Annotated in this window: 53 protein-coding genes and 1 pseudogene (1 of these 54 cut by a window edge); 30 read left to right on the top strand and 24 right to left on the bottom strand. The window is 63.3% G+C overall.

The genetic code is table 11. The features are described from left to right. The 4 genes from pnp to FQU74_RS16035 all read left to right on the top strand — a co-directional run. Positions 1–1237, top strand: partial view of a polyribonucleotide nucleotidyltransferase gene (gene pnp / locus FQU74_RS16050; RefSeq protein ID WP_146287497.1) — the 3' portion only. 914 nt of this gene lie to the left of the window's left edge; only the last 1237 of its 2151 coding nucleotides appear in the window; the start codon falls outside the window, past its left edge; the stop codon is at positions 1235–1237. Positions 1238–1375: 138 nt separating this feature from the next. Further along, entirely contained in the window at positions 1376–1969 is a 594-nt protein-coding gene (locus tag FQU74_RS16045; RefSeq protein WP_146287496.1) for a L,D-transpeptidase, read from the top strand. A gap of 55 nt (positions 1970–2024) precedes the next feature. Continuing rightward, on the top strand, positions 2025–3227 hold the full coding sequence (locus tag FQU74_RS16040) for a GTP-binding protein (RefSeq protein ID WP_146287495.1): 1203 nt from the start codon (positions 2025–2027) through the stop codon (positions 3225–3227). Then, positions 3206–3469 (top strand): DUF6525 family protein, encoded by a 264-nt coding sequence (locus FQU74_RS16035; protein WP_241659881.1) that lies wholly within the window; start codon positions 3206–3208, stop codon positions 3467–3469. The genes FQU74_RS16040 and FQU74_RS16035 overlap by 22 nt, the downstream gene beginning before the upstream one ends. A 119-nt stretch (positions 3470–3588) precedes the next feature. Here FQU74_RS16035 and FQU74_RS16030 read toward each other — a convergent pair whose 3' ends face one another. The 5 genes from FQU74_RS16030 to FQU74_RS16010 all read right to left on the bottom strand — a co-directional run bounded on the left by FQU74_RS16030 (position 3589) and on the right by FQU74_RS16010 (position 7516). Beyond that, complete coding sequence (locus FQU74_RS16030; protein WP_146287493.1) at positions 3589–3804, bottom strand: DUF1127 domain-containing protein; 216 nt, start codon at positions 3802–3804, stop codon at positions 3589–3591. Between the two features lie 233 nt (positions 3805–4037). Then, entirely contained in the window at positions 4038–4697 is a 660-nt protein-coding gene (locus tag FQU74_RS16025; RefSeq protein ID WP_146287492.1) for a peroxiredoxin, read from the bottom strand. Positions 4698–4886: 189 nt separating this feature from the next. Continuing rightward, the gene (locus tag FQU74_RS16020; RefSeq protein WP_146287491.1) at positions 4887–5798 is read right to left on the bottom strand and encodes a glycosyltransferase family 8 protein; all 912 of its coding nucleotides are present in this window, start codon (positions 5796–5798) and stop codon (positions 4887–4889) included. Between the two features lie 18 nt (positions 5799–5816). After that, on the bottom strand, positions 5817–6608 hold the full coding sequence (locus FQU74_RS16015; protein ID WP_146287490.1) for a glycosyltransferase family 25 protein: 792 nt from the start codon (positions 6606–6608) through the stop codon (positions 5817–5819). Next, positions 6605–7516, bottom strand: a complete 912-nt coding sequence (locus FQU74_RS16010) for a glycosyltransferase family 92 protein (protein ID WP_146287489.1) — start codon at positions 7514–7516, stop codon at positions 6605–6607. Before FQU74_RS16010 ends, FQU74_RS16015 begins: the two co-directional genes overlap by 4 nt. Positions 7517–7659: 143 nt before the next feature. Between FQU74_RS16010 and FQU74_RS16005 the strand changes: the two genes are divergently transcribed. The 3 genes from FQU74_RS16005 to exaC all read left to right on the top strand — a co-directional run bounded on the left by FQU74_RS16005 (position 7660) and on the right by exaC (position 11817). Next, positions 7660–9105 carry an aldehyde dehydrogenase family protein gene (locus FQU74_RS16005; RefSeq protein WP_146287488.1) on the top strand — a complete coding sequence of 482 codons (1446 nt, stop codon included), beginning with the start codon at positions 7660–7662 and terminating at the stop codon, positions 9103–9105. 113 nt (positions 9106–9218) lie between these two features. Further along, the gene (locus tag FQU74_RS16000; protein WP_146287487.1) at positions 9219–10193 is read left to right on the top strand and encodes a helix-turn-helix domain-containing protein; all 975 of its coding nucleotides are present in this window, start codon (positions 9219–9221) and stop codon (positions 10191–10193) included. Between the two features lie 106 nt (positions 10194–10299). Further along, complete coding sequence (gene exaC, locus FQU74_RS15995) at positions 10300–11817, top strand: acetaldehyde dehydrogenase ExaC (RefSeq protein ID WP_146287486.1); 1518 nt, start codon at positions 10300–10302, stop codon at positions 11815–11817. Positions 11818–11997: 180 nt separating this feature from the next. Here the strand turns inward: exaC and FQU74_RS15990 are convergent, their stop codons facing one another. From FQU74_RS15990 to FQU74_RS15970, 5 genes are all read right to left on the bottom strand, one after another. Further along, complete coding sequence (locus FQU74_RS15990) at positions 11998–13020, bottom strand: aspartate-semialdehyde dehydrogenase (RefSeq protein ID WP_146287485.1); 1023 nt, start codon at positions 13018–13020, stop codon at positions 11998–12000. A 66-nt stretch (positions 13021–13086) separates the two neighbouring features. Further along, positions 13087–13704: a glycosyltransferase family 29 protein gene (locus FQU74_RS15985; RefSeq protein WP_146287484.1), complete on the bottom strand. Its 618-nt coding sequence runs from the start codon at positions 13702–13704 to the stop codon at positions 13087–13089. Further along, positions 13701–14807 (bottom strand): capsular polysaccharide export protein, LipB/KpsS family, encoded by a 1107-nt coding sequence (locus tag FQU74_RS15980; protein ID WP_146287483.1) that lies wholly within the window; start codon positions 14805–14807, stop codon positions 13701–13703. Before FQU74_RS15980 ends, FQU74_RS15985 begins: the two co-directional genes overlap by 4 nt. 90 nt (positions 14808–14897) lie before the next feature. Beyond that, positions 14898–16067, bottom strand: a complete 1170-nt coding sequence (locus tag FQU74_RS15975) for an MFS transporter (protein WP_146287482.1) — start codon at positions 16065–16067, stop codon at positions 14898–14900. Beyond that, complete coding sequence (locus tag FQU74_RS15970) at positions 16067–17302, bottom strand: MFS transporter (protein ID WP_146287481.1); 1236 nt, start codon at positions 17300–17302, stop codon at positions 16067–16069. The genes FQU74_RS15975 and FQU74_RS15970 overlap by 1 nt, the downstream gene beginning before the upstream one ends. A 202-nt stretch (positions 17303–17504) precedes the next feature. Between FQU74_RS15970 and FQU74_RS15965 the strand changes: the two genes are divergently transcribed. Further along, positions 17505–19109: an alpha-glucosidase gene (locus FQU74_RS15965; RefSeq protein WP_146287480.1), complete on the top strand. Its 1605-nt coding sequence runs from the start codon at positions 17505–17507 to the stop codon at positions 19107–19109. A 4-nt stretch (positions 19110–19113) separates the two neighbouring features. On the opposite strand, the gene FQU74_RS15960 is transcribed toward FQU74_RS15965, so the two are convergent. Continuing rightward, entirely contained in the window at positions 19114–19602 is a 489-nt protein-coding gene (locus FQU74_RS15960; protein WP_146287479.1) for a GNAT family N-acetyltransferase, read from the bottom strand. Further along, positions 19599–20045, bottom strand: a complete 447-nt coding sequence (locus FQU74_RS15955; RefSeq protein ID WP_146287478.1) for an NUDIX domain-containing protein — start codon at positions 20043–20045, stop codon at positions 19599–19601. Before FQU74_RS15955 ends, FQU74_RS15960 begins: the two co-directional genes overlap by 4 nt. Before the next feature lie 77 nt (positions 20046–20122). Between FQU74_RS15955 and FQU74_RS15950 the strand changes: the two genes are divergently transcribed. Beyond that, complete coding sequence (locus FQU74_RS15950; protein WP_146287648.1) at positions 20123–20848, top strand: lipase family protein; 726 nt, start codon at positions 20123–20125, stop codon at positions 20846–20848. A gap of 96 nt (positions 20849–20944) precedes the next feature. Here FQU74_RS15950 and trhO read toward each other — a convergent pair whose 3' ends face one another. Then, complete coding sequence (gene trhO, locus FQU74_RS15945) at positions 20945–21847, bottom strand: oxygen-dependent tRNA uridine(34) hydroxylase TrhO (RefSeq protein WP_146287477.1); 903 nt, start codon at positions 21845–21847, stop codon at positions 20945–20947. 97 nt (positions 21848–21944) lie between these two features. Between trhO and pncA the strand changes: the two genes are divergently transcribed. Together pncA and pncB are read left to right on the top strand one after the other, a co-directional pair. After that, complete coding sequence (gene pncA, locus FQU74_RS15940) at positions 21945–22550, top strand: bifunctional nicotinamidase/pyrazinamidase (RefSeq protein ID WP_146287476.1); 606 nt, start codon at positions 21945–21947, stop codon at positions 22548–22550. A gap of 72 nt (positions 22551–22622) precedes the next feature. Beyond that, positions 22623–23912 carry a nicotinate phosphoribosyltransferase gene (pncB, locus tag FQU74_RS15935; RefSeq protein ID WP_146287475.1) on the top strand — a complete coding sequence of 430 codons (1290 nt, stop codon included), beginning with the start codon at positions 22623–22625 and terminating at the stop codon, positions 23910–23912. On the opposite strand, the gene FQU74_RS15930 is transcribed toward pncB, so the two are convergent. Then, a complete protein-coding gene (locus FQU74_RS15930) occupies positions 23909–24841 on the bottom strand; it encodes a phosphotransferase enzyme family protein (protein ID WP_146287474.1) in 933 nt (310 codons plus the stop codon). The two genes, pncB and FQU74_RS15930, sit on opposite strands and share 4 nt — an antisense overlap. Beyond that, a complete protein-coding gene (gene arfB, locus FQU74_RS15925; RefSeq protein ID WP_146287473.1) occupies positions 24838–25257 on the bottom strand; it encodes an alternative ribosome rescue aminoacyl-tRNA hydrolase ArfB in 420 nt (139 codons plus the stop codon). Before arfB ends, FQU74_RS15930 begins: the two co-directional genes overlap by 4 nt. Before the next feature lie 229 nt (positions 25258–25486). Between arfB and FQU74_RS15920 the strand changes: the two genes are divergently transcribed. From FQU74_RS15920 to FQU74_RS15905, 4 genes are all read left to right on the top strand, one after another. Continuing rightward, positions 25487–26074: an HdeD family acid-resistance protein gene (locus FQU74_RS15920; protein ID WP_146287472.1), complete on the top strand. Its 588-nt coding sequence runs from the start codon at positions 25487–25489 to the stop codon at positions 26072–26074. Positions 26075–26138: 64 nt separating this feature from the next. Next, positions 26139–27179, top strand: a complete 1041-nt coding sequence (locus FQU74_RS15915; protein WP_146287471.1) for a patatin-like phospholipase family protein — start codon at positions 26139–26141, stop codon at positions 27177–27179. A gap of 1 nt (position 27180) precedes the next feature. Beyond that, complete coding sequence (locus FQU74_RS15910) at positions 27181–28617, top strand: GntP family permease (protein WP_146287470.1); 1437 nt, start codon at positions 27181–27183, stop codon at positions 28615–28617. A gap of 29 nt (positions 28618–28646) precedes the next feature. Beyond that, complete coding sequence (locus tag FQU74_RS15905; protein WP_146287469.1) at positions 28647–29726, top strand: AI-2E family transporter; 1080 nt, start codon at positions 28647–28649, stop codon at positions 29724–29726. 4 nt (positions 29727–29730) lie between these two features. On the opposite strand, the gene aroQ is transcribed toward FQU74_RS15905, so the two are convergent. The 6 genes from aroQ to FQU74_RS15875 form a co-directional block, all read right to left on the bottom strand. Next, a complete protein-coding gene (aroQ, locus tag FQU74_RS15900) occupies positions 29731–30174 on the bottom strand; it encodes a type II 3-dehydroquinate dehydratase (RefSeq protein ID WP_146287468.1) in 444 nt (147 codons plus the stop codon). A gap of 158 nt (positions 30175–30332) precedes the next feature. Continuing rightward, positions 30333–31856: a fasciclin domain-containing protein gene (locus FQU74_RS15895; protein WP_146287467.1), complete on the bottom strand. Its 1524-nt coding sequence runs from the start codon at positions 31854–31856 to the stop codon at positions 30333–30335. Between the two features lie 149 nt (positions 31857–32005). Next, entirely contained in the window at positions 32006–32485 is a 480-nt protein-coding gene (locus tag FQU74_RS15890) for a fasciclin domain-containing protein (protein ID WP_146287466.1), read from the bottom strand. 198 nt (positions 32486–32683) lie between these two features. After that, the gene (gene arsJ, locus FQU74_RS15885) at positions 32684–33943 is read right to left on the bottom strand and encodes an organoarsenical effux MFS transporter ArsJ (protein ID WP_268236788.1); all 1260 of its coding nucleotides are present in this window, start codon (positions 33941–33943) and stop codon (positions 32684–32686) included. Next, a complete protein-coding gene (locus FQU74_RS15880; protein WP_146287464.1) occupies positions 33940–34947 on the bottom strand; it encodes an ArsJ-associated glyceraldehyde-3-phosphate dehydrogenase in 1008 nt (335 codons plus the stop codon). The genes arsJ and FQU74_RS15880 overlap by 4 nt, the downstream gene beginning before the upstream one ends. A gap of 5 nt (positions 34948–34952) precedes the next feature. Continuing rightward, a complete protein-coding gene (locus FQU74_RS15875; RefSeq protein ID WP_146287463.1) occupies positions 34953–35798 on the bottom strand; it encodes a metalloregulator ArsR/SmtB family transcription factor in 846 nt (281 codons plus the stop codon). A gap of 271 nt (positions 35799–36069) precedes the next feature. Here FQU74_RS15875 and FQU74_RS15870 point away from each other — a divergent pair, with 271 nt between their 5' ends. Continuing rightward, positions 36070–36525 (top strand): hypothetical protein, encoded by a 456-nt coding sequence (locus FQU74_RS15870; RefSeq protein WP_146287462.1) that lies wholly within the window; start codon positions 36070–36072, stop codon positions 36523–36525. Further along, entirely contained in the window at positions 36518–37753 is a 1236-nt protein-coding gene (locus FQU74_RS15865; protein ID WP_146287461.1) for an HlyD family secretion protein, read from the top strand. The genes FQU74_RS15870 and FQU74_RS15865 overlap by 8 nt, the downstream gene beginning before the upstream one ends. A gap of 18 nt (positions 37754–37771) precedes the next feature. Here the strand turns inward: FQU74_RS15865 and FQU74_RS19760 are convergent, their stop codons facing one another. After that, a complete protein-coding gene (locus FQU74_RS19760; RefSeq protein WP_146287460.1) occupies positions 37772–39415 on the bottom strand; it encodes a glycosyltransferase family 2 protein in 1644 nt (547 codons plus the stop codon). 214 nt (positions 39416–39629) lie between these two features. Between FQU74_RS19760 and FQU74_RS15855 the strand changes: the two genes are divergently transcribed. Next, positions 39630–40919 (top strand): PQQ-dependent sugar dehydrogenase, encoded by a 1290-nt coding sequence (locus FQU74_RS15855; protein ID WP_146287459.1) that lies wholly within the window; start codon positions 39630–39632, stop codon positions 40917–40919. A 216-nt stretch (positions 40920–41135) separates the two neighbouring features. Here FQU74_RS15855 and FQU74_RS15845 read toward each other — a convergent pair whose 3' ends face one another. After that, positions 41136–42059, bottom strand: a complete 924-nt coding sequence (locus FQU74_RS15845) for a helix-turn-helix domain-containing protein (RefSeq protein WP_206665044.1) — start codon at positions 42057–42059, stop codon at positions 41136–41138. Between the two features lie 132 nt (positions 42060–42191). On the opposite strand from FQU74_RS15845, the gene FQU74_RS15840 reads away from it, so the two are divergent. The 7 genes from FQU74_RS15840 (at position 42192) to FQU74_RS15810 (ending at position 50871) form a co-directional block, all read left to right on the top strand. Next, complete coding sequence (locus FQU74_RS15840) at positions 42192–43424, top strand: ABC transporter substrate-binding protein (protein WP_146287456.1); 1233 nt, start codon at positions 42192–42194, stop codon at positions 43422–43424. 71 nt (positions 43425–43495) lie between these two features. Continuing rightward, positions 43496–44401 (top strand): carbohydrate ABC transporter permease, encoded by a 906-nt coding sequence (locus FQU74_RS15835; protein ID WP_146287455.1) that lies wholly within the window; start codon positions 43496–43498, stop codon positions 44399–44401. Beyond that, a complete protein-coding gene (locus tag FQU74_RS15830) occupies positions 44401–45249 on the top strand; it encodes a carbohydrate ABC transporter permease (RefSeq protein ID WP_146287454.1) in 849 nt (282 codons plus the stop codon). The genes FQU74_RS15835 and FQU74_RS15830 overlap by 1 nt, the downstream gene beginning before the upstream one ends. A 17-nt stretch (positions 45250–45266) precedes the next feature. Next, on the top strand, positions 45267–46355 hold the full coding sequence (locus FQU74_RS15825) for an ABC transporter ATP-binding protein (RefSeq protein WP_146287453.1): 1089 nt from the start codon (positions 45267–45269) through the stop codon (positions 46353–46355). Continuing rightward, positions 46355–48295: a beta-galactosidase gene (locus tag FQU74_RS15820; RefSeq protein WP_146287452.1), complete on the top strand. Its 1941-nt coding sequence runs from the start codon at positions 46355–46357 to the stop codon at positions 48293–48295. The genes FQU74_RS15825 and FQU74_RS15820 overlap by 1 nt, the downstream gene beginning before the upstream one ends. Further along, positions 48292–50415 carry an alpha-galactosidase gene (locus tag FQU74_RS15815; protein WP_146287451.1) on the top strand — a complete coding sequence of 708 codons (2124 nt, stop codon included), beginning with the start codon at positions 48292–48294 and terminating at the stop codon, positions 50413–50415. The genes FQU74_RS15820 and FQU74_RS15815 overlap by 4 nt, the downstream gene beginning before the upstream one ends. 174 nt (positions 50416–50589) lie before the next feature. After that, positions 50590–50871 carry a hypothetical protein gene (locus FQU74_RS15810; RefSeq protein WP_241659879.1) on the top strand — a complete coding sequence of 94 codons (282 nt, stop codon included), beginning with the start codon at positions 50590–50592 and terminating at the stop codon, positions 50869–50871. A gap of 371 nt (positions 50872–51242) precedes the next feature. On the opposite strand, the gene kdgR is transcribed toward FQU74_RS15810, so the two are convergent. Continuing rightward, entirely contained in the window at positions 51243–52025 is a 783-nt protein-coding gene (gene kdgR / locus FQU74_RS15805; RefSeq protein ID WP_146287450.1) for a DNA-binding transcriptional regulator KdgR, read from the bottom strand. Between the two features lie 219 nt (positions 52026–52244). On the opposite strand from kdgR, the gene bglB reads away from it, so the two are divergent. From bglB to FQU74_RS15780, 5 genes and pseudogenes are all read left to right on the top strand, one after another. Next, positions 52245–53363, top strand: coding sequence for a beta-galactosidase BglB (gene bglB / locus FQU74_RS15800; protein WP_146287449.1), 1119 nt, complete (start codon positions 52245–52247; stop codon positions 53361–53363). A gap of 34 nt (positions 53364–53397) precedes the next feature. Beyond that, positions 53398–54357 (top strand): TRAP transporter substrate-binding protein, encoded by a 960-nt coding sequence (locus FQU74_RS15795; protein WP_146287448.1) that lies wholly within the window; start codon positions 53398–53400, stop codon positions 54355–54357. After that, positions 54357–54869, top strand: coding sequence for a TRAP transporter small permease (locus FQU74_RS15790; protein ID WP_146287447.1), 513 nt, complete (start codon positions 54357–54359; stop codon positions 54867–54869). Before FQU74_RS15795 ends, FQU74_RS15790 begins: the two co-directional genes overlap by 1 nt. A 1-nt stretch (position 54870) precedes the next feature. Further along, positions 54871–56169, top strand: a complete 1299-nt coding sequence (locus FQU74_RS15785; RefSeq protein WP_146287446.1) for a TRAP transporter large permease — start codon at positions 54871–54873, stop codon at positions 56167–56169. Positions 56170–56182: 13 nt separating this feature from the next. Beyond that, a pseudogene (locus FQU74_RS15780) lies at positions 56183–56596 on the top strand (5-deoxy-glucuronate isomerase); the annotation flags it as partial.

Here is a 56596-nt window from a genome sequence, read left to right as displayed (position 1 = left end):
CGCGATCCTGCGCGGTGACATCATCAACGGTGGCGCCCGCATCGATGGCCGCGACAACAAGACCGTGCGTCCGATCATCTCGGAAACCGGCATTCTGCCGCGTGCCCACGGCTCGGCCCTGTTCACCCGTGGCGAGACGCAAGGCCTTGTGGTCACCACGCTGGGCACCGGCGAGGATGAGCAGATCATCGACGCGCTGAACGGCAACTACCGCTCGAACTTCCTGCTGCACTACAACTTCCCGCCCTATTCGGTCGGCGAAGTGGGCCGCGTGGGCTCGCCCGGTCGTCGTGAGATCGGCCATGGCAAGCTCGCATGGCGTGCGCTGCAGGCCGTGCTGCCGGCCCCGACCGACTTCCCCTACACTATCCGCGTAGTGTCGGAGATCACGGAATCGAACGGCTCGTCCTCGATGGCTTCGGTCTGCGGCGGCTCGCTGTCGATGATGGATGCAGGTGTGCCGCTGAAGGCGCCGGTTGCCGGTGTGGCCATGGGCCTGATCCTGGAAGATGACGGCAAATGGGCCGTGCTGACCGACATCCTGGGCGATGAGGATCACCTCGGCGACATGGACTTCAAGGTCGCGGGCACCGAGGCTGGCATCACCACGATGCAGATGGACATCAAGGTCGCAGGCATCACGCCCGAGATCATGGCGCAGGCGCTTGCCCAGGCTCGGGACGGCCGTCTGCACATTCTGGCCGAGATGAACAAGGCGCTGTCCGCCCCGCAGGGCTTCAGCGAATACGCGCCCAAGATCGAAACGCTGTCCATTCCGACCGACAAGATCCGCGAAGTGATCGGCTCGGGCGGCAAGGTCATCCGCGAGATCGTGGAAACGAGCGGCGCCAAGGTCGACATCAACGACGACGGCGTGATCAAGATCGCCTCGAACTCGGCTGAAGCGATCAAAAAGGCCTATGACATGATCTGGTCGATCGTGGCAGAGCCGGAAGAAGGCCAGATCTACACCGGCAAGGTGGTCAAGCTGGTCGATTTCGGCGCCTTCGTGAACTTCTTCGGCAAGCGCGATGGTCTGGTGCACGTCAGCCAGATCGCCAACAAGCGCCTGAACCACCCGAACGAGATCCTGAAAGAGGGTCAAGAGGTGAAGGTGAAGCTTCTGGGCTTCGACGACCGTGGCAAGGTGCGCCTTGGCATGAAGATGGTCGACCAGGAGACGGGTGAGGAAATCGCGCCCGAGAAGAAAGAAAAGGAAGAGGCCGCCGAAGGTTGATCCCTTCCGGTATCTGATACGAAGGCCCCGGTTTTCCGGGGCCTTTTCGTTTCACGCTTGCGTGACAGCCAAGGATATCTGTGGAAGTTTGGGCCGCATCTCCCTTTCTTTGTAAGGGAAATCATTCAGGGAGCCACCATGCCCTTGCCGTTGACGCGCCGCCATCTGCTGGCTGGTGCCGCCGCCCTTGCCCTTCCGCGCCCTGCGCTGGCCGAGAAACCCACGCTTGAGACCTGGGTCGTGCCACCGGAGCATCAGCCCGTCACCCTGCGATTGGCCGAGAGCTTCCCGGTCGGATCCATCCTCGTCGATCCCAACGTCTTTGCGCTGTACTTCATTCTTGAGCCTCAGGTCGCGCTGAAGTTCACGGTCGGGATCGCACGGGGCAATCTCTATGAATCCGGCCGCTTCTATCTGGGGGCAAAGAAGGAATGGCCGAGCTGGACCCCGACCAAAGAGATGATCGCCCGCGATCCGGGCCATTATGCCAAATGGGCCGACGGGATGCCCGGCGGTCCGACCAATCCGCTGGGCGCGCGAGCGCTTTATCTGTTTGACGAGGCGCGCGGCGATACCTTCCTGCGCATCCATGGCACGCCTGAACCTTGGACGATCGGCTCGGCAGTGTCGAACGGCTGTGTGCGGCTGGTGAACGAGCACATCATGATGCTGTACGAGCGGGCGCAACTGGGAACGCCGATCGTGCTCTATCCACGTTCGTCACCTGCATAGCTTGCATATGTAATAACATAACGATAAATCGGGCTGTCTGCAGAGGGAGCCCGCAATGACCGACTTACGTTTGCCCGTGACTGTGCTTTCCGGATTTCTGGGGGCTGGCAAGACCACGCTGCTGAACCACGTGCTGAACAATCGCGATGGCCGCCGGGTGGCAGTCATCGTCAACGACATGTCCGAAGTGAATATCGATGCCGACCTTCTGCGCGCAGGAACCAGACTGACCCGCAGCGAGGAAAAGCTGGTGGAACTGACCAACGGCTGCATCTGCTGCACCCTGAGGGACGACTTGCTGGCCGAAGTGCGCGGGCTGGCCAATGAGCGGCGCTTTGATCAATTATTGATCGAATCGACCGGCATTGCCGAGCCATTGCCGGTGGCCGCGACCTTCGCCTTTCGGGATGAGCAGGGGGCAAGCCTGTCGGACGTGGCGCGCCTCGACACCATGGTCACCGTCGTCGATGCCATGAATCTGATGGCCGACTACTCCAGCCAGGATTTTCTCAGCCAGCGCGGCGAGAGCCTTGGCCCCGACGATCCGCGGGCATTGGTCACGCTGTTGACCGATCAGATCGAATTCGCCGATGTCATCGTGCTGAACAAATGCCGTGACGCTGGTCCCGACCGTGTGGTGGCGGCGCGGGCGATCCTGCGGGCGCTTAATCCTGACGCGCAGGTGATCGAGACGGATCATGGCATCGTGCCGCCCGATGCCATCCTTGAGACCGGCCTTTTTGACTTTGATCGCGCCCATGAGCACCCTCTCTGGGCGAAAGAGCTGTACGGCTTTGCCCATCACACGCCGGAAACCGATGAATATGGGATATCGAGCTTTGTCTATCGCGCGCGCAGACCGTTCCATCCGGCAAAGATCCACGCGATCCTGAATGGCGATCTGCCCGGTGTCATCCGCGCCAAGGGGCATTTCTGGCTTGCCACGCAACCGGACTGGGTGGCGGAATACTCGCTGGCGGGGGCGGCCGCGACGGTTGTCCCGCTGGGTCGGTGGTGGGCGGCTGTTCCCAAGGCGCGTTGGCCCCGGCAAGACGGGATGCAGGCTGCAATCGCCGAACAGTGGCAAGACCCGTGGGGGGATCGTCGGCAAGAGCTGGTTTTCATCGGGCGGGGCATGGATGAGGCGGCCTTGCGGGCTACCCTCGATTCGGCCCTGATGCCAGCCGAGACGGAATGGCCAGTCGCACCTGATCTGCTTGCAGATCCGTTTCCCCAATGGCGGGCCGCATCGGTATGAAGCGGAACCTTGTGTCATCCCGCGCGCGCTGGCGCAGCGGGTGCCCGATGTCGCGCCATGATGCCCTGCCGCCCGCACTGCGGCGTTGGGTCATCCATGCCGCCCTGCCATGGAGCGCGCGGTCTGTCTTGCGTATCTGGACCCGTGCGCTGCAACAGGGCCAGTCCGAGGACGAGGCACTGGCGCGGCTGGACGCCGCCGAACGGGCCACGCTTCGCCGCGAGTCCTTCGGGTGCGCTTGAATGCAAAAGGCCCGTGGCGGGTGCCACGGGCCTTCTGTCATTGACGAAGCCAGGGAGGAGGAGGGCTTCGTCTTGTTCCGCCCCTCAGGGAGGAGGAGGAGGGGCAGGAAACCGGGGAATTACTTGCCGTAGGCCGCTTCATGGGCCAGTGCGGTGATCTCGAAACGCGAGATGCCCAGGTCAATCAGCTCACGGTCGGTCAGCGCGTTCAGCTCGTTCAGGGTCTGGCGATAGATCGCGCGGCGGGCCAGATTGGCCTTCAGCGAAGCCTTCACATTGCCCAGATAGTCGCCGAGCGAAAAGCGTGCGGTGCGGTTCGAAACTACGTATGCCATCTCAGTGCCTCATCATCATCGTCTTGGCGCGCTCATCATTCCTTCGCGCTGTTGACGCTAACATGGGGCAAATGCTGCGGATGCACAATCCGCCGGCGGGTTAATGCCGCCATGCAGAAACCGCATGGCTTTTCACAAACCGATAACGAAATCGTCAGCGCGCAGCCCCTGCGCAGCGAAAAACCCCACGCCAGCGGGCGCGGGGTTTCAGCAGGTGCAATGCTTTGAAGGTCTCAGCCGCGCGGGGCGCGGGCGAAGCGCAGATAGGGCAGGCGGATATCTAGATCGCCGTAGCGTTCAGCGGCCTGTTCGTTGTTCAGGCTCAGCGCCACGATCAAGTCCTGACCGGGTTGCCAGTTGGCGGGCGTAGCCAGTGGAACGCCGTCGGTGGCCTGCACGGCATCAAGCGCCCGCAGGATCTCGGCGAAGTTGCGCCCGACCGACATCGGATAGGTCATGGTCAACCGCACCTTCTTGTCCGGCCCCACGATATAGACGGTGCGCACCGTCGCGGTATGCGCAGGCGCGCGCCCCTCGGTCGGCAGGTAGTAGTCGGCCGGCAGCATGTCATAGGCTTTGGCCACAGTCAGGGCGGTGTCGTCGATGATCGGGAAATCTGCCGGCGCGCCACCAAAGGCCTCGATATCGCGCTTCCATTTGGCATGATCGTCAACCGAGTCGACCGAGACGCCGATTACTTTGGTATTGCGGCGCGCAAATTCGGGCACCAGTTGCGCAACGGCGCCAAATTCGGTGGTGCAAACCGGCGTGAAATCGCGCGGATGGCTGAACACGATGCCATAGCTGTCGCCCAGCCATTCGTGGAAGCGGATCTCGCCGGCGGTGGACTGTGCGGTGAAATCGGGGGCGATATCATTGATGCGAACAGACATGAACAGGCTCCTGCAAGGGTAAGTCAATGATCAAATAGTGGAAATCTGGCCGGGTTTCAGCCCCCAAGGCGCGTTGCCAAACAAATGAGGACACCGTTCCATCGCGCAGTCCCACAGGCGAACCGAAGCACCGTGGGGCCAGCCCTTGGCGCAAGTTCTTTCCCGCAAAGAGGCGGTCCTGCCGAACGTTCACCCCTTTGCGGGCGGCGCCAGATCAGGGAACGCACGCAGATAGCGGCGCAACTGCCGCCGGTAAGACAGCGTCGCGCGGGCCGTCTTGTTCCAGAGATCACGCCGGGGCGCGAGCCACGGTTTGCGGGGACCGTGGAAATGGATGATCGTGTCAGGCAAAGGCGCAAGTTCGTCAGCCTCGGCACCAAGCGCCCGGCTCAGGTCACGCTGCAAGCCCGCGCGCGCCCATGAGGCATTCCATGCCGGGTTAAGCAAATGGGTGCGGTTGGCGAAGATCGCATTCAGATGATCCTGATCCCCCATCGCGAAGGCCGAAGCGGCGCTGACATCCTCAAGCTGGTCAAGTAGGCCGGGGGTGGCGCGGATGCGGTCACAATCCAGAAGCAGGACGCCCGAGTTGAAATAGCGGGCAGGGTCGGTATAGGCGGCGATGCCGTCCACCCGCTCGACTGCCGCGGGGCGCAGCTTTCGCCCTCGTCCACGCTTGACCATCTGCTTTGCGGTCGGATCATCGCGCACCGCGCCAATCAGCGCACCGCCCAGATCGAGGTCGAACAAAGGCGCCACATCGCCCCGGATGATCGTGTCGCCATCCACATAAAGGATGCGTCCGGCCACATGGCGGGGCAGGAACAGCCGCCCCATGGCCGCAGCGGTGATGTAGGTGCTTTCCCAGCTGAACGCGCCCAACTCAGCCGCCCCGAGGGCCTTTGTGATCAACCGGCAGTCCGGCCGGATCGCGGCCACCCGGCTTACGGCCTGCCAGTCGGCCTCTGACAGGTCATCCCCCCAGAAATGTACTTCAGCCGGGCGGGAGAGGTGTTCGAGAAGGCTCCACATCGCCACCAGCGTGGGGCGCAGATAGCCGCGATCCGTGACGAAGGCGATCTTGACCGGATGGGAGACCATGGACACCAACTCCTGCACTCAGGTCCTGCTACTTGATTGTGGGTGGGCTTTGGCAAATGCCGCCTGATGGCGGCGCGCAAGCCGGGTGTTCCGCCAAAGCCACAGCTTTCGGGCGATGGCGTAGCGCGGCCCCCGTCGCACGGATTTGCTGCGCGAGACCGAGGCGTCGATCTCACTCGCCGCGCCAGAGGTGCCAAAGAGCGCCGGATTGACCGCAAGCCCGGTATCCGCCGCTGAAGCCCAGCACCGCAGCCATTGATCCACGGGCATATCGATGCGCTGAACGTCATGCACAAAAGCCGCTGCCCCCTCGCGCGACCAGAGGATCGCCGTCGTGGTCACGGGAAACAGATGGGCGCGCACCAGCAGATGGCCCGGCGCGACCGGGCCAAGACGCGAAGACACCTCGGGCGCTGCGCGTCCAAGGTTGGCTACATGCCAGACCTTGTCTGCCGACACTTTGGGCAGCGCATCAAGCAGTCCTGTCAGGACTGTGCCCGCATCAGGCGTAGCGATCGAGAGGTCATCCTCCAGCACCAGCCCATAGTCAGCGCCAGTTTGCAGAAACTGCCGCGCAGCCTCCAGATGGCTCAGGAAGCAGCCGATCTCGCCGCCGGTCAACTTGCGGCCAAAACTGCGCATTGCGGCAGCGGGATCGTAAAGCGGCAGATCCTCGGGGCGCTTGCCGCGGCCGTCAAAAGCGGGAAGGCGGCGAAAGGGGATGCCTGCGGCCTGCAGCGCCGCCGTCGCGCGGGTCAGGCGGGCATCGCTGCCATCAAGGTTGATCAACTGAACGTCCAGCCGGTTCATCCACCTGTCCTTTCGGGGTGGGGCCTTTCGAGAAACTCGATCGCGGCGCGGTCCTCGATCTCGTCGGCCTCAATCGCGGCGACCTTGCGCATGACGCGGCGCAGATGGTCGGCATCCGGAGTGGTCAGATTGGGGCCGCGCGCGATCTTGGCCCGCAACTCGGCATCGGACCGGGTGTAGTAATGGTTCAACTGGATGTGGTCGGCCGAATAGAAACGGGTCCCTTCACGCGAAGAGTTGGTGAACGCCTCACCCCGGTCATTGCAGGTGGTGGTGCCGCCGTCGGTCTCGATCTCATGCACCTTGAGGGCGGTGACATGGCAGGGGTCGACGATCATCTTGAAGTTCCGTAGGCCCTTGGCATCGCTCATCGGATCAGGATTGCGGCGGGTGTAGTTGCGCAGCACGCCCCCGGCGGGCGGCTCGATATGGCCGGACCGTCCGAACATATGCCAAGGCAGGCTGATGTTGCGGCAGCCTTCCAGATGGGCCAGCGCCTCTGGCAAGCTGTTGGCCTGCCTGGGGATCAGGAACTCGTCGACATCGATGAAGCTGAGCCAGCGATAGCGGCTGCCGAAATTGCGCACGGCATGGGCATAGGCCAGAACCTGATTGTGGATCTCCAGCCCGCGCCGGGCGTCGCGCAGCTTCTGGTCCCAGGGGATCACGCTGGCCTGCAGGCCAGCCGCCGAGAGGAGCGCCTCTGCCGTGCCATCAGTAGAGCCGTTGTCATAGGCGTGGATGTGCCGCACGCCCGCGCGCAGGTGGAACCGTGCCCATTCGCCGATATGCGGTGCCTCGTTCTTGACGATCAGCACCAGCGCCAGCCCGTGCCGGTCTGCCTGCGGCGTGGGCGGCTGCAGGGCAATCTTGGTGATCGAGCGGGAACGCTGCAGAAATCCGAACATGCGTCTTCCTAGCAGCACCGGCGGGCCTTGGCAAAAGCCTGTCGGCGGAAAACGGCTGTCAAATAATTTGATCAAATTATCGCGAATCGACTTGCCCGCTGCGGGGCGCCCGCTATGATCCCGCCCAACTCAAGGAGGACGACATGATCGAAAAGCGCGACTTCTATATCGACGGTGCCTGGGTCGCCCCGCTGGCGCCGCGCGACTGCCCGGTCATCGATCCCTCCACCGAAGAGGTCTGCGCCGTGATCTCGCTGGGCAGTGCTGCCGATTGCGACCGCGCGGTGGCTGCGGCCAAGGCGGCCTTCCCGACATGGGCCGCGACACCGCCGGCGACGCGTCGCATGTATGTGGAACGCATCCTCGACATCTATGAGCGCCGGAAGGAAGAGATGGCGCAGGCCATCAGCCTTGAGATGGGCGCCCCGATCGATCTGTCGCGCAACTCGCAGGCGCCGTGCCTGCCGTGGCACCTGCGGAACTTCCTGACGGCCTTCGACCATGTTGAATGGATCCGCCCGCTTGGTCCCCACGCGCCGAATGACCGCATCGCACTGGAGCCCATCGGGGTTGTGGGGCTGATCACGCCCTGGAACTGGCCGATGAACCAGGTGACGCTGAAGGTGATCCCGGCGCTGCTGGCGGGATGCCCCTGCGTGCTGAAGCCGTCAGAGGAATCGCCGCTTTCGTCGATGCTGTTTGCCGAGTTCGTGCATGAGGCAGGCGTTCCTGCCGGTGTCTTCAACCTTGTGAATGGCGACGGGGCGGGCGTGGGCACCCGTCTGTCAGAGCATCCGGATGTCGAGATGATCTCGTTCACAGGATCAACCCGTGCGGGGCGGGCGATTTCCAAGGCCGCGGCCGAGACGCTGAAGCGGGTGACGCTGGAACTGGGGGGCAAGGGCGCCAACCTGATCTTCGCCGATGCCGACGAAAAGGCGGTCGAGCGTGGCGTGCGTCACATGATGCAGAACTCGGGCCAGTCGTGCAACGCACCCTCGCGGATGCTGGTGGAACGCGCGGTCTATGATCAGGCGGTCGAAAAGGCCGCGCAGGTGGCAAGTTCCATCGCGGTTGGCCCGGCCTCGAAAGAAGGGCCGCACATCGGCCCGGTGGTGAACAAGCGCCAGTGGGAACAGATCCAGGGCTACATCCAGAAAGGGATCGACGAGGGCGCGCGCCTTGTCGCAGGCGGGCTTGGCCTGCCCGAGCATCTGAACCGCGGCTTCTATGTCAAACCCACCGTCTTTGCTGATGTGAAGCCCGGCATGACCATCGAGCGCGAAGAGATCTTTGGCCCGGTCCTGTCGATCATTCCCTTCGACACCGAGGAAGAGGCCGTGCGCATCGCCAATGACACGCCCTATGGCCTGACAAACTACGTCCAGAGCCAGGATGGCACCCGCCGCAACCGGCTGGCCCGTCAGCTGCGCGCTGGCATGATCGAGATGAACGGCAAATCGCGCGCTGCCGGCAGCCCTTTCGGCGGCATCAAGGCCTCGGGGCGCGCGCGAGAGGGCGGAACCTGGGGTATCGAGGAGTTCCTCGAGGTGAAGGCGATCTCGGGGTGGGACAGCGCGGCCGAGTGACGCGCCCCTGCCGGTTTAGACCAAGGTCGCAATGACCCTGCGCGCCTATGCGTTAGGGTGCTGCAACCCCAGCCGGATTTCCCCGCGCGAGGCCGTCGTAACAGGAGGTCCGCATGATCGTCGCAGAAACACGCGCCCACGCCGCCCGGATCGAGGCAGCATTGACAACCGGAGAGGCTGCGCGGTCGCCCATCGCGGCCTCATGGTCGCGGTCTGCACGAATGTACGGGCTGGACCCTGCAGCACGCAGCGCGCCCATGCGGATGACAGATGCCGAGTTCCGCCATGTCTCTGACCGGATGGAGCCCACCGTCCGGCTGGCGGCGCCGACGCTGGATCGGCTGTTCCGCGCGGTTGGCGGGCTTGGCACCTGTGTCGTGCTGTCGGACCGTGACGGCGTGCCGGTGGACCGTCGCGGCAACAGTGCCGAGGATCGCGATTTTGCCGATTGCGGGCTGTGGACCGGGACGATCTGGTCTGAGGCGCAGGCCGGTACCAATGCCATCGGCACCTGCATTGCCGAGGCACGCGCCGTGACCATCCAGCGCGACCAGCACTTTCTGTCGTCGAATACCCGGCTCAGTTGCACCTCGGCACCGATCCACGATGCCGAAGGTGCCCTGACGGCCGTGCTGGATGTCTCGACCGCGAATGCCGCCTGCACTGAGGCGGTGATGACGCTGATTGCCCATTCGGTGACCGAGGCTGCCCGACGGATCGAGGCGGACCTGTTTCGCGCCCGATTTGCCTCGGCCCGGATGTGGCTGGCGCCCGGTCTTGATCGCGGGGTCGGGGCGATCCTTGCCGTCGATGCGGATGAGTTGGTGATCGGAGCTACGCGCGCGGCACGCCAGCACTTTGGCTTGAAGGGCGATCTGGCGCGCAATCCGGTGCCCGCCGCCGATCTTCTCGGCCTTGCTGTACCCGATACGCTAGAGGATGGCGAACGCGCGGTAATCGCGCGTGCTCTGGCGCGGACCGGGGGAAATGCATCTGCCGCGGCGCGCAATCTCGGCATCAGCCGCGCCACGTTTCACCGCAAGCTTGGGGCACGGGCAACTGAAGGGCGCGACCTGTCTCAGAACTGAGACAGGTCTGCCTGACGACCCGCCGGCCCCGGGGTGACGGGAATCACCCAAGGCCACACAGTTTCTCTATCGGCCGCGAGGAGGCGGCCTGACAGGAGGAACCACCATGACCAAGCTTGAAACCTTCGACCTGAAGGCTGCCCCGTTCAAGACCCGCTATGAGAACTTCATCGGCGGCCAGTGGGTCGCGCCGAAGTCGGGGCAGTACATGCCCAACATCTCGCCCGTCACCGGTCAGGTGATCTGCGAGGTGGCACGTTCAAACGCCGCCGATGTCGAGGCCGCACTGGATGCCGCACATGCCGCGCGCCGTCGTTGGGGCACCACCTCGACCACCGAACGCTCGAACATCCTGCTGAAAATTGCTGACCGGATTGAAGCCAATCTTGAAGCCATCGCGATTGCCGAAACCTGGGATAACGGCAAGCCGCTGCGCGAGACGCTGGCCGCGGACATTCCGCTCGCCATCGACCACTTCCGCTATTTCGCCGGTGCGATCCGTGCGCAGGAAGGCTCGATCGGGCAGATCGACAACGACACCGTGGCCTATCACTTCCACGAACCTCTGGGCGTTGTCGGCCAGATCATTCCGTGGAACTTCCCGATCCTGATGGCGGCATGGAAGATTGCACCTGCACTGGCCGCGGGCAACTGCATCGTTCTGAAGCCGGCCGAGCAGACCCCGGCCTCGATCATGTACCTGATGCAATTCATCGAAGACCTGCTGCCGCCGGGTGTGCTGAATATCGTGAACGGCCTCGGTCTTGAAGCAGGTGCGCCACTCGCCGCGTCGACCCGCATCGCCAAGATCGCCTTCACGGGCTCCACACCGGTGGGCAAGTCGATCATGCGCGCCGCCGCCGACAACCTGACCAACATCACGCTGGAACTGGGTGGCAAGTCCCCCAACGTCTTCTTCGCCGATGTGATGGACGAGGATGACGAATTCCTGGACAAGGCGCTGGAGGGCTTTGCCCTGTTCGCGCTGAACCAGGGCGAGGTCTGCACCTGCCCGTCGCGCGCGCTGATCCATGAATCGATCTACGACCGCTTCATGGAAAAGGCCCTGAAGCGGGTTGAGGCGATCATCGCGGGCGACCCGCGTGCGACCAACACGATGATCGGTGCGCAAGCAAGCCAGGAGCAATACGACAAGATCTCTTCCTATCTGGAGATCGGCCGCAAGGAGGGCGCCAAGGTGCTGACCGGTGGTTCGGTGAACAAGTTCAACGGCGATATCGCCAATGGCTTCTACATCCAGCCCACCGTCTTTGAAGGCCACAACAAGATGCGGGTCTTCCAGGAGGAAATCTTCGGACCGGTCGTGTCGGTGACCACCTTCAAGACACTGGACGAGGCGCTTGAGATTGCCAACGACACCGTCTTCGGTCTCGGCGCCGGGGTATGGAGCCGCGACATGAACACCGCCTACCGCGCGGGCCGCGGGATCGAGGCGGGCCGCGTCTGGACCAACTGCTACCACGCCTATCCGGCTGGCGCGGCCTTCGGCGGCTACAAGCAGTCCGGAATCGGGCGTGAGACGCACAAGATGATGCTCGACCACTATCAGGAAACCAAAAACCTGCTGGTCAGCTACAACCCCAACAAGCTTGGCTTCTTCTGAGGCCATGCCCCGCCGGAAGGGCCTCCTCCCTTCCGGCCTCCTCCGGGCCAATCCCCGGGGTCACCGTACCTGATCCGCGCTTGAGGACATGACGGTGGCTCCGGGGGGCGGGCCCCCGCAACGGCCAAGGCCCCGCACATCCGGCGGGGCCTTGGCCATTTCGCGCCGATAGTTGCGGCTTCAGCCCTTTTTCAGGCAGCGATTTCCCAGCACTTCGGCAATCTGCACGGCGTTCAGAGCGGCGCCCTTGCGCAGGTTGTCGGACACGCACCAGAAGCTGATGCCATTCTCGACGGTCGAGTCCTGACGGATGCGGCTGACATAGGTTGCGTAATCGCCCACGCACTCGACGGGGGTGATGTAGCCACCGGCTTCACGCTTGTCGACGACGAGGATGCCCGGCGCCTCGCGCAGGATGTCTTGTGCTTCCTGCCAGTCGAGCGGCTCTTCGAACTCGACGTTCACAGCCTCGGAATGGCCGACGAAGACCGGCACGCGCACGCAGGTCGCGGTCAGCTTGATCGACTTGTCGAGGATCTTCTTCGTCTCGGCGACCATCTTCCATTCTTCCTTGGTCGAACCATCGTCGAGGAAGACGTCGATATGCGGGATGACGTTGAAGGCGATCTGCTTGGGATAGACCTTTGGGGCCACTTCCTGGCCGGGCACGAACATGCCCTTGGTCTGGTTCCACAGCTCGTCCATCGCCTCCTTGCCGGTGCCCGACACCGACTGGTAGGTGGCAACCACCACGCGCTTGATCTTGGCGCGGTCATGCAGCGGCTTCAGCGCCACCACCATCTGCGCGGTCGAGCAGTTGGGGTTTGCGATGATGTTGCGCTTGGTATAGCCGTCAACGGCGGCCGCGTTCACTTCCGGCACAACCAGCGGCACATCGGGGTCGTAGCGGTAGAGCGACGAGTTGTCGATGACCACGCAGCCCTGGCTTGCGGCCTTGGGCGCGTAAACCTTGGTCGCGTCCGATCCGATGGCGAAGAAGGCGATGTCCCAGCCGGTAAAGTCGAAATCGGCCAGGTCCTTGGTCTTCAAAGTCTTGTCGCCGAAGCTGACTTCAGTGCCCAGCGAGTTGCGCGATGCAAGCGCGACAATCTCGTCCACCGGAAACTCGCGTTCCGCGAGGATGTTCAGCATTTCCTTGCCCACGTTGCCCGTGGCGCCGACGACGGCGACTCTGTAGCCCATCGAGGACCTCCTTCTCTTCAGAGACGCTCGGCCCTTAGCGCAAACAGGCGCCAAGGAAAAGCACGATCAACGCCGGTGAACGATGCGCGGGTCGCGGGCTGACAGATCGGCCACGAATGCCGCCTCGCCATCGAAGTTATGGCCGACATCGGCCTTCGTCCGTGGGCCTGACAGCGACAGCGAGGCGAAGAAGTCAAAGCCATAAAGCCGCAGGCCCGCCATGCGTGAGGTCGCAAGAAGATCGATCATCATGATGCCGGTGGTGGGGCCGGTGCCGAGGTCGGCGCGCAGGCGTTGATACCGTGCGGGCGGATAGCGGAAGAAGCCCGGCGCCTGCAGGACATTCCAGCTGATCCGTTTGAACTTGGGCGACAGCCACAAGAGGCGCGGCTGCCCCAGCCGATCGAACTCATCAGGTGAAAGCCTGACGGCAAGCGCAAGCCAGTCTGTTCTGGTGCCATGTGACCGGGCCGAAGGCATCGGCGCGCTATTGATGCGGATGATCACATCGGCGCTGTCGATCTCGGCCCCGTAGTCTTGTTCGGCCAGCGCGCGGGCATTGCCGATCAGCGCCACCTGCTTGCCCTCAATCGTCTTCAGCAATTCGGCCTCGGTGACCGATGCGGCGGCGAAGGCGGCTTCATCGCCGCGCCATTTGGCGAACAGATACTGCAGGCGGTTCATCGGCGCATCCTTGCAGCAGTCAGCCGCGCCCGGAAGGCATCGGTATCCGCGGTGCCGCCCGGCCAGTCGAAGCGGACATAGTATTCACGGTCAAGCCAGGTCAGGAAAGCCGCGCGCAGTGCCGCGTCATAGCTCAGGGCTTCGGGTGCCGCGAAAAGCGCATTCAGCCCCTGCTGGCTTTCGGCATGATGCACAAGGCCCACCAGATTGAAGAAGGCGCGGCCCAGCGTGATCACCGGTTTGTCGTGAAAGAACGCCTGCAATCCCATCGAGGAGTTCAGCGTCACCACCCCTTGCGATGCGGCGACCTGCGCGAAACTGTCGGTCGCGTTGTCCAGCACCACGCGCCCATCTGCCAGCAGCGGGCCGATCAGCGGGGCCAGTGATTGCTTGGCCGAGGGGTGTTCCTTCAGCCGCAGATGCCATCCTTCCGGCAAGTGCCGTGCCGCTTGCTGCAGGGCCGCAAGAAAGCCTGCCATGCCGCCGCACCAGCCGGAAAACAGCGTCACCTGACTGTCATCGGGAACCTGAAGCGGGCAGAACAGGAAGGGCGTTTCAGGCAGGCTGCCGCCGCCCTGGCCGACATCGGCCCGGCGTGAAGCGCGGGCGGAAAGCCCCGCCGCAATCTGCCGCCAGTCGCCCGTCTCGACCGTTGCGGCATAGGCGCGAAAGACCTCCGGGTCCTGCGGGACCGAGCCTTCGGCGTTGACCCCCGTTGGATCGAGCGTGATGCGTCCGGGCAGGGGGGCAAGTTCGGCATAAAGCGTCGGTGCGCCTGCATCCTTTGCGCCTTGAATGAAGGCCATCCTTGATCCGGTCAGCCCATTCCATGCCACGGCGATCTGGTTTGGGTTCTGCCCGAAGTGCCGCCGCGACCAGTTGTATTGCCCGCGGATCAGCTGCCGTTTCAGCCAGCGAGAGACGGCCCCCTTTGGTTGGCGTTTTGCGCGCACAAGCGCCGCCTCGACACGCGCCGACGTCTCGGGCCAGTCGCGAAAGCTGAGCGGGATGACGCGCAAACGCCGTGCTTGCCCCTCGGCCTGCGCGAGCGCGGCAAAGATCGCCTCTTTGCGGGCGTCATATTCGGCTGGAAATACGATCATCGGTTCAGCGGGGCCGTTCGGCAGGAAGTGCCAGAGGCCCGAAGGTATGGCCAACGGGGGGAAAGGGAAAGCCCGGATCGCTGGTCTGCGCTAGTCGGTGCGGTCCCGCGAGGTCGCATAGATCGCGAGTGCCACGGCCAGCGTGATGGCCAGCAGCAGAAAGATCGCGGCATAGGGCGCCTCGGCCGGAGGGGTCGGGGTAGAAGCATGCAGGCGGCCCGTCACGAACTGCAGCACGCCCACCGATCCAATGCCAAAAAGGTTCAGCAGCGTCACCCCGCGCCCCACCAGATGTGCGGGCAGGAAGGCCCGGCCATGGGCAATCACCATCGGGAAGGACGATCCCGCAAAGCCGAACAGCACCAGGAGCGCCACGGTGACCCAACCACCCGCCAGCGGCATCGCCCACAGCAGCAGAAGCGTAGCAAGAACCACCGCATTGCCCGTAAGGATCAGGCGTTTGCGGCTGCGCAAAAGGCGCTCCATCGGGCCATAGGCAAAGCTGCCCGCCACCATGGCAAGGCCCATCATCAGCGTGACCTGCCCGATCTGATCGGCAGTCGCGCCAAAGACATCGGCGTAATAGGGGCCGACCCACAACCCACGCACGGCCGCGACAGGGGCATAGCACAGCGCCATCATCACGAAGATCGGCCAAAGCGACCGCAGGCGCAGAAGATCGAGCAAAGAGCCGCGCTGCGTGTGTTCCACCCGTGGCGGGTCGCGGACCAGAACCGCGATCAACGTGGCGATCAAGGCGGTAATGGCGGCCAGCCCCCAGACCGTCGGGCGCCAGCCAAAGGCATCGACCGCCGCCGTCAGCGGCAGGGAGGAGCCGATGTTGCCCAGATTGCCGATGCCGACCATCGCCCCGGCTAGCGTTCCGAAAACCGCAGGCGCAAAGCTGCGGGCAAAGATGAAATAGCCAGCCATCAGCACGGGCGAGCAGCCGATGCCGATCAGCACCATGGCAAGCTTGATGCCGAAGGGACCGCCCGCCAGCGCAAAGACCGCCGCGCCAAGAGCGCCGACCATCAGCAGCGCTGCAGCGGTCAGGCGGGGGCCCACGCGGTCAAGGGCGGCACCGACGGGTATCTGCATCGCTGCAAAGGCCAGAAACCACAGGCCTGAGGCTGCCGCGAGATCCGCGGCCGCAACGCCGATTTCCTGCTTCAGCACGGGCGAGAGCACGGCCAGAAAAGCACGATAGAACTGGCTCAGCACATAGGCTGCAAACAGGCAGGCAATTCCAATGCGCATCAGGCGGCCTTTGCAGTCCAGGGCGCCTCTCGGATCGGCAGGTGCACCAGCGCTGAAAAGGCCCCGACGCCCACCCCGATCCACCAGACCATCGTGTAGTCGCCGGTGATGTCATACATCTTGCCACCCAGCCAGACGCCGAGAAAGCCGCCGATCTGGTGCGACAGGAACACAAATCCGTAGAGCGTGCCCATATAGCGCAGACCGAAGATATGCGCGACCAGTCCCGAGGTCAGCGGAACGGTGGCAAGCCACAGCGACCCCATTGCAAGTGAGAACAGAAGCACGCTGGTCGGTGTCATCGGCAGCATGATGAAAAGCGCGGCCACAATGGTTCGGGCGGTGTAGATGCCAGCCAGCAGGTACTTTTTGGTGTATTTCTTGCCCAATGCGCCCGCCCAGATCGTGCCCACGATATTGGCAAGTCCGATCACCGCGATCGACATTGCGCCAAGCGCCGAGGTTGTGGTGATGCCAAGTGCGGCCAGCGGGCCGTTCGGATCGATGGGGCCGCACATCTCGGTCACGAAGGCCGGGAAGTGTGCGGTGATGAAGGCCAACTGATAGCCGCAGGAAAAGAAGCCCAGAAAGATCATGATATAGGATGGGTCGCTGAAGGCCTTTTTCAGCACCTCGCCCAGGCTTTCCTCAAGCTCTGCCCGGCTTGCCATCTGCGGAGAGCGCAGGAAGGGCAGGGCCAGCAGCGAGCAGAGGATAATCCCGGCAAAGATCATGAACACTTCCTGCCAGCTGAAGCTCTGCAGCAGAAACTCGGCCAAAGGCGCGCCGACAACCTGACCGGCCGAGCCTGCGGCCGTTGCGATGCCAAGCGCCAGCGACCGGTTCTCGGCCGAGCTTGCGCGGCCCACCACCGCAAGCACGACGCCGAAACCGGTGCCCGCGATGCCGAAGCCCACGATCACCTCAAGCAGTTGCATCTGCGCAGGCGTCGTGGCCCAGGCGGTCATGAAAAGCCCCGCCGCGTACATCAGCGCCCCCAGCACGATGGCCTTGCGGTCGCCAAAACGCTCGGCCACGGCGCCGAACAGCGGCTGCCCGATCCCCCAGGCAAGGTTCTGGATGGCGATGGCCAGCGAAAACTCGGCCCGCGGCCAGCCGAATTCCTCGGCGATTGGCAGCTGGAATACCCCGAAGCTTGCCCTGAGGGCAAAGTTCAGAAGCAGGATCGCACATCCCGCAATCAGAACGGGTGTGAACAGTCTGGCTTGGGTCATGGCGCGCTCCTGCTGACCGGCGAAAGGTGCGGCGACGGTGCGGCGGGGTCAATTTGATTTTTGTGATCCATACAATGATCAATTTTGATGCAACTCTGGGGGCTGTCTGCCCGGTTGGTGGCGCGATCCAAACCGGTGTGAAACGGCGCTTGCAGCGGATTTGCAGCCGCGCGATGGTAGCGCAAACGAATTGGAGGCAGGCATGAGCGATTGGTGGCGCGGCGCGGTGGTCTATCAGATCTACCCCCGCTCGTTTCAGGACAGCGACGGGGACGGGATCGGCGATCTGAAGGGCATCATTGCGCGACTTGATCATGTCGCCTCGCTTGGCGTGGATGCGATCTGGCTGTCGCCTGTCTTTACCAGTCCGATGGCCGACATGGGGTATGACGTCTCGGATTACTGCGACATCGACCCGCTGTTCGGCACGCTTGCGGATTTTGACGCCCTCGTCACCCGCGCGCATGAGCTTGGCCTCAAGGTGATCATCGACCAGGTGCTGAGCCATTCCTCCGACCAGCACCCGTATTTCATCGAAAGCCGGAAAAGCCGCAAGAACCCCAAGGCCGACTGGTATGTCTGGGCCGATGCCAAGCCCGATGGCAGCCCGCCGAACAACTGGGTCTCTGTCTTTGGCGGCAGCGCCTGGGAATGGGATTCGCGCCGTCGCCAGTATTACCTGCACAACTTTCTGGCCAGCCAGCCGGACTTCAACTTTCATAACCCGGACGTGCAGGACTGGCTCTTGGGCACGATGCGCTTCTGGCTTGAGCGCGGGGTGGATGGCTTCCGACTGGATACGGTGAACTTCTATTTCCACGACGCGCGACTGCGCGACAACGGGCCTGAGCTTCGCGAGGAGAACGAGCCTGCCGTCAATCCCTATGAGATGCAGGACCACGAATATTCCAAGTGCCGGCCCGAGAACCTGCCATTCCTCGAACGCATGCGGGCACTTCTGGACGAATTCGACGACCGCACCATGGTCGGCGAGGTGGGCGAAGGCCCGCGCCGCGCGCTGAAGGTGATGGAGGAGTATACCAGCGGAAAACGCCTGCACATGGCCTACAGTTTTGACATGCTGGGGCCGAAGTTCACGCCCGAGCATTTCCGCAGCCGGATCGAGGGGTTCTTTACGGCGGCCCCGGACAGCTGCCCGATGTGGGCCTTTTCCAATCACGACGTGATCCGCCATGTGACCCGGTGGGAAAAGTTCGGGCCGCAGGATGATGTGGCGAAACTCGCCGCGGCGATGCTTCTGGCCTTTGAGGGGACGATCTGCCTCTATCAGGGGGAAGAACTTGGCCAGACCGAGACCGACATCGAGTACCACGAACTGACCGATCCGCCGGGTATCCGCTTCTGGCCCGACTACAAGGGCCGCGACGGATGTCGCACCCCGATGGTCTGGGATGCGAGCGCACAAGGCGGGTTCACCACGGGCACCCCCTGGTTGCCTGTCAAGGCACCGCAACTGGCGCGCAATGTTGCCGCGCAAGAGGTGCCGGGATCGGTGCTGGAGGCCTATCGGTCCCTGCTGGCCTGGCGCAAGACCTCGGCTCTGCTGGACGGCCGCAGCACGTTCTTTGACGTGACGCCGCCGGTGCTGGCCTTCCGGCGCGATGCCGGCGCGACGTCGGTGCTGTGCGTATTCAACCTGTCCGACACTGCGGTCACGGTGCCGGTAAAAGGGTTGGACGCGCTTGACGGGCCATCTTCGGGTGCCGCGCTGAAGGCGGGCAAGCTGACGCTTGCGCCCTGTGGTTGGGCATGGAGCCGCGCGAGCGCCTTGGCCAGCGCGGGCTAGCGCGTCACAGCGGTTTGACCATCCTGTGGACGTCATGCCGCCGGTTGCCATAGTCCCGATCGGGGAAGATCTGGTCGGGAACAAAGCCCTCGCGCATCCAGAAGGCGCGACCCTTCTCGTTGGCCCCAAGCGCCGCGATCAGCAGGCGAGTCGCGCCGCGCGCGCGCGCACGCGCCTCGACGTCGCGCAGAAGCCGCGCCCCGTTGCCGCGCCCTCGGGCTGCAGGGTCAAAGATCATCAGCCCGACATAGGCATCCTGCGGTTCAGGGTAGCCGAAGGCGAGATCAACCTTGCCCACAAGTCTCTCGCCCTCGAACATCCCAAGTCGCAGGCTGCTTGCGGGATCGATGCCCGGAGGTGCATCGGTAAAGAACTCGCGTGCCTGCGATCCATCGACCGGCAAGCCGGTTTCCAGATCGACATAGTCGGCGGCCGCGTGAAAAAGCGCCTCGACGGCGGGCAGGTCAGTCATGGGATCAAGCTCACGGATCATCGGATGATCGCCTCCAGCGGGTCATAGAGCAGGCTGCCATCCCATGCTGCATCGGGCAGGCTGTCGGGTTTATACCGAATGCCGGTCATTTCTGCCCGGGTAAAGAAGCGCCGCGCGGTGACGACACCTGCCGGGTCAGCCCAACTGGTGTCCAGGCGCCCGTCCACGATGAAACAGCGAAAGAAGATATCCACCTGATGGAAGGTTCCGTTCGGGTCATGGAATTCGTTGACGAGGCATGGCTCGCCCACAGTCACGACAAGGCCGGTTTCTTCGTGGATCTCGCGGATCAGATTGTCATGCAGCGAGGCGCCGCGATGCATGCCGCCGCCCGGCGCACACCACAGATCCGACAGCCCGTCAGGCCAGGCATTCACCAGTAGCAGGCGGTTCTCGTGCAGGATCAGGCCGCGCACGCCGAGGCGGGGAGAGATGCTTTTCATGCGTCAGAGGGTTGCCGATGGTGGGCGGTTTGTCCATCCTGCGGATCGATGGGGCCTGCGCCTTCATGGAGGTATCGATGTTGAGGGCGTTGCTGATCTGGCTGCTGGGGGCGGGCATCGCGCAGGCTGACTGCGTCGTGCTTCTGCATGGCCTCGCGCGTAGCGAGACCTCGCTTCTGGCAATGGAAAAGGCCCTGCAGGTGCAGGGCTTTCAGGTGGTGAACAACGGATACCCCTCGACATCAGAGCCGATCCGGGTGCTTGCGCCCAAGGTGGGCGAGGCGGTCGCCCAATGTGGCGCGCAGACCGTCCACTTCGTGACCCATTCGATGGGAGGCATTCTTGCGCGGGTCTGGTTGAAGGATCACAAGCCGGAACAGATGGGCCGTGTGGTGATGCTGGCCCCGCCCAACCACGGATCAGAATTGGTCGATGCCTTTGGTCAGATCGGAGCCTTTGAATGGCTGAACGGTCCGGCAGGTATCCAGCTTGGAACCGGTGACGGATCGGTGCCGAATGCGCTGCCGCTGCCGGATTTCGAGCTGGGCGTGATCGCGGGCAACAGGTCGCTCAACCCGGTCTACTCCTCGATCATCGAGGGCAAGGATGATGGCAAGGTCTCGGTCGAGTCGACAAGGGTTGCGGGGATGAAGGCACATCTGACGCTGCCGGTGACGCATACTTTCATGATGCTCAATCCGCAGGTCATCGCGCAGACTGTACTTTTCCTGCGCGAAGGGCGGTTCGACCCCAACATGGGCTATGCCCGCGCGGTCGAGATCGCATTGGGCAAGGCTCCCTGATCGGGTGGCGAGCGGGGCAGGGGGCGCTCGCGCCCCCTCTGGGCCGTGCGGCCCATTCACCCCCTGAGGATATTTGGGAAAAGAAGAAGGGCGGGATCAGCCGCCGAGGTGGCGCTCGCCCCGCCGTTCGGCCAGTTGCATCTGGTGCATGCGTTCGCGAAAGCGTTCGCGGTCGGCGTCGGTATATTCATCGACGCAGCGATGGCACTGAACGCCATCCTCGAATTCGGGTCGCGCGCGATCCTCGGCGCTGAGGGGGCGCCGGCAGGCGTGGCAGGTGCCATAGTCGCCCGGGACAAGGCCATGGCCCACGCTGACGCGCTGGTCGAAAACATAGCACTGTCCTTGCCAGAGACTTTCGGCCTCGGGCACGTCCTCAAGGTATTTCAGGATACCGCCCTTCAGGTGATAGACCTCGGGCACGCCCTGACCCAGCAGATAGTTCGTCGATTTTTCGCAGCGAATGCCGCCCGTGCAGAACATGGCGATGCGCTTGTTGTGGAACCGGTCCTTGTTGGCCTGCCACCACGCGGGAAAATCGCGGAAACTGCGGGTGCCGGGGTCGACCGCGCTGCGGAAGGTGCCGATCTCGACCTCGTAATCATTGCGGGTGTCGATCACTGCCACATCGGGTTCGCTGATCAGCGCGTTCCAGTCCTGCGCCGCGACATAGTGGCCGACGCGGGCGCGCGGGTCGATGTCGGGTTGGCCCATGGTCACGATCTCGCGCTTGAGGCGGACTTTCATGCGACCGAAGGGTTGGGCCTCGGCAAAGCTTTCCTTGTGCTCCAGGTCTGCACAGCCGGGCAGGGCGCGGAGATGTGCGAGCATCGCATCGATCCCGGCTCGGCTGCCGGCGATGGTGCCATTGATCCCCTCGGCGGCGATCAGGAGCGAGCCCTTGATCCCCTGCGCTTCGGCAAGGGCCTGAAGCGGCCCTTTCAGCGTAGCAGGGTCGGGAAAACGGGTGAAGTGATAGAGGGCGGCGATGGTGAACATGGCTTGCATCTGCCCCGATGCCTGTCGCAATGCAAGTGATCCTTGGCATTGACGCATGCGCCCAAGGCCCTTAGCCAGAAGAAAACGGGGGAAAATCATGCGTCCAGCCGATGAAGCCTTGATCGTCGTCGATGTGCAGAACGACTTCTGCCCGGGAGGCGCGCTGGCGGTTGCCGGGGGCGATGCGATCATCCCCGAGATCAATGCGCTGCTACGTCAGTTCGAGGTGCGGGTGCTGACGCAGGACTGGCACCCGGCCGATCACGCGAGCTTTGCCGACAATCACCCTGGGGCTGCGCCGTTCTCGATGACGGAAATGCCCTATGGCCCGCAGGTCCTGTGGCCTGCGCATTGCGTGCAGGGAACAGAGGGCGCTGCGTTTCATCCACGGCTCGACACTGACCGCGGCGATATGGTGATCCGCAAGGGGTTCCGGTCGCAGATCGACAGCTATTCCGCATTCTTCGAGAACGACCGCACCACACCCACCGGGCTCGAGGGTTATCTGCGCACGCGCGGTGTGGGGGCGATCACGCTGGTCGGGCTCGCCACCGATTTCTGTGTCACCTATTCGGCACTTGATGCCGCGCGTCTCGGCTTTCGGGTGGCGGTGAAGATGAGTGCCTGCCGCGCGATCGATCTGGATGGCTCGCTGGCGGATGCCTGTCAGCGGATGATGACGGCGGGCGTCGATCTGATCTGAGTGTCGTGCGAAGGCCCCTGGCCCCTTGGGGCGGGCCTTGCATGGGTGGTTTCGAAGAGGGGAGGCGGCGCTATGGTCGATATCGCGACACGGGTGCACAATCACAACTGGCGGATCGATCCAATCGTCAGGTCGCTGATCGACACCGATTTCTACAAGCTTCTGATGTGTCAGTCGATCTTTCGCAACAAGCCCGACACTTCGGTCACTTTCAGCCTGATCAATCGCACCACTGCGGTCCGTCTGGCCGATCTGATCGACGAGGGCGAACTGCGCGAGCAGCTGGATCATGTCCGCAGCCTCAGCCTGAGCCGTGGTGAGAGCACATGGCTGCGCGGGAACACATTTTACGGCAAGCGCCAGATGTTCCGCCCCGATTTCATGGAGTGGTTCGAGGGTCTGCGCCTGCCGGCCTACCACCTCGAAAAGCGGGACGGTCAGTTTGAACTGACGTTCGAGGGGCGCTGGCCCGAGGTCATGCTGTGGGAAATCCCCGCGCTGACCGTGCTGATGGAGTTGCGCTCGCGCGCGGTTCTGAAGGGCATGGGCAAGTTCGAGCTGCAGGTTCTTTATGCCCGCGCCATGACCCGTCTTTGGGAAAAGATCGAACGTCTGCGCCGGATCGACGGGTTGAAGATCGCTGATTTCGGGACGCGCCGCCGCCATGGGTTCCTTTGGCAGGACTGGTGCGTGCAGGCGATGATGGAAGGCTTGGGCGACGCCTTCATCGGAACCTCGAACTGCAAGATCGCGATGAAGCGCGATATCGAGGCGATCGGCACCAACGCTCATGAACTGCCGATGGTCTATGCAGCACTGGCCGACAGCGATGCCGAACTGGCGGATGCGCCCTATCGCGTTCTTGCGGACTGGCATGAGGAACATGACGGCAATCTGCGTGTCATCCTGCCCGATACCTATGGCACTGAAGGGTTCCTCAAGCGCGCACCCGACTGGCTGTCGAAATGGACCGGTATCCGCATCGACAGTGGTGATCCGGCGCAGGGCGCCGAGATTGCGATCCGCTGGTGGAAAGAGCGGGGCGAGGACCCGTCGAAGAAGCTCGTGATCTTCTCGGACGGGCTTGACGTCGAAATGATCGAAGAGTTGCACGCGCAGTTTGCCGGGCGGGTCAAGGTCTCGTTCGGCTGGGGCACCATGCTGACCAATGACTTCCGCGGGCTGGCCGGGGACCGTCTGGCGCCCTTCAGCCTAGTCTGCAAGGCGGTCAGCGCGAATGGCAGACCGACGGTAAAGCTTTCGGACAACCCCAACAAGGCCATGGGGCCAAAGGCCGAGGTCGAACGCTACAAGCGCGTCTTCGGCGTGGGCGAGCAGCAGGCGCAGGAGGTGGTGGTCTAGGCCCCGCCTGCCATGACATGGCGCGCCCACATCACCGCGCGGGCGATATGGCTGCGATGCACGGGATGATCCAAGGGCAGGCGCGGCGCGACCCAACCGACCGAGGCCAGCACGCGCGCCAGCGTAAAGACCGGCACCATGGCCGCATCAACGGGGCAGAGGCTGGCATAGCCCTCGACCAGGGCGGCTTGCAGGGCCGGGCGGTCGGGTTCGTACAGATCCTGCGAGAGAACCGTGCCCAGATCATACAGGCGATAGCCAAAGCCGCTGTCATCAAAGTCGATCAAGGCAAGGCCTGCGTCCGTCACAAGGATGTTCTCGCGCAGCACATCGGCATGGACGAGGCCGAGGGGGGCCGCATGATCCAGCAGACGTTCCCGCAGAAAGGCGCGGGCGCGGATCAATGTGGCTGCATCCTCTGCCGACAGAAGCGGATGTTCCCAGAACCTTCCCCAGAACGGCGCCTCGCCGACCAGCCCCTCGATGTCCCAACGGGGGCGGCTGAAGTCTTTGGGCAGGACCAGCGTGTCGGTCGTCTGGTGCATCCGCGCCAGCAGCATGCCAAGGGCGCGATGCCGCCCAAGCTGTTCGGTGCGCGATCCGGGCAGGGGGGTGCCTGCCTCACCAAAAGGCCCACCATCGATCCAGCTTACGACCGATGCCCGGCGCCCGGTCGAAAGGGCCGGCAGCAGATTGCCCTGTGTGTCGGGCAGCGGTGCCGGGACTGGCAACCCCCGTGCGGCCATTTCGCTGCACCACCACAACTCTGACCGGATCGCCGCTTCGGTCTGGTAGCCTAGCCGGTGCAGCCGCAGCGCGGCCTTGGAGCCGTCGGGCAGGCGCAGCGCATAGACCGCATTCTCGCGGTTGCGCAGCTCGGCGGTGATGGTGGCATCCCAGTGGTGCGCGGCCTCGGTGGCTTCGTTCATTCGTCGTCCACCTTGCCGCGCAGGGCCTTGACCTCTCCGCGTTGTGTTTTGGCGGCCAGCCGTCGCCGCTGGCTGCCAAGCGTCGGCTTGGTCGCAATACGGCGCTTGGGTGCGATCAGCGCCTGGCGGATCAACTCGACCAGGCGCTCTTCGGCAAGGGCACGGTTGCGGGCCTGACTGCGGGTCTCTTCGGCGCGGATGACGATGGCGCCCTCGGTCGTCCAGCGCCGCCCGGCCAGGCGCTTGAGCCGGGCCTTCACCGCAGGCGTCAGATGGGGGGATCGCTCGGCCTCGAACCGCAGTTCTACAGCCGTTTCAACCTTGTTGACGTTCTGCCCGCCCGGCCCTGACGAGCGCGAAAAGGCCTCGGAGAGTTCCCAGTCGGCGATGGTGATGGTGTCATTGATCCGCAGCATGATGGGCAATCTAGCGAGAATGCCGGGCGCTGTCTTGGGGGGAAGATCGCCCCGGCGTCAGCTATGGACATTGCGATGCTGCACCTGCATCATGGCGATGAAAATTGATTGTCTGGCATGGGCTTCACGGTCCTGTGCCATTTTTGATCCATATCCGGCCCTGCGGGTCGGGGAGGGCAACATCCCCTGCCCGGCGGGCAGCACCCTGTTGAACAAGGAAGTCAGTGCCATGCCGATCAGTCTTGCCGCCGCTGCGCAAACCTACCGCGAGGCCGCGCGCGATGCGGTGCGCCGCCATTCGACCTTCCACCTGGTACAGGCCGCGCTGCTGGTCGTCGCGGGCATCGTCGCCATCGTCTTCCCGGTCTTTTCTTCGGCTGCGGCCGTCGTGGTGTTCGGCTGGCTGCTGATCGCCAGCGGCATCATCCAGGCCATCGGCCTGATCAGCGCACGCCATGCGCCAAACTTCTGGCTGCAGATCATCTCGGCCATCCTTGGCGTGTTGCTGGGCATTCTGCTGTTGCGCAACATCGCGCAGGGGATGCTGCTGCTGTCGCTTCTGCTGATCATCTTCTTCATGATCGAGGGGATGTCGAAGGTTGTCTTCGCATTGACGATCCGTCCCTTGCCCAACTGGCTTTGGGTTTTTGCCAGCGGGGTGCTCTCGGTCGTGCTGTCGCTTGTGCTTTTTGCCGCGATGCCGGTCACTGCGCTGTGGCTGATCGGGCTGATGCTGGGGCTCGACCTCATCGCCATTGGCGCGGCCCTTGGTGCGATGGCGTGGAGGCTTCGCGGGCAAGCGGCGCCCGCCGCCTGATCCCCCCAAGGCGCCCGGCTTCGGGCGCCATTTTCTTGCAATGAATTGACTGAAAGGCGCCGAAATGGCCAGCAGCCCGAAATCGCAGACGCGAAAAACCCTCCCCATCGACCTCGCTTTGCAGGGGGGCGGTTCGCATGGGGCGTTTACCTGGGGCGTTCTGGACCGCATCCTCGAGGAAGACTGGTTCGAGATCGATGGCATTTCCGGCACCTCGGCCGGCGCCATGAACGCGGCAATCCTGGCGGCCGGCATGGCCACCGGCGGGCGGCAGACCGCGCGTGAGATGCTGACCGCCTTCTGGCGCCGGACGGCCGATGCCGCGCGCTTCAGCCCGTTCAAGCGCGGGCCGCTGGAGGTCCTGACGGGCAAATGGACGCTGGACAACTCGCCCGCCTTCATCGCCATGGATCTGATGGCGCGGCTGATCTCGCCCTATTCTCTGGGTGGGGCGGCAGGGAACCCGCTGCGCGACATCCTGACAGACCTGATCGATTTCGACGCGCTGGCGACAGGGCCGGTCAAGCTGTTCATCACGGCAACCAATGTGCACACCGGGCAGGGCAGGGTGTTCCGCAAGCATGAGGTGACGGCCGATGTGCTGCTCGCCTCGGCCTGCCTGCCATCGATGTTCCAGGCCATCGAGATCGACGGCGTGCCCTATTGGGACGGCGGCTATGCGGGCAACCCGACGATGACGCCGCTCGTGCGTGAATGCGAAAGCCTCGATACCGTTCTGGTGCAGATCAACCCGGTCGAGCGGCGCGAGACGCCGCGCACCGCGCGCGAGATCGCAAGCCGCCTGAACGAGATCTCTTTCAACGCCCAGCTTCTGAAAGAGTTGCGGATGATGGCGTTGCTGCGCCGTGTCATTGACCCCGGCAATGGCGAGGCGCGGTACTGGAAAGAGATGCGCCTGCATCGCATCACCTCGGACATCATGGTGGACCTTGGACATTCCTCGAAGCTGAATGCCGAATGGGACTTCCTGAAGATGCTCTTCGATGAAGGGCGCCGCGCCGCCGAGGATTTCGGCCGCACCCATATTCAGGACATCGGGGTGCGATCCACCTTTGACATCGACGCACTGGCGGACGAGCTCTGACATGCTGGGTCTGCTGGGTATTCTGTTGGGCCTTGCCCTGATCATGGTGCTTGCGTTCCGCAGTTGGACAATCCTGCTGCTGGCGCCTTTGGCCGCTGCGGTGGCGGCGCTTTTTTCCGGTCAGCCGATGCTGGCGCACTGGACGCAGACCTTCATGCCTGCGGCGGCGGGGTTTGTGGCGCAGTTCTTTCCGCTGTTCCTGCTGGGCGCATTGTTCGGCAAGCTGATGGACGACAGCGGATCGGTTTCGGCGATCGCCGATTACATGACGCGCCGGCTCGGCCCCTCGCGGGCGATCCTTGCCGTGGTGGCTGCGGGCGCGATGGTCACCTATGGCGGTGTCAGCCTGTTTGTGGCGTTCTTCGTGCTGGCGCCAATGGGGCAGGCGCTGTTCAAGGCGGGAAGCGTGCCGCGCAGGCTGCTTCCGGCGGCACTCGCGCTTGGAACCTCGACCTTCACCATGTCGGCCATGCCGGGAACGCCCGCGATCCAGAACGCCATTCCGATGCCGTTCTTTGGTACCACCCCCTTTGCCGCACCTGGGCTTGGCATCATAGCCAGCATCATCATGGCGGCCATCGGCCTGGGCTGGCTTTCCTTCCGCGAACGTCAGGCCAAGGCGCGGGGCGAAGGCTATGGCGCGGCCGAAAAAGGCACCGCCGTCTCGCGCGAGCTGGCCAGCACCGCACGCGAGTTTGACCCTGCCGAGATCAGCCGCGCCGGATCCTGGGGCGGGCGGCCACCGATCGGCTTGGCCATTCTGCCGCTGGTTCTGGTTGTCGTGGTCAACCTGATCCTGACGCAGTTCGTGCTGCCCAGCATGGATTTCGATTTCCTCTCGCAGCCCGCATGGGGTGAAACCACCCTGTCGGCTGTCGGCGGGGTCTGGTCGGTGGCGCTTGCGCTTCTGGTCGCCTGCATCGTGCTGGTTGCCATGAACCGGCGCCGCTTTCGCAATTTGCGCGAAAGCATCGACTCGGGCGCGACGGCCGCAGTACTTCCGATCATGAGCGTGGCAAGCCTTGTGGGTTTCGGCGCGGTCGTGGCGGCCCTGCCTGCGTTCGAGATGGTGCGGGACTGGGTTCTGGGCATCGGAGGCGGGCCGCTCGTGTCGCTGGCGGTCGCGACGAACATCCTTGCCGCGCTGACCGGATCGGCTTCGGGCGGGATGACCATTGCGCTGCAGGCCCTTGGGCCCACCTTCATGCAGATCGCGTCAGACACAGGGCTGGACCCTGCGCTGATGCACCGGGTGGCCGTGATCGCCTCGGGTACGCTGGACAGCTTGCCGCATAATGGCGCGGTGGTCACGATGCTTGCGGTCTGTGGCTGCACGCATCGCGAAAGCTATCTGGACATCGTCATGGCCGCCATTGTCAGCGCGCTTGTTGCCCTTGTGGCGGTGATCGTGCTTGGCACAGCCTTCGGTTCCTTCTAACCCGGTAGGGACAGAGCTTCGGGATCGTCATGACACAGCCCACGCCGACCGCCGCACCACCGGCCCTCTTGAACATCACGCTGGGCGTCATGCTGGCGCTGATGCTGGGGTGGTTCTTCCACATCGCCTCGGGCGTTCTGGTGCCAATGGTGCTGGGGCTGATGATCTCTTATGTGGTCATGGCGGTGGCGCGGCTGACAGGCACCATTCCATGGATCGGGGCGCGGCTGTCACCGGGGGTAAGGCTCGCCGTCGCGGCGGTGCTGATCTGCTACGGTCTGGTGCAACTGGTGACGTTGCTTGCCGCCAATCTGGCTGCCTTTGCCAGTTCTGCGCCCGAGTATCAGACGCGGCTGCTTTCCGCAGTTCAGACCCTTGCAAACATGGCGGGCTTTCAGGGCGACCTGACCTGGGAAACACTGCGCAGTGACCTCTTTGGCCAGATCAACCTGCAGTCCGCACTGCGCAGCGGCGTGGCTTCCTCCGCCGCCCTGCTGGGGGGATTGATCTTCGTTCTGCTGAACGTCGTATTCATGCTGCTGGAGCGGGGCAGCTTTGATGCCAAGCTCGACAAGATGGTTCCCGATGGCGAGGGCTCGGTCCGGCTGCGCAAGGTGATCGAGGACATCAACGGGCGCGTCGGGCGCTATCTGGTGGTCAAGACGCTGATCAACATTGCGCTTGGTGTCCTGTGCTATGGCATCATGCTGGCCTATGGGCTTGAGTTTGCTGTCCTCTGGGCCATCGTGATCGCGCTGGTGAACTATATCCCCTATATCGGATCGTTCATCGGGGTGGCCGTGCCGGGGGTCATCGCCCTTGGCCAGTTCGGCCTGACGGATGAGGTGATCACGCTGATCCTGTTTCTGTCTGCCGCACAGTTCCTGATCGGCAACGTGCTTGAGCCGCAGGTCATGGGCACGTCGATGGACCTCAGCCCCTATGCCGTGCTGATAAGCCTGACGGTCTGGACGGCATTGTGGGGCATTGCAGGCGCCATTGCCGCCATTCCGATCACCGCTGTCATGGTGATCGTGCTGTCGGAATTCGACACCACGCGGCCCATTGCCATTCTTCTGTCACGAAGCGGCGGCCAGACCGGCCGCTAGGCCGTCAAGCGGCGCGCAGAAGCGTGGCCATGCGCAGCACGCAGAGTACGTAGCCCTGCACGCCGAATCCCGCGATCACACCATCGGCGCGACCCGAGACATAGGAGTGATGGCGGAATGCCTCACGCTTGTGGACATTGGAGATGTGACACTCCAGCACAGGGCCATCGAAGGCGTTCAACGCATCGAGGATCGCGACCGAGGTGTGCGTGAAGGCTCCGGGGTTGATGATGATCCCTGAGGCTTCGTCACGCGCCTGATGGATCGTATCAATGATCACGCCTTCGTGGTTCGACTGGAACAGGCGGATCGAAAGCCCGTGATCCGCTGCGGCGGCGGCGCAATTGCGCTCCACATCCTCCAGCGTGTCGCGGCCATAGATCTCGGGCTGGCGTTTGCCCAGCAGGTTCAGGTTGGGGCCGTTCAGGATGAAGATGGGCTTGGGCATTCTGTCCTCTATCTTGACGCGGGCGGCGCGGCACCGGTCCCGCGACAGCTATCCAGAGGCTGTCCTACATCACATTGGTCCGATACGTCCACGACGGAAGCGCGAAGCATCCGAACAGGGCCGCGGCGAGGGTGTCTGCCGCGGCCCGTGCTCTGCAATCAGGCAAAGAGGAAGTCGTCAGCCCCGAGGTCGCGCGGACGCACGCCGGCCAGGGCAATGCTGTCCCCGTTGCCCAGCGAGATCACGGTGAAGCCGATGGAGCCCGAGATGCGACCCGAGATGTCATCAAAGCTATCGTAGGTCGTGCCCGACAGGTCGATGCGATCCTCGCCCACCTCGAAATCCGAGATCAGGTCGCGGCCGTCGCCGGTTGCAAAGACAAAGCGGTCACGCCCGTCGCCGCCCGTCAGGAAATCACCCCCGGCGCCACCGATCAGCACATCGGCGCCCTTGCCACCGAACACGAAGTCCCGTGACGCGCCCCCGTCAAGCCGGTCAGCGCCCAGTCCGCCAAAAAGCTTGTCCGAGCCCGCCTCACCCAGCACAAGATCGCTGCCCGCGCCCGCGCCGACGACGTCATCCCCGCCATTTGCGGCAATCAGATCCCGCCCCTTGCCGGTGAACAGCACGTTCGCCTCATCGGATGCAATCACCAGTTCAGCCCCGTCTGCACCGCCGAAGGTCGGCAGGTCAGTGGGCAGCAGGACACCGTTGATCACATGGACGATACCATTCGCGGCCTGAATGTCGGTCGCAATGATCCCCGGGTTTGCAAGGTCAGGTTCGGCATCGACCAGACGGGTTCCGTTCACACCGAGAGCAGGCCCAAGCAGCGTTTCGATGCTGTCGGATGCAAGAACCTGCGATGCCTGAAGCGACTCGGGCGCGACATGATAGGTCAGGATCGATTGCAGCAGCGGGATCGGATCGCCACCTCCCGACAGCAAGGTGAGCGCATCGACGATGTAGGCAAAGGCGTCACCCTCGCCGCTGCCCTCAAACCCAAGGGTCTTTGCAAGCTTGATGAAGGCGGCATCGTTCGGGGCAAAGACAGTGAGGTCCGCCTCAGGATCGTCAAGCGCTCCAGCCAGCCCGGCCGCCGTCACCGCCTGCAAGAGCAGGTCAAAGTCGCGACCATTGCTGTCAAACTCGCCGCTCGCCGCAACGATGTCCGTGATCGTGGGGGCGTCATTTCCGGGCAGGTCGATCGGCAGAAGGACGCGGTCAATCGCATGGATCACGCCGTTCGTCGCGATGATGTCGGTCTGAACCAACGAGGGATCGATCAGGTCGGGCTCGGCATCGACAAGCGTGGGCAAATCCGTCCCGATGTTGACGCCAGCGAGCGTCGGGATGCTTTCCAGCGCAGCCACTTCGTTCGCCGTCAGCGCCCCGGCGCTGACATGATACAGGATCACCGTCTTCAGCGTTTCGGCAGGCACCGCCGTTGTCAGGAAGGACACGACGGCATCCTCGTCAGATGGATTGCCGTGGAAGCCAAGGTCGACGGCAAGTTGGCCAAAGGCTGCATCCGTCGGGGCAAAGACAGTCAGTTCGGCAGAATGGGACGAGAGCGTCGCAATCAGATTGGACCCTGGTATCGCCGTATCCACATAGCTCAGCGCCTGAACGAGGATCGAGAACCGGTCGTCGCCACTGGCGATCGCGGCAATGCTGGGCATGGCAAGTCTCCCTGGCAATGGGGTAGCCGGCGTCGCCAGCCTTCAGGCTGCGACCGGCTCCATGATGGTTGATGTTGGTGGAATGCAAGGGTCGCGTGCTTGCGGCCCCGGAAAGGGAACCGGCAGGCGTGAAGCCTGCCGGTTGATCGTCACATCGGGGGCAGGATCACTGCGTCGATAACGTGGATGACGCCGTTGGTCGTCTCGATGTCGGCGGTCGAGACGGCTGCGCCGTTGACCTTGGCGCCGCCGTCAAGCGTGATCGTCACCTCGCCACCCTGAACGGTCTTGGCCTTCATGCCTTCGGTCAGGTCGCCCGACATGACCTTGCCGGGAACCACATGATAGGTCAGGATCGAGACGAGCTTGTCCTTGTTTTCGGGCTTGAGCAGGTCTTCGACGGTGCCAGCCGGCAAGGCGGCAAAGGCAGCGTCAGTCGGGGCAAAGACGGTGAACGGCCCTTCGCCCTTCAGCGTCTCGACAAGGTCTGCGGCCTGCACGGCTGCGACGAGCGTGGTGAAGTTCCCCGCGCCGACAGCGGTATCGACAATGTCCTTGTCAGCTGCAAAGGCCGGTGCCGAGAGGAAGGTGGTAGCAGCGGCAAACGCAAGGAATGTTCTGCGGATCATTGTTCTCTCCCATTCAGTGATGCCGTGTTTGGCGAATGGGATAGCTTTGGGAACGCACTTCGGATCACCCTCAAATTTCCGCGTCGGGGGCTTGTCAGGTTGCCGCGGCGCGCTAAGCCGCGACCTTTCCGGATTTCCAGTCAAGATTCCGTGAAGCACCGATACCAATCGTGATCGCCCGGCCCGCGATTTCGCGGTTCAGGCGGTCGCAAGGCGACGCGCGGCAAGCCAGCTTGCCAAGGCCATGATCCCGGCCGTGGCAAGGCAAAGCGGCAGCCCGCCCAGTTGGTAGCTGAGACCGGAGAGAAGCGTTCCGATCAGCCGCCCGGCCGCATTGGCCATGTAGTAAAAGCCTACGTCGCGGGTAATCCGCTCGGCTGATCCGTATGCAAGGATCAGGTAGGAATGGACGGAGGAGTTGACGGCGAAGACAAAGCCGAAGGCGAGAAGCCCCAGGATCAGGGTTGCGGTCAGCCAGCCCGATGGTCCGCCCGCAACCCAGGCTGCCGCCGCCAGCAGGAAGGGGATCGGGACCAGCAGCCCCGACCAGGTGATAGCCCGGCGCGTAGTTTCTGCCTCGGGCTGGCCCTTCCCGCCCAGAATGCGCGGCGCGAAGGCCTGAACCGCCCCATAGGCGATGATCCAGAGCGCGAGGAAACCGCCGATCAGGAAGAAGGCCTCGCGACGCCCCTCGGCAGTGCCGTCAGACAGGACCGATTGGAAATAGACCGGCACGCCCACCACGAACCAGACATCGCGCGCACCGAACAAGAACATCCGGGCCAGCGACAGCCGGTTCACGCGCCTGTCCTTCGACCGCCAGCCGCCCCATGCTTCGTCCGATTTCATCCGCCCCGGCAGGCCCGCGGGCAGAAACAGCACGACCGCCATCAGGATGACCGACAGCACGGCGGCCATTCCCCAGACGGCGGCATCAAATCCGGCAAGGCCGAGCAGCGCCGCGCCCAGAAAGAAGCCAAGACCCTTGACCGCGTTCTTTGACCCGGTCAGCACCGCGACCCAGCGGAAGAGCCCCCCATCCTCGCGCGGGGCGAGCAGCTTGACGGCTGATTTCGATGACATCTTGGCCAGATCCTTGGCTACCCCCGAGACGCCCTGCACAGCCATGACAAAAGCGACAGAGGCGGCAACACCCCAGCCGGGATCAAGCTGTGCCAGTGCCAGCAGAGCGCCGATCTGCAGCGCAAGTCCGCCGTAAAGCGTCGCGGCCAATCCAAAGCGCGCGGCCAGCCATCCGGCGGCGAGGTTGGTCACGATTCCGGCGATCTCATAAAGCAGGAACAGCCACGCCAGTTGCACCGGCGTGAAGCCCAGCGAATTGAAGTGCAAAAGCACCAGCATCCGCAGTGCGCCATCAGACAGCATGAAAGCCCAATAGGCGGCGGTCACGGCGGCATAGGCACGCAGCGGATTGGCCTCGGGGACGGTCTCGCTCACATCGACACCGCAACCATCCGCGCGATGTCCGCCAGCCGGCAGGCATAGCCCCATTCGTTGTCATACCAGGCGTAGATCTTCACCTGGGTGCCGTTGATCACCATGGTCGATTGCGCATCCACAATCGACGAGCGGGGATCGTTGGTGAAGTCCGAAGACACCAGCGCCCGCGTCTCATAGCCCAGAATGCCGTTCAGCGGCCCCGCAGCCGCCGCGGCAAAGAGGGCGTTCACCTCTTCGGCCGTGGTCGACCGCTCGACCTCGAACACGCAATCGGTCAGCGAGGCGTTGAGGAGTGGCACCCGCACGGCATGACCGTTCAGGCGGCCCTTGAGCTCGGGATAGATAAGCGTGATGGCGGTCGCGGACCCGGTTGTCGTCGGGATCAGGTTCATCAGGGCGGACCGCGCACGGCGCATATCCTTGGCCGGGCGATCCACGATGGTTTGCGTATTGGTCACATCATGGATCGTGGTGATCGATCCGTGGCGAATGCCCAACGATTCATGGATGACCTTGACCACCGGGGCGAGACAGTTCGTCGTGCAGGACGCGGCTGTGATCAGGGTCTGCGTGCCATCGTAGAGGTGATGGTTCACCCCATAGACGAGGTTCAGCGCGCCACCGTCCTTGACCGGCGCGCTGACCACGACCTTCTTCACCCCCGCAGTGTAATAGGGCGCCACCTTGGCGGCGGTCTTGAACACGCCGGTGCAGTCGATCACCAGATCGACACCCAGTTCAGCGAGCGGCAGAGCCTCGATCGACTTTTCATGCGTCAGGCGGATGGTCTGGCCGTTCAGCACCAGCGCATCCGCTGTGTGATCGACTGGTGTCCGCCAGCGTCCGTGGACCGAGTCGAACTCCATCAGCAGGGCATGCTGCTCGGCATCGCCGACGGGGTCGTTCAGCAAGACGATCTCGCCACCTGCGCCGGTGTCGATCAGGTCGCGCAAGGCAAGCTTTCCGATGCGGCCAAGGCCGTTCAGGGCAATGCGGGTCATCAGGTTCAGCCTTTCTCGGCGGTCAGGGCATCAAGGCCAATTGCATCGACGCGGGTCTGCAGGGCCATCCGGGACAGGCTGTCGAAGGGAAGTTCGACAAATGCCGCAATCCTGCGGCGCAGCGCGGCATAGGTCTGGGCAAAGACGAGCGCCTTTTCCGCATCCGTCCCCGTGGCCTTCACCGGGTCGGGCAGGCCCCAATGGCCGGTGATCGGCTGGCCCGGCCAGGGTGGGCATTCCTCGGCCGCTGCGGTGTCGCAGACGGTGAAGACAAAATCCATGCTGGCCGAGCCGGGTTGCTGGAATTCAGAGATGTGCTTTGAACGCAGACCCGCGATGTCATGGCCATTGCGCTGCAGGATCTCCAGCGCAAAGGGGTTCAACTCGGTGTTCGGGCGCGTCCCGGCAGAAAAGGCGCGGAACTTGCCGCGCCCCAGATCGCGCAGAAGCGCTTCGGCAAAGATCGACCGGGCGGAGTTGCCCGAACAGATGAAGAGCACATTGAAATCGGTGGCAGGCATGTCGGTGTCCTTGTCCGGGATCAACAGAGGGGCAATCAGGTCAGGCCGCGCGCGCCCGACGTTCAGGGCGAGATAGCCGATCAGCTGCTCGGCCATCTCCAGATTGACGGCGTAGAAGAGCGAGCGGCCCTGCCGTTCGACCTCGACCAGTCCCGAGGATGTGAGGTCGGCAAGGTGGTGGGACAGGGTATTGGCCTTCAGCCCAAGCGCCTCGGCGATCTCGGTCGGGCGTACGCCCTGTGGTGCAAAGCGCATCAGCAGGCGAAATACGGCCAACCGGCCGGGATGGCCGAGCGTGGCAAAGGCGTGGGTTGCGCGGTTTATTTCCATATTTCCTGAATGAAGGAATTAAATGGAATGATCCAGTGAAACTTTCATGACAGTTCGATGGCGTCGCCTTTGGTGTCGCGGTCGTTCGCTGGGGCAATGCGCTCGGGCCGTCGCGAGCGCGACGCCTGCGCTGCACACTACGCTGCTTCGACGTCCCTTCAGGTCCTGGTTGGCTTTTGTTGTCTGTGAGTCACCGAGACACCGTTGCCTGTTGTTGGCTCCGCCCCTAGGGTGAGTGGAGATTAAGAAGACTTGCGGGCATGGGGAAAAGATGACCGATATTGCTGCAGGGGTGAATCCGAAGCTGACGGATCACCTGCCGTTCTTCATTCCGGGGGCGGACGGATCAGACGGGCTGATGACCTTTACGGCCTTTCTTGTCGTGGGCATGGTCTTCACGGTGGGCATTCTCTATCTGAAGCTCCACGCGCTGCCCGAGCATATGGCGGGCCATACGCGCAAGCTGCAGATGGACATTGTGGCGGTGCTGGCACTTATCGCGCTCTTCACCCATCAGCACATCTTCTGGATCGCGGCGCTGCTTCTGGCGATGATTGACCTGCCGGACTTCGGCACGCCGCTGAAGTCGATTGCCGACTCGCTTGAAAAGATGGCGGGCGCTGAAAAGATGGTGGGGCCGAAATCGGATGATCCCGATACGCCGCCTGACGATGACGGTACCGAGCAAACCAGTGCCGCCCAGACCGAAGAGGCGCGCCATGCTTGAGCTTCTGCTGTGTTCGGCCTTCACCATCCTGCCGGATTTCCTGTATCGCCGCTATGCCCAGGGGCGCAGGTTCGGGCGCGAGATCACCTTCTTTACCGTCTGGTATGAGCTGCGCTACGGCATCGTAGGCTGCGTGATCCTGACTATCTCGTTGATTACGCTGGTTTTCTTTTTTCATCCGGCCTCGACGGCGGTCACCTCGTTTTTCCGTACCGTTCCGATCTTGCCTGAGGCATCGGGCCGCGTGGCCGAGGTCTATGTCGGCGTGCGCGACAAGGTGAAGGCGGGTCAGCCGATCTTCCGGCTGGATTCCTCGGCCCAGGAGGCGGCGGTGGAAACCGCACGCCGCCGCGTGGCAGAGGTGGAGGCCTCGATCCAGGCGGCCGAGGCCACGCTCGATGCGGCCGAGGGTAATCTGGCGCAGGCACAGGGTGCGCTTGAGCAGGCGATCGAGGAATATGAAACGCGTGCGGAACTCAAGCGCCGCAACCCGGATGCCATTGCCGACCGTGATGTGGAAAAGCTGCAGATCACGGTCGACACCCGGCAGGGCGCTGTCGATGCAGCGCGCGCCAACGTCGACAGTGTGAATGCCTCGATCCGTGTGCAGTTGCCGGCACAGAAGGCCAGCGCCGAGGCGCAACTGAGAGAGGCCGAAATCGCGCTTTCCAAGACCACGATCAGCGCCTCGGTCGATGGCCAGCTGGAACAGTTCGCGCTGCGTCCGGGCGACATCGTGAACCCGTTCATGCGGCCCGCAGGCATCCTGATCCCGGAAAAGGCCGGTCGCGTGGCCCTGCAGGCCGGGTTCGGCCAGACCGAAAGCCAGGTGATCCGCCCCGGCATGGTGGCCGAGGTGATCTGCCCCTCGGTCATCTTTACCGTGCTGCCCGGCGTGGTGACCGAGGTGCAGTCGGTCATCGCCTCCGGGCAAATGCGACCGACAGATCAACTGGTCGATGCCGCGCAGGTTCCCCCCAACGGCACCCTGACGGTCTATATCGAGCCGCTCTACGCTGGTGGATTTGACAGCCTGCGCCCCGGCGCAAACTGCATCGCAAACCTCTACACCAGCAATCACGCAAAGCTCGAAGATCCCAACCTCGGAACCTTCCAACGGATCGGCCTGCACGTCGTCGACACCGTCGGATTCGTCCACGCCCTCATCCTGCGCATGCAGGCCATCATCATGCCCGTCAAAACGCTCGTCCTGCAGGGCGGGCATTGAGAGAGAAATGAGAGGGGGTCAGCGCATGTCGGCGAACCAGCCGATCGCCTGGGTAAGCATGTCTGGCGGGATGGATCCCGGGGTCACGGTGAAACGCGCCATCCGGCCGATCAATTCCTCTTTCCGGGCAAGCCGTTCGACCGCGTGATAATAGGGCCGTTCGGCATAGTCGTCGAACAGCACGGTGGTCGGACGACGGGCACGCAACAGCACTGCGACAAGGCAAGAGGCGCGGAACCGGCCGTCGATCAGTACAAGATCGGGCTCCTCAAAATCCGGGCGGTCCCAGACTGATAGCGCGTAGCGATGATACTGGGCGAAACGGTCGATCGTGTTGGGTTTGCCCCAGGCACCTGTCGGACCGATGTCGACGTAATGCAGCTTTGCCCTGTCGGCGAAAGGCGCCAGATGGCCAGCGAGACGCTCGCTCCAGGCCTTGTCGCTTTCGACGCTGATCACGCGGGTCCCCAGGCTTGCCGCAAGCATTGTGGAGCCGCCGCTGCCGTATTCGAGGATGAACTTTGCCTGCGGATAGACCGCTCGGATGAACCGGGCCTCGGCTGGCGGAAAGGTAAGCCTTGGTGCCGGATCGCCCGTCGGTTCATCCTCGGTCACGATACTCGCCGCAGGCTCAGGGGCGCGTGCGACCGCGAGCCCTGACATGATCTGCTGCATCAGCCGCCCGGCATGTTCGACGGCCGCGGCGACACCGGGCAGGCCGTGAAGGCGCGCCATCTCCTCGGTCACCGCATCCTGCCAGTGGAGGATGGAGCGATCTTCTTCGTCGTTGCGGTCGTTCAGCGCGAAGAAGTCGTCGGTGTGGCGCGGGATGACCTTGCCCACAGCGCCCGGAACCCATCCACGCCCGCGGGCCTGCTTGAGTGCAAAGCTCGTGCGGGTGCGCACCAGATAGTGGTTGATCTGTGCAAGCGCCCATCCGGTTTCATGGCGTGAGGTCGAATGAAAGCGGCCCGAGTCCGCTCCGCCCAGCCAGCGCTGATGTTCCTGCCCCGGTGCGCGCGCGCTCTTGCCCTTGCCGGTCAGAATATCCGAAAGACCGATCGCGTTGCCGGGTTTGAGCAGGGGGCGATGGATTCCCTCCACGGCAAAGCCCGCGACCCCTTCGGTCAAGCGGAACAACGATTTGATGTGCTTATGCTGCCGGAACTCGCGCGGGGCGGCCCCGGTGAAATCGGGGCTTACAAACCGACCCGGAAAGTCGTCGTTCCCGCTTGTTCCAAAGATGCGCCAATTGACGAAGATGCAGGATCTTCCACCCGCCGCTGCAATCAGGGCGTCAACCGTCCGATCCCCGCAATGGACATTCAGGAACTCATCTGCGTCAAGCCACAGATACCAGTCCCCCGCACGATAGCCGACCTCTTGCGTGAAGGCCCTTGATGCCTCGCCCTGCGGGGACTGGTTGGGGGCAGGGCGTCGGCGCAGATGCCGGATTTCCCCTTGTTCGGCCAAGGTCGCCAGAATCTCTTCGGTTCCGTCATTTGACGGGTTGGAGCAGATGACGATTTCGTCAAAGCCGATGGCCTTGTGATAAGCGATCCACTCCACAAGAAAGGGGGCTTCGTTCTTCATGGCCGAGAACAGGATCTTGCGCCCGTTCCGCGCGCCAGAGTCCTGTGACGAGGTGGCTGGTCGATCCATCTGCGCGGCGCACTTTTACCTTCAGAACAAGCCTAGGCCTTATCCAAGAACGCATGTGTTGCCAAGTGTCTTGGCCTGCCGAACCAGATCGCGCTGCGGTGCCCGAGTGCCCAGAAGGGGGATGGTCTGGCGGGCCGATGACTGCCAAGACAATCGGCTGTAATCGCTCTGCAAATCCCGCTAGGCTCTGCGACAGTCAATCTGGAGGGCATAGATGGAACTTCTGGCACGGGCGACCGCATTGGTCGGTGGCGCTGTTGCGTTGATGCGGCGCATGGGTTCGCCCGCCCATCAGGCCGTGGGCGCCCAGCCCGTGATCCCCGAGGCGCGCAAGCAGGGGATCATGACGCTGAAAATGCCGGTGGCGAAGGGTTGGGTGGATGGGCATCTGCCGACCTGTGCGGCGGGTCTCAAGGTCAATGCCTTTGCGACCGGGCTCGATCATCCGCGCTGGATCGAGGTGCTGCCGAACGGTGATGTGCTGATCGCGGAATCGAAGGAACAACCGGCTGCGCCCAAGACCCTGATGGATCATGCCGCGCAAGCGACGATGCGGCGCGTCAAGGCCATCGGCCAAAGCGCCAACCGCGTCACACTGCTGCGGGACGCCGATGGCGATGGCACGGCCGAGATCCGCAAGGTCTTTGTCGAAAACCAGAACCAGCCCTTCGGCATGGCACTGGTCGGCAACCGGTTCTATCTGGGCAACACGGACGGCATACGCGTGTTCGACTACACACCGGACGCGACTTCGATCTCTGGCCCCGGTGACAAGCTGGTTGACTTCAAGCCGCATGGGCACTGGACCCGCAGCCTGATCGTGTCGCCGGATGGCACACGGATCTATGCCGGGGTCGGGTCGCTGTCGAACATCGGCGATCACGGTATGGAGGCCGAAGAGGGCCGCGCCGCGATCTGGGAGCTGGATCTTGCGACCGGACAGGCCCGCATCTTTGCCTCTGGCCTGCGCAATGCCGTTGGCATGGCATGGGAGCCAGCGACGCAGACGCTATGGACCGTGGTGAACGAGCGTGACGGGCTGGGAGATGAGACGCCGCCGGATTACCTGACCTCGGTGCGGGACGGCGGCTTTTACGGTTGGCCCTATTGCTACTGGGGCAAGACGGTGGACGATCGTGTGCCGCAAGATCCGGCCCTGGTGGCAAAGGCGATCACGCCGGACTATGCGCTTGGCGGCCATACCGCATCGCTGGGTCTGTGCTGGATGCCCGAAGGCACCTTGCCGGGATTTGGCTCAGGCATGGTGATCGGCCAGCACGGTTCCTGGAACCGCTCAAAGCTTAGCGGCTACCGGCTGATCTTTGTGCCTTTCGCAGATGGCGCACCGAGCGGTCCTCCGCGCGATATCCTGAGCGGCTTTCTCTCCGACGACGAAAAGCTGGCCTATGGCCGTCCTGTCGGGGTGACGATTGGGCCTGATCAGAAGTCGCTTCTGATGGCTGATGACGTGGGCGATGTCATCTGGCGCGTCACCGGGGCCTGAGCGCGGTCCTGCAAGATCGGCCACGTCCCCCGCCAAGGCGCGGCGGGCGTGGCCTTCATCGTCAGGGTGCTTCAGGACGTGCGGTTATCGGGTTGGGCCCTGACTGCCCTGCGACCGATCCCCGAGATCCAGTAGGGGCTGGAATTGCGCGATTCAATCAGCCTTGCCAGTTGCGTCAAGGAAGCAACGTGCCAGCCCACCTCCTTGGATTTGGGGTCAGCTTCCCCGTCGCATGCGCTGACGGAACGCGCCCGGACTTTCGCCGAAGCGCTGTTCAAAGGCTTCGTAAAACCGCGAGGACGATCCGAAACCCGCACCGAAGACGATCTCGGCGACTGTGCGGTCTGTCGAGATCAAGAGCGAACGGGCCGTGTCCAGGCGATGTCGCGTGATCGCCTGATTGATCGTATGGCCGACAGTGCGACGAAACAGGCCCATGGCATAGTTCGGATGCAGCGTGGTGGCAGCTGCCACATCCTCGGCTGAAATCGGATCATGGGCGCGCTCTGCGATGAAGCGCAACATGCGCTCTACATGATCGATGCGCGCGGCATCCTGCGGGGCGATCGCCGGAATTGCCGAGGCGTCGGCGCGCAGATCATGCCAGCCGTCACGCTGGATGCGCAGCACCCGCGCCGTCAACTCGTTCCGGACGATATCGGTCAGGGCCGCGTCGTTCGACAGAAGTTCCTCGCGCCAGCGCAGAAAGATGTCGCGGTCCCAGGGTGTCAGATGCGTGGCCTCGATCACTGCGCCACGAAACACCGCATCGCGAAAGGGCGAAAGTGCGGGCAGCCCCAGAAACACCGACATCGGCACATAGAGGCAGACAAATCGCGTCGCGTGCTGCACCTCGATCACCTGATGTGGGACCATGCCCCAGAACAGGCACAACCGCCCGGCATCGACGGTGAGCTCGCGCCCGTCGAACCAGTAGGTCATCGCGCCCTCAAGCACGAAGTTCAGCTCGATCTGGCTGTGCATATGTGGCCCCGGCATCCGCCGCACCTCGACCGACTCGCCTGCGCAAAAACGGTGGTCGCCAAAGACCACCAGCGGATGGCGTGGGTCATAGTCCGGGTGGGCAGGGACAGATTCGTCCTGCTTGGGCGGAAAACTGGCGTGCGTCGTCGAGGTCACCTTAGAATCCCGGAAGGTTTCTTTGTTTGAACGGTAGAACCTGCCTGATTTCCTGTCATCCTCTTTCGCAGTCGGCATGGTTGAGGAGACCATGTCACGACGGCGCAGGACACCGGTTTCAGGGAGGAAACCATGACCAAGTTCAAGGCCCTTGCAGGGCTTGCCCTTTCGGCCCTGCTGATGGGATCGGCCGCTTTTGCGGGCGAGATCGTCATCAATTCGGATCATTCCGACCCCGCACCCAAGAAAGCCATGGAAGAGCTGATCGCTGACTTTCAGGCAAAGCACCCCGATATCACGGTCAAGTGGAACAACTTTGACCACGAAGGCTACAAGGCTGCGATCCGCAACTTTCTGACCGCCGATCCGCCGGATGTGGCGGCCTGGTATGCCGGCAATCGCATGGCGCCCTTCGTTGGTGCGGGCCTCTTCGAGGACGTGACCGATGTCTGGGCCTCCAATGGCCTCGACGAGCAGCTGAAATCCTCGGCCGCGTCGATGACGATCGACGGCACGAAATGGGGCGTGCCCTATACCTATTACCAGTGGGGCATCTACTACCGCGCCGATATCTTTGCCGAACAGGGCATCGCCCCACCCAAGACCTGGGCCGAGCTGCTGGCTGCCAGCGAAAAGCTGAAAGCGGCGGGCATCACACCCTTTGCCATCGGCACCAAGGCGCTGTGGCCCACCGGTGGCTGGTTCGACTATCTGAACCTGCGGGTGAACGGCTATGAGTTCCACATGGAGCTGACCTCTGGCAAGGTTCCCTATACCGATCCGCGTGTGAAGGCCGTGTTCGAGAAGTGGGCCGAGCTGGTAGGCCCGGGCTACTTCCTTGAAAACCACGCCGCCATCGACTGGCAGGACGCCATCCCGCAAATGGTGCAGGGCAAGGCCGCCATGTATCTGATGGGCAACTTCGCCGTTGCCACGATGAAGGACGGCGGGCTGACCGAGGACCAGATCGGCTTCATGCAGTTCCCGGAAATCACCCCCGGCATCCCGATGGCCGAGGACGCACCGACCGACACATTCCACATCCCCTCGGGTGCCAAGAACAAGGAAGATGCCAAGGTCTTCCTCGCCTATCTCGCCTCGCCCGAGGCACAGGCCAAGATGAACGCGACGCTGGGTCAGCTGCCGGTGAACAATCAGGCTGCCAAGCCCTCGGACAAGTTCCTCGACGCGGGCTTCACGATGCTCTCGAACGCCTATGCGCTGGCGCAGTTCTATGACCGCGACGCCGACGCCGAGATGGCCAAGGCCGGGATGGAGGGCTTCCAGGAGTTCATGGTCAAGCCCGACCAGATCGACCGTATCCTCGAGCGGCTCGAGAAGGTCCGCGCCAAGGTCTACAAGTAAACCGGTCTCTCCCTGCCGGGGCTACCTTCGGGTGGCCCCGGGCCTTTTGCGCCAGATCCCCGAGGCCGCTCATGTCAGATACCGCAAGATCCGCAGGGTTCTGGAAACGGAACCAGTTGAAGATTGCCCCCTGGGCCTTTCTGGCCCCCGGCGCGATCATGTTCCTGCTTTATGTGCTGATCCCCATCGTCCAGTCCGTCTGGATCAGCTTTCACGACTGGGACGGATTGGGCGACAAGGTCTGGATCGGCCTTGGCAACTATGTCGAACTGCTGGACGACGACACGTTCTATGTCGCGCTGAAGAACAACCTGATCTGGCTGGCGCTTTACCTGCTGGCCATTCCCATGGGGTTGGCGACGGCGCTCTTTCTCAACCAGACGGTCTGGGGCATCCGGCTTTACAAATCGCTCTTCTTCTTTCCCTTCGTGATCAGCCAGGTCGTTGTGGGCCTGATGTTCACCTGGTTCTACGCCCCTGATTTCGGGCTGTTCTCACAGCTGATCAAATGGCTGACGGGAACCGAGATCGCAGTTCTCGCGGATGAGCGGTTCGTGACCCTGGGCATCATCGTTGCCGGGCTCTGGCCGCAGACCGCCTATTGCATGATCCTGTATCTGACGGGGCTGAACAACCTGAACCCCGAACAGATCGAGGCCGCGCGGATGGACAATGCCCGTGGCTGGCGGCTGCTCTGGCATGTGATCCTGCCGCAACTGGCGCCCGCGACCTTCATCGCCATGGTCGTCACTGTGATCGGCGCGCTGCGCAGCTTTGACCTTGTCTCGATCATGACGGCGGGCGGCCCCTACGGGTCGAGCCAGGTGCTTAGCTATTTCATGTATGAGCAGGCGCTCTCCGAATACGGCTATCGCATGGGCTATGGCGCGGCGATCGCGGTGGTGCTGTTCCTGATCATGATGGTCTTCATCACGCTGTTCATCGTGCGGATGATCGCGCAGGAAAGGAACCGCTGATGTTTCCGACCCCTATCCAGAAGGCCTCACCCGCGGCGCGGATCGGCTATCAGGTGCTTCTGCCCGTGGCGCTGATGATCTGGCTTATTCCGCTGATCGGAGTGGCGGTGACCTCGCTGCGACCAGCCTCTGACCTCGCGGCGGGCAACTACTTCGGCATCCCCTCCGGGCTTGCCTTCGAGAACTACGCCGCCGTGTTTCGCGACAGCCCGATCGGCTGGTACATCCTCAATTCCTTCAAGGTCACGGTTCCCACGGTGATCGGGGCGGTGGCGCTGTCGTGTCTGACCGGCTTTGCGCTGGCGGTCTATGGGTTCCGCGCCAACCTGTGGGTGTTCTTCGCCTTTGTCGCGGGCAACTTCATCCCCTTCCAGATCCTGATGGTGCCGGTGCGTGACATGACGCTCAGGGCGGGGATGTATGACACGACGCTGGGCCTTGTGCTCTTTCACATCGCCTTCCAGACCGGGTTCTGCACGCTGTTCATGCGCAACTTCATCAAGGGCCTGCCCTTTGCCCTGATCGAGAGCGCGCGGGTGGAAGGCGTCAGCGAATGGCGCATCTTCCGTCATATCGTGCTGCCCCTGATGCGCCCCGCCATCGCCGCGCTGTCGGTTCTGGTCTTCACCTTCGTCTGGAACGACTACTTCTGGGCGACCGTGCTGGTGCAGGGCCAGCACGCCATGCCGGTTACGGCCGGGCTTTATTCGCTGAACGGGCAATGGGTTGCCGCATGGCATCTGGTTTCGGCCGGGTCGATCGTGGCGGCGCTGCCCCCAGTCCTGATGTTTTTCCTCATGCAGCGGCACTTCATTGCCGGTCTGACCCTTGGCGCGACCAAGGGCTGAGAAGAAGGAGCAATCCCATGGCCGAGGTCAGCCTCAGCAAGGTCACCAAGGAATTCGGCGCGGTCAGCGTCATCAAGGGCATCGACCTGCAGATCGCGGATGGCGAGTTCTGCGTCTTTGTCGGCCCCTCGGGCTGCGGCAAGTCCACGCTGCTGCGCATGGTGGCGGGGCTGGAGGAGATCAGCTCTGGCGCGCTGCGCATCGGCGGGCGCGACATGACGCAGGTCGGCCCCTCGGATCGCGGGGTGGCGATGGTGTTTCAAAGCTATGCGCTTTACCCGCACATGACGGTCGCCGAGAACATCGGCTTTGGGCTGCGGATGACCGGCCATGACAAGGCCGAGATCGCCAAGCGCACCTCGGCGGCGGCAAAGATGCTGCAGCTTGACCATCTGCTTGATCGCAAGCCGGGGCAGCTTTCCGGCGGGCAGCGCCAGCGCGTTGCCATTGGCCGGGCCATTGTGCGCAACCCGGATGTCTTTCTGTTTGACGAGCCGCTCTCGAACCTCGACGCGGCGCTCAGGGTGCAGATGCGGGGCGAGATTTCGCGGCTGCATCAGGATCTGGGCGCGACGATGATCTACGTCACCCATGATCAGGTCGAGGCGATGACCATGGCCGACAAGATCGTGGTGCTGTCGGCAGGCCATATCGAACAAGTCGGAAGCCCGCTCGAGCTTTATCACCGGCCGCGCAACCTGTTCGTCGCGGGCTTTATCGGCAGTCCGAAGATGAACTTCCTGACGGTTGAGGCGCGCCCCGCACCCGGCGGGGCCGAGGTCACATTGCCCGGCGGCGCGGTGGTGACGCTGGCGGGCCAGATCGCGGTGGCGGGTCAGATGACGCTGGGCCTGCGCCCCGAACATGCCAGTGCGACCGGCGTGGGCGATGCCGTGCTGGAGGGCACGGTGAAGCTGGCCGAGCATCTGGGATCAGAGACCCTGTTCTTTGTCGCGCTTTCCGACGGATCGGAAATCGCGGTCAAGGCCGACGGGCTGGCCTCCGAGCGGCCGGGCGACCGGATGCGCGTGGGCGTACCCGCGCGCGCATGCCATCTGTTCGATGCCGCAGGACAGGCCCTCATCAACGGGGATCTGACACGCTGATGCTGGGGGTCTGCTACTATCCCGAACACTGGGACGAAGGTCGATGGGAAACCGACGCGCGCCGCATGGTAGAGCTGGGCATCACCTATGTGCGCATCGGTGAATTCGCGTGGTCGCGGAGCGAACCCGCGCGGGGAGAGTTCAACTTCGGCTGGCTCGACCGTGCGATGGACGTGTTGCACGCCGCCGGCCTGCGCATCGTTCTTGGAACGCCCACGGCCACTCCGCCGAAATGGCTGGTGGATGAATGCCCCGATATCCTGCCCTATGATGAACAGGGCCGGGTCCGCGGCTTTGGCTCGCGAAGGCACTACACCTTTTCGTCCAAGACCTGGTGGCGGGAAAGTGCCCGCATCGTCGAGGCGATCGCACGGCGCTATGGTGCGCATCCCGGGCTTGCGGGCTGGCAGACCGACAATGAATACGGCTGTCATGACAGCACCCTTTCCTGGGGTCCTGAGGACCTGAGCGCCTTTCGTGACTGGCTGCGCCACCGCTACCAGTCGGCCGAGCAGTTGAACGAGGCCTGGGGTGCGGTCTTCTGGTCCATGGAGGTGACGGGCTTCGATCAGGTCAGCCTGCCCAACGGCACCGTGACCGAGCCGAACCCGGCCCAGCGGATGGATTTCTGGCGCTTCCATTCCGATCAGGTCGCCGCCTATGACCGGATGCAATGCGATTTGATCCGCGCGCATTCGCCGGGGCGCTGGATTACCCACAACTTCATGGGGTTCGTGTCGGACTTTGACCATTTCAAGGTGGCGGAAAACCTCGATCTGGCGTCCTGGGACAGCTACCCGATCGGCTTTGTCGAGAAGTTCCCCTTTTCCGAGGTCGAGCGCAACCGCTGGGCCGAAACCTCGCATCCCGATATCGCGCCCTGGCACCACGACCTCTATCGGGGGGTCGGTCGGGGCCGGTTCTGGGTGATGGAACAGCAGCCCGGACCGGTGAACTGGGCTGCCTGGAACCCTGTGCCCAAACCAGGAATGGTGCGGCTCTGGACATGGGAGGCGCTGGCCCATGGGGCCGAGGTGGTCAGCTACTTCCGCTGGCGTCAGGCGCCCTTTGCGCAGGAACAGTTCCATGCCGGGCTGAACCTGCCGGGCCTCGACGAGCTTTCCCCCGGCGGAGCCGAGGCGGCGCAGGTCGCGCGCGAGTTGGCCACCCTGCCACCCTTGCCTGAAACCCGGCCGGCGCCTGTGGCCTTTGTCTTTGATTACCCCAGCTACTGGGCCACCATGATCCAGCCGCAGGGCCGCGACTTCCGCTATGAGGAGCTGGTTTTCCGCTGGTATGAGGCGTTCCGCCGTCTGGGGCTCGACATCGATGTCGTCCCACCGGGCGCGCCGCTTCAGGGCTATGATCTGGTCGTTGTGCCCACGATGGTACATGTGACCGATGCCGCGCGTGCCGCGATTGAGGCCGCCGATGGAATGGTGCTGATCGGCCCGCGTGCGGGGTCGCGCGACCGGACCTTCGCGATCCCCGAGAACCTTGCGCCGGGGCCGCTTGCCGGGTTGACGGGTGCGCGCGTCACGCAGGTCGCCTCGTTGCGGCCGGGGCTGGAACAGCCGGTCACGGGTTCGGTTCAGGGGGGCGTGATCCGCTGGCGCGACCACGTTACGGCGGACGCCGACGTGCTGGCGCGCTTTGCCGATCATGGCCCTGCGCTGACCCGCAAGGGCCGGGTGCATGTTCTGCACGGCTGGCCCGCGCCCGACCTTCTGGAGGCGCTTGCCGCCCATATGGCAGAGGTCGCGGGCTTGCAGACATTGCCACTGCCGTCGCAGATCCGCCTGCGCCGCCGCGGCGACTGGTGGATGTTCTTCAACTACGGCCCCGGCGACTGGACGCTGCCCTCAGGGTTCGACTGCCTGATGGGCGGGCAGACCGTGCCGCCGCAGGGCCTGACTATCGCGCAGAGGATCACAGGATGACGGTGTGGCGGATCGATGCTCCGGGTCAGACGATCGCGCTGACGACAGAGGGCGCGGTTCCGCGCGTGATCTGGTGGGGTCCCACCCTGCCTGCCGATGAGGATCTGGCCGGGCTCGCCCGCGCGCAGGTTTCGGATCTGACCGGCGGGATGCTCGACCGGCTGCCCGATCTGACGCTCTGCCCGCTGCCTGCCGCTGACTGGCACGGCCAGCCCGGTCTGATCGCGGCCGAGGCTGATGGCCGCCCGCTGTTTCCGCGCCTGTGCTTCATTCGCGCCGAGGTGGGGGAGGGCGCCCTGCACTTGGTCTCGGGCGATCAGGGGCTGACGCTGACCCACAGCTTCCGTGCCCATCCGACCGGCGTGATTGCTATGCAGGCCAGGGTTGAGGCAGACCGCCCGATCCGCCTTCATTGGCTTGCAGCACCGGTGTTGCCCGTGTCGCAGATCGATACCGAGATTCTCGACTTTTCCGGCAAATGGCTGGGCGAGTTGCAGTTGACCCGGACGCCCTGGACCCCCGGCATTCGCCTGCGCGAGGCGCGCACGGGCCGTTCGGGGCAAGAGCATCCGCCATGGGCGCTGTTACCTGCCCCCGGCTGCACCTTTACTCAAGGGGCGGCGCGGGCTCTGCATTACGCATGGTCGGGTGGCCATCGTATGATCGCGGAAGAGCTGCCCGACGGGCGCCGTCAGGTGCAGTTCGGCCATGCCAGCGGTGCCCATCTGGCACCGGCGCGGCAGTTTGAAACGGCGGAACTTCTGGCTGCCGTTTCGACACAGGGCCTGAACGGGATCGGCGCCACCTTCCAGCGCGACATGCGAGACCGGGTGGTGACATGGCCTGATCCGGCGCGCCCGCGCCCGGTACATTACAACTGCTGGGAGGCAGTTTACTTCAACCACGATCTTGCCACGCTCTTTGACATCGCCACCCGCGCGGCGGCGCTTGGGGCCGAGCGTTTTGTGCTGGACGATGGCTGGTTCGGGCGGCGCGACGACGACACCTCTAGCCTGGGTGACTGGAGGGTTGACCGGCGCAAATGGCCCCAAGGGCTGCAGCCGTTGATCACCCATGTGCAGAGCCTTGGCATGCGTTTTGGCCTGTGGGTCGAGCCCGAGATGGTGAACCCTGACAGCGATCTGGCGCGCGCGCATCCCGACTGGATACTGGGGCCCGCGGACCAGACCACCGGACGCAACCAGATGGTGCTGGACATGGGGCGCGGCGATGTGCGTGACCACCTGTTCGCGATGCTCGATGCGCTTCTGTCTTCGCATGACATCGACTATCTGAAATGGGATCACAACCGGCTGCTGCCGGTGGTCGATGCGGCGCAGACCGAGGGGGTCTACGATCTGCTCGACCGTCTGCGCGCCGCCCATCCGGGTGTAGAGATCGAAAGCTGTGCCTCGGGTGGCGGGCGAATTGATGCCGGGATTCTGGCGCGCACGCAGCGCGTCTGGCTGTCGGACTGCATCGACCCGACGGAACGCCTCCGCATACAGGCCGATGCCGCACTTCTGCTGCCAGCCGCAGTGACGGGCAGCCACGTTGGTGCGGCGCGTGCGCATACCACCGGACGGGTTCAGCCAATGTCGTTCCGCGCGCGTGTCGCGGCGTTGCGCCATTTTGGCTTCGAGATGGACTTGCGGCAACTGACCGAGGCCGAGGCGAACACGCTGGCCGAGGTGACCCGCTGGTGGAAATCCAACCGGGACTGGATGATGCGGGCCACAATCCTGCGGCTGGACTCGCCCGATCCGGCAGTGACGACCGAGGTGCAGCTGGCCGAGGATGGTGGGCGCTTTCTGCTGGCCGCAGGCGTGGCAGAGATGAGCCGGCAGATCCTGCCGCGTCCGATCTGCCTGACCGGGCTTGACCCCGACGCGCGCTATGAACTGCGTCTGCTGAACCCAGAAGACGCGCCGCCGCAATCGCGCGGCAAGTCGGCTTTGCAACACGGGCCGGTAACCTTGTCGGGCCGGGCGCTGATGTCGGGTGGGATAAACCTCCCGGTCGCATGGCCCTCTACCCTCTGGATGATTGAAGGGGTCCTCGTGCAAAAAACCGGCGGGACGGGTCTGATGGCCGCATCCGCCAGCCTGCGGCACACATAGCCGCAATGGCCCGCCAGAGCGCTACCGATCTGCTCCGGCATCCGCGGCGGATGCAGGGTTAAGCGGCCTGAGTCAGATGTGTTATCTGCAACCATCGGCCCGGATCAGGATAAACTCAGGACTGTCTGCCGCACAGAAACGTGAGGGGTGCTCCCTTGCAGGAGTGCTATCCTCGTGGTGCGTCAGCGTTGGCGCATTCAGGATAAAGGGGTACGCGACATGAAGATGTTGATCACTGCCGGCTTTCTTGCGTTGCTCGCATCACCGACCCTTGCCTTTCAGTGCCCGGCTGACATGGCCGCCATCGATGCGGCTTTGCAAACTGCAAGCCTGAGCGCGGAAGACCTTGCCCGCGTCAAGGAACTTCGCGCGATGGGAGAGGCTGAGCACGATGCCGGCAATCATCAGGCCTCGGTCGACGCATTGGCGGAAGCGAAGAAGTTGCTCGGTATCTGACGCCAGCCCGGTTGCCAAGTCGGCGAGACTGAAAGCCCCTGTCGAAGGTGCCGGAGCATATTGATCTGAGCCCGGCTATCAGCGCCAGCTGCGGCTGGTGTGTGGGCTTGAGTGAGCCAAGTTCGTTCGCATCCGTCAAGTTTGGTGATCTGAGGCGAGAGGCTTCAATTGGCATGCGAGTGGACGTTGGGCGTGATGGCCATCCGCCTTGGGCTGGCGCTCTTCCAATACGTGCGTAACGCCAATCTTCCAAACGGCGGCCCGGATCGGAGGAGCCCTAATGGTTCAGCCCGAGGGGGTCACCCAAGTCCCATCATCGCGAAGGGCTTGGTATTTCTGCCGTAACGATGCGCCAGCCTGACCTGGCTCGCTCACCCCGCACCCAGCGATGCCGATGCCGCGCGGCCAGCCTCGGTCAGCAGGCGGACATAGTCGGCCCTGCGTGCTTCGTCAAAGCGGACAAGGGGAAAGGCGATGGAGATCGCCGCAATCGACTTGCCAGCGTGGTCGAGGATTGGCGCGGCCATGCAGCGTACGCCTGCCTCGCTCTCTTCGATCTCTTCGGCATAGCCCTGCGCACGGATCTGTTCCAGCTGGGCGCGCAACTGGTCAGGGTCGGTGATTGTGCGCGGGGCAAGCTTGCGCAAGTCCATCCGGGCGATCCGCTCGGATACCTCTTCGGCATCGCGCCAAGCAAGCAATGCTTTGCCCAGCGAGGTGGAGTGCAGCGGATTGCGTTTGCCGAGCGTGGAGTGCATCGACAGGTTATAGGTTGAATCGTACTTGTGGATGTAGGCGACGCGCTGTTCGTGATCGTCCAGCACGCCAAGATTGATCGACTCGCCGGTCGCACGCGACAGCTTTCCCATCTCGCGATCTGCGACGCGAAGCAGATCCTCCTGTCCGCGCAGCGTGCGGGCGCCAAGGGCGAACAGCTTCAGCGTCAGGCCGTATTTCTCTGTCTCTGGCTCCTGCTCGACATAGCCCAGATCCGCCATCGTCTGCAGTAGGCGATGGGCGGTGGTCTTTGATGTCATCGCCTTCTGCGCGATATCGGCGAGGCTGGCGCGGCGCTCATCGGCCAGCGCCTCCAGCACGGCGAAGACCTTGAGGACGGCGGCGGCGTTTTCGGTTTTCGGGGTGCGCTCAGACATGGCCATGTTCTGCAAAATATGGAACTGCATTCTGAAATTTGTGATGGCTTCTGTCAAGGAGGCGCAGAATTTCACCTAACTCATTGCATAATAACAGTTATTATTGAGGTTGCGCCTGAATGATTCCTTGTTGATTTTTGAAACGGAGTGTGGTTCCTTCATTTTCGAAACGGCATTCCGAAAAATTTCGTATGCCGATCTCAGGAGGAGGACTACCCTATGCATCCGCTTTTGCGGCAGAAGGACCGTTTCGTCTCGCGCGAAGAGGTAACGGGCCTGATCGACCGCCTGACCCAGAACCTTATCAATATCACGGACACGACGGGCGAGTTCCTGCTGCGGTTGGAGGATGGGCGGGTCATCGACACCAAGGGCTGGGCCGGGTGGGAGTGGACCCATGGCATCGGTCTTTACGGTCTGTTCAAGTACTGGCAGCTGACCGGTAATCCGCAGGCGATGAAGATCATTCGAGACTGGTTCGATGCCCGTCTGGCGGAGGGGACGCCGACGAAAAACATCAACACCGTTGCCCCTTTCCTGACGCTTGCCTGTCTGCACGAACATCAGCCGAACCCGGTATGGGTGCCCTATCTGGATGCCTGGGCTGAGTGGGTGATGCACGAGATGCCCCGCACCCGCGAGGGTGGCTTGCAGCACATCGTCTACAACAGTGTGAACGACCAGCAGCTTTGGGACGACACGCTGATGATGAGCGTGATGCCGCTTGCCAAGATCGGCCTGCTTCTGAAAAGGCCCGAGTATGTGGAGGAGGCGAAATACCAGTTCCTGCTGCATGCGCAGTATCTGGCTGATACGCGCACGGGCTTGTGGTTCCACGGCTGGACATTCGACGGCAACCACAACTTTGCCCGCGCGCTTTGGGCGCGTGGCAACAGCTGGATCACCATCGCGATCCCGGAGTTCATAGAGATGCTGGGCCTGCCCGAAGGTGACCCCGTTCGCCGACATCTCTTGTCAACCCTGCGTCGGCAGGCCGAAACCCTGCGCGACACGCAGGACGAGAGCGGCCTGTGGCATACCCTGATCGATGACAAGGACAGCTACCTTGAAGCCTCGGCAGCGGCGGGCTTCGCCTATGGTCTGCTGAAAGGCGTGCGAAAGCGCTATCTGCCGGCTGAGTTTGGTGCCGTGGCCGAGCGTGCCGTGAAGGGCGTGATTGCCAATATCAGTCCCGAAGGCGAGTTGCGCAACGTCTCGTTCGGCACCGCCATGGGGGCCGATCTCGACTATTACCGGCAGGTCAAGCTGACCTCGATGCCCTACGGGCAGGCGATGGCGATGTTCTGCCTTTCGGAATTCCTGCGGACCTACATCTGACAGGCCATTGCACCGGGTTATGAGGAGGATACCCATGTACAAGTCACTGACCACGCTGGCGTTGATTACCCTGATGTCGGGTGTCGCAATGGCCGAGGAGCTGCGCTTCGGCTATGCGCAGAACGCCACCCCCACGGTGGAAGCGATGCAGAAATTCGGCGAGCTGGTTGCGGCAAAGACCAATGGCGAGGTCACGGTCGCCTTCTTTCCCGATGGCCAGCTGGGCGGAGAGCGCGAACTGGTGGAGCTGGTGCAGTCCGGTGCGCTGGATGTGACCAAAGTGTCTGGCGGTTTGCTGGAGAGCTTTGCCCCGGTTTATGGCGTCTTCCCGATGCCCTTCCTGTTCGATGACCAGGCACATTTTTACAGTGTCATGGACGATGCCGCCATCATGCAGCCGATCTACGATGCAACCAAGGGTATCGGTTTTGTTGGCGCGACCTACTACAACTCTGGCGCGCGCAACTTCTACACGGCTTCAAAGCCTATTGAGAAGGTCGAGGACCTGAAGGGCCTGAAGATACGCGTGCTGCAAAGCCCGACCTCAATCCGCATGGCCGAGTTGCTGGGCGCAACCCCGGTGGCCATGAGCCAGGCCGAGGTCTACACCTCCTTGCAGCAGGGCGTTCTGGATGGCGCCGAGAACAACGAATTCGCCATGACGATCGCGCGCCATGCCGAGGTCGCCAAGCATTATTCCTACGACGGTCACACCCGCATTCCCGACATTGTCGTGATCTCGACCGCGACCCTGGAGCGACTGACCCCTGAGCACCGCGCCGCTGTGCTTGAGGCTGCGAAGGAATCGACCGAGTTCCACAAGTCGGTCTGGGATGCCGCTGTCGAGGCCGCCAAGGCCGAAACCGCAGCAATGGGCGTGACGTTCTACACCCCGGATGTCGCGCCGTTCCGCGAGGCGGTCAAGGTCATGTATGACGACCTTGATGCCGAACGTGCCGCAGTTGCCAACGCTATCCGCGCCAAGGTGCAGTGATGCAATCGCTGCGCCGTGCGCTGGACCTGTTTCTCGGCAGTGTGGGGAGCCTGCTCCTCTCAGGGCTTGTCGCGGTTCTGGTTTGGCAGGTCTTCAGCCGTTACGCCCTGAACGCGCCCTCAACCTCCAGCGAAGAGATTCTGCGCTATGGCGTGATCTGGATGTCCATGCTCGGGGCGGCATACGCCTCGGGTCGTGGCAGCCATATGTCCGTTGACCTGCTCCGCGATCGGCTGCGGGGCAGGGCCAGGATCTGGCTCGAGGCGGGTGTCACGGTGGTCTTCATCCTCTTCGCCGTGGCCGTGCTGATCGTTGGCGGGATGCGAGGCGTCTCGATTTCAGCCCAGCAGACGAGCGCGGTGCTACAGATCCCTATGAGTTGGGTCTATGCAGCGCTGCCGGTCAGCGGCGTTCTGATCGTGATCTACAACCTTCTGAACCTTTATGACCTGACGCGCGGGCGGCTGCACCATGAGCCGGCCGAGGCGCAGTCCGCCCTGATGGGGGAATGACATGGCCGGTCCTGCAAGTCTGATCCTGATTGCCGTCTTTGGCGCGCTGACGCTGATCGGCGTGCCGCTGGCCGTATCAATCACTGCCGCCGCGATTGCCGCGGTCATGCTGGTGGCACCATTCGACATGGCATTGTTCACCTCGGCGCAGAAAATGCTGGCAAGCCTCGACAGCTTTTCGCTTCTGGCGGTGCCATTCTTCATCCTTTCCGGGGTGATCATGAACTCGGGCGGCATCGCGGTGCGGCTGGTGGACTTTGCCAAGTTGATTGCTGGGCGCATCCCCGGTTCGCTGGCCCAGACCAACATTGCGGGGAACATGCTCTTTGGTTGCATTTCCGGCTCGGCCATCGCCGCCTCGACCTCGATCGGCGGCGTCATGGTGCCGATGCAGAAGCGCGAGGGCTACGACCATGACTTTGCAGCCGCAGTCAACATAGCTTCGGCTCCGACGGGCATGCTCATCCCGCCGACGACAGCCTTTATCATTTACTCACTGATCTCGGGCGGCACCTCGGTTGCGGCGCTGTTCATGGGTGGGGCGGTGGCGGGCACGCTTTGGGGGCTTGGCATGATGGTTCTGACGGCGATTGTCGCGCGGCGCCGTGGCTGGCCAGTCGCCCCAGGGGTTTCGCTGCGTCAGGCGCTGCAAGTGACCATTGCGGCGCTGCCAAGCCTGATGTTGATCGTGCTGATCATTGGCGGCATCCTTCTGGGCATCGTCACCGCGGTCGAGGCCTCAGGCGTCGCAGTCGTCTATACCTTGCTGCTGGCTTTCGTGATCCACCGGACCATGCCGATCTCGGCCCTTCCGGGCTTTCTGCTTGAGACTGTCCAAATGACCGGCACGATCATGCTGCTTCTGGCGGCGTCGGCCGCGCTCAGCTTTGCGATGGCATTCACCGGCATACCTGCCGCGGTGACGGCACTGATCCTGGGGATCGCCGAAGACCCGATCATGGTGATGCTGATCATCAATGTCCTGCTGCTCGTCGTCGGATGCTTCATGGATATGGGGCCAGCCATTCTGATCTTTACCCCGATCCTGCTGCCGATCGCACAGAAGGTGGGTGTCGATCCGGTTCATTTCGGTGTGATCATGATCTTCAATCTGGCCATCGGTACCATCACCCCGCCTGTCGGGACCGGCCTTTTTGTAGGCGCAGGTGTAGCCAAGGTGAAGGTCGAGGCCGCAATCAAGGCGCTGGTGCCGTTCTACCTGCTGTTGGTCGCCTTGCTTCTGGTCGTCACCTATGTGCCTGCGCTGACCATGGCGCTGCCACGTCACTTCGGACTTTGAAGGAACCTCGTCCATGCTTCACGTTGAGACACGTCATGCCATTCACCCTTTGCAGGTTCCCGGCATGGATACCGCGTCGCTGCGGCGGCACTTTCTGGCATCGGGGATGTTTTTGGAAGGCGAGATACGTCTGATCTACACGCATTACGACCGGTTCGTGATGGGTGGCGCGGTTCCTGCGGGGGGCAGTCTTGTTCTCGATCAGGTGGCCGAGACGAAGACACCCTCGTTTCTTGACCGGCGCGAGATGGGCATCGTGAACATCGGCGGGCCCGGCACGGTCAGCGCGGCGGGCGAGAGCTGGGCGCTGGAGCGTGGCGACGTGCTCTATCTGGGCATGGGGGCGGGGCCGGTCACATTTGCGGGCGAGGGGCGGTTCTACATCACCTCGGCCCCCGCGCATCGCACCTGCCCGAACCGCCTGATC

This window comes from Gemmobacter aquaticus (assembly GCF_007859075.1).
Taxonomy (GTDB): domain Bacteria; phylum Pseudomonadota; class Alphaproteobacteria; order Rhodobacterales; family Rhodobacteraceae; genus Gemmobacter; species Gemmobacter aquaticus.
The sequence above is the reverse complement of the archived record's forward strand: the minus strand, read 5'-3'. Positions and strand labels throughout refer to the sequence as shown.

Bases quoted from the DNA above. Each gene is read 5' to 3' on its own strand.
- FQU74_RS16045 (WP_146287496.1), top strand. From the start codon at position 1,376: ATGCCCTTGCCGTTGACGCGCCGCCATCTGCTGGCTGGTGCCGCCGCC.
- FQU74_RS16040 (WP_146287495.1), top strand. From the start codon at position 2,025: ATGACCGACTTACGTTTGCCCGTGACTGTGCTTTCCGGATTTCTGGGG.
- FQU74_RS16035 (WP_241659881.1), top strand. From the start codon at position 3,206: ATGGCGGGCCGCATCGGTATGAAGCGGAACCTTGTGTCATCCCGCGCG.
- FQU74_RS16030 (WP_146287493.1), bottom strand. From the start codon at position 3,804: ATGGCATACGTAGTTTCGAACCGCACCGCACGCTTTTCGCTCGGCGAC.
- FQU74_RS16025 (WP_146287492.1), bottom strand. From the start codon at position 4,697: ATGTCTGTTCGCATCAATGATATCGCCCCCGATTTCACCGCACAGTCC.
- FQU74_RS16020 (WP_146287491.1), bottom strand. From the start codon at position 5,798: ATGGTCTCCCATCCGGTCAAGATCGCCTTCGTCACGGATCGCGGCTAT.
- FQU74_RS16015 (WP_146287490.1), bottom strand. From the start codon at position 6,608: ATGAACCGGCTGGACGTTCAGTTGATCAACCTTGATGGCAGCGATGCC.
- FQU74_RS16010 (WP_146287489.1), bottom strand. From the start codon at position 7,516: ATGTTCGGATTTCTGCAGCGTTCCCGCTCGATCACCAAGATTGCCCTG.
- FQU74_RS16005 (WP_146287488.1), top strand. From the start codon at position 7,660: ATGATCGAAAAGCGCGACTTCTATATCGACGGTGCCTGGGTCGCCCCG.
- FQU74_RS16000 (WP_146287487.1), top strand. From the start codon at position 9,219: ATGATCGTCGCAGAAACACGCGCCCACGCCGCCCGGATCGAGGCAGCA.
- exaC (WP_146287486.1), top strand. From the start codon at position 10,300: ATGACCAAGCTTGAAACCTTCGACCTGAAGGCTGCCCCGTTCAAGACC.
- FQU74_RS15990 (WP_146287485.1), bottom strand. From the start codon at position 13,020: ATGGGCTACAGAGTCGCCGTCGTCGGCGCCACGGGCAACGTGGGCAAG.
- FQU74_RS15985 (WP_146287484.1), bottom strand. From the start codon at position 13,704: ATGAACCGCCTGCAGTATCTGTTCGCCAAATGGCGCGGCGATGAAGCC.
- FQU74_RS15980 (WP_146287483.1), bottom strand. From the start codon at position 14,807: ATGATCGTATTTCCAGCCGAATATGACGCCCGCAAAGAGGCGATCTTT.
- FQU74_RS15975 (WP_146287482.1), bottom strand. From the start codon at position 16,067: ATGCGCATTGGAATTGCCTGCCTGTTTGCAGCCTATGTGCTGAGCCAG.
- FQU74_RS15970 (WP_146287481.1), bottom strand. From the start codon at position 17,302: ATGACCCAAGCCAGACTGTTCACACCCGTTCTGATTGCGGGATGTGCG.
- FQU74_RS15965 (WP_146287480.1), top strand. From the start codon at position 17,505: ATGAGCGATTGGTGGCGCGGCGCGGTGGTCTATCAGATCTACCCCCGC.
- FQU74_RS15960 (WP_146287479.1), bottom strand. From the start codon at position 19,602: ATGATCCGTGAGCTTGATCCCATGACTGACCTGCCCGCCGTCGAGGCG.
- FQU74_RS15955 (WP_146287478.1), bottom strand. From the start codon at position 20,045: ATGAAAAGCATCTCTCCCCGCCTCGGCGTGCGCGGCCTGATCCTGCAC.
- FQU74_RS15950 (WP_146287648.1), top strand. From the start codon at position 20,123: ATGTTGAGGGCGTTGCTGATCTGGCTGCTGGGGGCGGGCATCGCGCAG.
- trhO (WP_146287477.1), bottom strand. From the start codon at position 21,847: ATGTTCACCATCGCCGCCCTCTATCACTTCACCCGTTTTCCCGACCCT.
- pncA (WP_146287476.1), top strand. From the start codon at position 21,945: ATGCGTCCAGCCGATGAAGCCTTGATCGTCGTCGATGTGCAGAACGAC.
- pncB (WP_146287475.1), top strand. From the start codon at position 22,623: ATGGTCGATATCGCGACACGGGTGCACAATCACAACTGGCGGATCGAT.
- FQU74_RS15930 (WP_146287474.1), bottom strand. From the start codon at position 24,841: ATGAACGAAGCCACCGAGGCCGCGCACCACTGGGATGCCACCATCACC.
- arfB (WP_146287473.1), bottom strand. From the start codon at position 25,257: ATGCTGCGGATCAATGACACCATCACCATCGCCGACTGGGAACTCTCC.
- FQU74_RS15920 (WP_146287472.1), top strand. From the start codon at position 25,487: ATGCCGATCAGTCTTGCCGCCGCTGCGCAAACCTACCGCGAGGCCGCG.
- FQU74_RS15915 (WP_146287471.1), top strand. From the start codon at position 26,139: ATGGCCAGCAGCCCGAAATCGCAGACGCGAAAAACCCTCCCCATCGAC.
- FQU74_RS15910 (WP_146287470.1), top strand. From the start codon at position 27,181: ATGCTGGGTCTGCTGGGTATTCTGTTGGGCCTTGCCCTGATCATGGTG.
- FQU74_RS15905 (WP_146287469.1), top strand. From the start codon at position 28,647: ATGACACAGCCCACGCCGACCGCCGCACCACCGGCCCTCTTGAACATC.
- aroQ (WP_146287468.1), bottom strand. From the start codon at position 30,174: ATGCCCAAGCCCATCTTCATCCTGAACGGCCCCAACCTGAACCTGCTG.
- FQU74_RS15895 (WP_146287467.1), bottom strand. From the start codon at position 31,856: ATGCCCAGCATTGCCGCGATCGCCAGTGGCGACGACCGGTTCTCGATC.
- FQU74_RS15890 (WP_146287466.1), bottom strand. From the start codon at position 32,485: ATGATCCGCAGAACATTCCTTGCGTTTGCCGCTGCTACCACCTTCCTC.
- FQU74_RS15880 (WP_146287464.1), bottom strand. From the start codon at position 34,947: ATGACCCGCATTGCCCTGAACGGCCTTGGCCGCATCGGAAAGCTTGCC.
- FQU74_RS15875 (WP_146287463.1), bottom strand. From the start codon at position 35,798: ATGGAAATAAACCGCGCAACCCACGCCTTTGCCACGCTCGGCCATCCC.
- FQU74_RS15870 (WP_146287462.1), top strand. From the start codon at position 36,070: ATGACCGATATTGCTGCAGGGGTGAATCCGAAGCTGACGGATCACCTG.
- FQU74_RS15865 (WP_146287461.1), top strand. From the start codon at position 36,518: ATGCTTGAGCTTCTGCTGTGTTCGGCCTTCACCATCCTGCCGGATTTC.
- FQU74_RS19760 (WP_146287460.1), bottom strand. From the start codon at position 39,415: ATGGATCGACCAGCCACCTCGTCACAGGACTCTGGCGCGCGGAACGGG.
- FQU74_RS15855 (WP_146287459.1), top strand. From the start codon at position 39,630: ATGGAACTTCTGGCACGGGCGACCGCATTGGTCGGTGGCGCTGTTGCG.
- FQU74_RS15840 (WP_146287456.1), top strand. From the start codon at position 42,192: ATGACCAAGTTCAAGGCCCTTGCAGGGCTTGCCCTTTCGGCCCTGCTG.
- FQU74_RS15835 (WP_146287455.1), top strand. From the start codon at position 43,496: ATGTCAGATACCGCAAGATCCGCAGGGTTCTGGAAACGGAACCAGTTG.
- FQU74_RS15830 (WP_146287454.1), top strand. From the start codon at position 44,401: ATGTTTCCGACCCCTATCCAGAAGGCCTCACCCGCGGCGCGGATCGGC.
- FQU74_RS15825 (WP_146287453.1), top strand. From the start codon at position 45,267: ATGGCCGAGGTCAGCCTCAGCAAGGTCACCAAGGAATTCGGCGCGGTC.
- FQU74_RS15820 (WP_146287452.1), top strand. From the start codon at position 46,355: ATGCTGGGGGTCTGCTACTATCCCGAACACTGGGACGAAGGTCGATGG.
- FQU74_RS15815 (WP_146287451.1), top strand. From the start codon at position 48,292: ATGACGGTGTGGCGGATCGATGCTCCGGGTCAGACGATCGCGCTGACG.
- kdgR (WP_146287450.1), bottom strand. From the start codon at position 52,025: ATGTCTGAGCGCACCCCGAAAACCGAAAACGCCGCCGCCGTCCTCAAG.
- bglB (WP_146287449.1), top strand. From the start codon at position 52,245: ATGCATCCGCTTTTGCGGCAGAAGGACCGTTTCGTCTCGCGCGAAGAG.
- FQU74_RS15795 (WP_146287448.1), top strand. From the start codon at position 53,398: ATGTACAAGTCACTGACCACGCTGGCGTTGATTACCCTGATGTCGGGT.
- FQU74_RS15790 (WP_146287447.1), top strand. From the start codon at position 54,357: ATGCAATCGCTGCGCCGTGCGCTGGACCTGTTTCTCGGCAGTGTGGGG.
- FQU74_RS15785 (WP_146287446.1), top strand. From the start codon at position 54,871: ATGGCCGGTCCTGCAAGTCTGATCCTGATTGCCGTCTTTGGCGCGCTG.